This window comes from Tenacibaculum sp. MAR_2009_124 (assembly GCF_900105455.1).
GTDB lineage: Bacteria > Bacteroidota > Bacteroidia > Flavobacteriales > Flavobacteriaceae > Polaribacter.
Genome location: NZ_FNSF01000001.1, coordinates 581,716 through 639,386 on the forward strand (window position 1 = coordinate 581,716; position 57,671 = coordinate 639,386).

The 57,671-nt window shown below is 31.9% G+C and carries 54 protein-coding genes and 1 pseudogene (1 of these 55 running past the window's edge); 25 read left to right on the top strand and 30 right to left on the bottom strand.

Going from position 1 to position 57,671, the window contains the following annotated elements; all coding sequences use genetic code 11:
• The 3 genes in view from BLW23_RS01685 to BLW23_RS01695 are tightly spaced (at most 2 nt apart) and all read right to left on the bottom strand, a layout consistent with a single transcriptional unit that may run on beyond the window.
• A protein-coding gene (locus tag BLW23_RS01685) for a beta-mannosidase (protein ID WP_093667518.1) crosses the window boundary here: on the bottom strand, nt 1-1,049 show its 5' end (the start). The gene continues 1,417 nt to the left of window position 1, outside the view; the window shows 1,049 of its 2,466 coding nt (coding positions 1-1,049); it begins with the start codon at nt 1,047-1,049; its stop codon lies beyond the left edge, outside the window.
• Nucleotides 1,042-1,749: a copper homeostasis protein CutC gene (locus BLW23_RS01690; protein ID WP_093668413.1), complete on the bottom strand. Its 708-nt coding sequence runs from the start codon at nt 1,747-1,749 to the stop codon at nt 1,042-1,044. Before BLW23_RS01690 ends, BLW23_RS01685 begins: the two co-directional genes overlap by 8 nt.
• A gap of 2 nt (nt 1,750-1,751) precedes the next feature.
• Complete coding sequence (locus BLW23_RS01695; protein WP_093667519.1) at nt 1,752-4,016, bottom strand: beta-N-acetylhexosaminidase; 2,265 nt, start codon at nt 4,014-4,016, stop codon at nt 1,752-1,754.
• Nucleotides 4,017-4,101: 85 nt separating this feature from the next.
• On the opposite strand from BLW23_RS01695, the gene BLW23_RS01700 reads away from it, so the two are divergent.
• The 6 genes from BLW23_RS01700 (at nt 4,102) to BLW23_RS01725 (ending at nt 11,733) form a co-directional block, all read left to right on the top strand.
• Nucleotides 4,102-6,981 (top strand): GH92 family glycosyl hydrolase, encoded by a 2,880-nt coding sequence (locus tag BLW23_RS01700; RefSeq protein WP_410529739.1) that lies wholly within the window; start codon nt 4,102-4,104, stop codon nt 6,979-6,981.
• Nucleotides 6,982-7,173: 192 nt separating this feature from the next.
• On the top strand, nt 7,174-8,184 hold the full coding sequence (locus tag BLW23_RS01705) for an isoaspartyl peptidase/L-asparaginase family protein (protein ID WP_093667521.1): 1,011 nt from the start codon (nt 7,174-7,176) through the stop codon (nt 8,182-8,184).
• Between the two features lie 15 nt (nt 8,185-8,199).
• On the top strand, nt 8,200-9,504 hold the full coding sequence (locus tag BLW23_RS01710; protein ID WP_093667522.1) for a sugar MFS transporter: 1,305 nt from the start codon (nt 8,200-8,202) through the stop codon (nt 9,502-9,504).
• A 10-nt stretch (nt 9,505-9,514) separates the two neighbouring features.
• Complete coding sequence (locus BLW23_RS01715; protein WP_093667523.1) at nt 9,515-9,784, top strand: hypothetical protein; 270 nt, start codon at nt 9,515-9,517, stop codon at nt 9,782-9,784.
• A gap of 35 nt (nt 9,785-9,819) precedes the next feature.
• Nucleotides 9,820-11,262, top strand: coding sequence for an RHS repeat domain-containing protein (locus BLW23_RS01720; RefSeq protein WP_093667524.1), 1,443 nt, complete (start codon nt 9,820-9,822; stop codon nt 11,260-11,262).
• A 48-nt stretch (nt 11,263-11,310) separates the two neighbouring features.
• Nucleotides 11,311-11,733, top strand: coding sequence for a hypothetical protein (locus BLW23_RS01725; protein WP_093667525.1), 423 nt, complete (start codon nt 11,311-11,313; stop codon nt 11,731-11,733).
• 122 nt (nt 11,734-11,855) lie between these two features.
• Here the strand turns inward: BLW23_RS01725 and BLW23_RS01730 are convergent, their stop codons facing one another.
• Both BLW23_RS01730 and BLW23_RS01735 read right to left on the bottom strand, forming a co-directional pair.
• Nucleotides 11,856-12,107: an XRE family transcriptional regulator gene (locus BLW23_RS01730; protein ID WP_218134036.1), complete on the bottom strand. Its 252-nt coding sequence runs from the start codon at nt 12,105-12,107 to the stop codon at nt 11,856-11,858.
• 98 nt (nt 12,108-12,205) lie between these two features.
• The gene (locus tag BLW23_RS01735; protein ID WP_093667526.1) at nt 12,206-12,535 is read right to left on the bottom strand and encodes a helix-turn-helix domain-containing protein; all 330 of its coding nucleotides are present in this window, start codon (nt 12,533-12,535) and stop codon (nt 12,206-12,208) included.
• Between the two features lie 262 nt (nt 12,536-12,797).
• On the opposite strand from BLW23_RS01735, the gene BLW23_RS01740 reads away from it, so the two are divergent.
• A complete protein-coding gene (locus tag BLW23_RS01740; protein ID WP_093667527.1) occupies nt 12,798-13,355 on the top strand; it encodes an REP-associated tyrosine transposase in 558 nt (185 codons plus the stop codon).
• Between the two features lie 307 nt (nt 13,356-13,662).
• Nucleotides 13,663-14,670, top strand: a complete 1,008-nt coding sequence (locus BLW23_RS01750) for a hypothetical protein (protein WP_143032081.1) — start codon at nt 13,663-13,665, stop codon at nt 14,668-14,670.
• A gap of 110 nt (nt 14,671-14,780) precedes the next feature.
• Here the strand turns inward: BLW23_RS01750 and BLW23_RS01755 are convergent, their stop codons facing one another.
• The gene (locus BLW23_RS01755) at nt 14,781-15,437 is read right to left on the bottom strand and encodes a hypothetical protein (RefSeq protein WP_093667530.1); all 657 of its coding nucleotides are present in this window, start codon (nt 15,435-15,437) and stop codon (nt 14,781-14,783) included.
• 391 nt (nt 15,438-15,828) lie between these two features.
• Between BLW23_RS01755 and BLW23_RS01760 the strand changes: the two genes are divergently transcribed.
• Both BLW23_RS01760 and BLW23_RS01765 read left to right on the top strand, forming a co-directional pair.
• Nucleotides 15,829-16,641 carry an alpha/beta fold hydrolase gene (locus BLW23_RS01760; protein WP_093667531.1) on the top strand — a complete coding sequence of 271 codons (813 nt, stop codon included), beginning with the start codon at nt 15,829-15,831 and terminating at the stop codon, nt 16,639-16,641.
• A gap of 509 nt (nt 16,642-17,150) precedes the next feature.
• Nucleotides 17,151-18,389, top strand: coding sequence for an amidohydrolase (locus tag BLW23_RS01765; RefSeq protein WP_255362748.1), 1,239 nt, complete (start codon nt 17,151-17,153; stop codon nt 18,387-18,389).
• A gap of 86 nt (nt 18,390-18,475) precedes the next feature.
• Here BLW23_RS01765 and yidC read toward each other — a convergent pair whose 3' ends face one another.
• Both yidC and BLW23_RS01775 read right to left on the bottom strand, forming a co-directional pair.
• The gene (yidC, locus tag BLW23_RS01770; RefSeq protein ID WP_093667533.1) at nt 18,476-20,353 is read right to left on the bottom strand and encodes a membrane protein insertase YidC; all 1,878 of its coding nucleotides are present in this window, start codon (nt 20,351-20,353) and stop codon (nt 18,476-18,478) included.
• Between the two features lie 184 nt (nt 20,354-20,537).
• Nucleotides 20,538-22,151, bottom strand: a complete 1,614-nt coding sequence (locus BLW23_RS01775) for a CTP synthase (RefSeq protein ID WP_093667534.1) — start codon at nt 22,149-22,151, stop codon at nt 20,538-20,540.
• A gap of 213 nt (nt 22,152-22,364) precedes the next feature.
• On the opposite strand from BLW23_RS01775, the gene rpmH reads away from it, so the two are divergent.
• From rpmH to BLW23_RS01790, 3 genes are all read left to right on the top strand, one after another.
• On the top strand, nt 22,365-22,526 hold the full coding sequence (rpmH, locus tag BLW23_RS01780) for a 50S ribosomal protein L34 (RefSeq protein WP_093667535.1): 162 nt from the start codon (nt 22,365-22,367) through the stop codon (nt 22,524-22,526).
• 104 nt (nt 22,527-22,630) lie between these two features.
• Nucleotides 22,631-25,483 (top strand): carbamoyl-phosphate synthase large subunit, encoded by a 2,853-nt coding sequence (gene carB / locus BLW23_RS01785; protein WP_093667536.1) that lies wholly within the window; start codon nt 22,631-22,633, stop codon nt 25,481-25,483.
• Nucleotides 25,484-25,837: 354 nt separating this feature from the next.
• Nucleotides 25,838-26,989 (top strand): hypothetical protein, encoded by a 1,152-nt coding sequence (locus BLW23_RS01790; protein ID WP_093667537.1) that lies wholly within the window; start codon nt 25,838-25,840, stop codon nt 26,987-26,989.
• A gap of 22 nt (nt 26,990-27,011) precedes the next feature.
• On the opposite strand, the gene BLW23_RS01795 is transcribed toward BLW23_RS01790, so the two are convergent.
• The 6 genes from BLW23_RS01795 to BLW23_RS01820 form a co-directional block, all read right to left on the bottom strand.
• The gene (locus BLW23_RS01795) at nt 27,012-28,121 is read right to left on the bottom strand and encodes an exonuclease domain-containing protein (RefSeq protein WP_093667538.1); all 1,110 of its coding nucleotides are present in this window, start codon (nt 28,119-28,121) and stop codon (nt 27,012-27,014) included.
• A 45-nt stretch (nt 28,122-28,166) separates the two neighbouring features.
• Nucleotides 28,167-28,829, bottom strand: a complete 663-nt coding sequence (locus BLW23_RS01800) for a YggS family pyridoxal phosphate-dependent enzyme (protein ID WP_093668415.1) — start codon at nt 28,827-28,829, stop codon at nt 28,167-28,169.
• A 14-nt stretch (nt 28,830-28,843) separates the two neighbouring features.
• Nucleotides 28,844-30,082 carry a DUF1015 domain-containing protein gene (locus BLW23_RS01805; RefSeq protein ID WP_093667539.1) on the bottom strand — a complete coding sequence of 413 codons (1,239 nt, stop codon included), beginning with the start codon at nt 30,080-30,082 and terminating at the stop codon, nt 28,844-28,846.
• Nucleotides 30,083-30,086: 4 nt separating this feature from the next.
• Entirely contained in the window at nt 30,087-31,040 is a 954-nt protein-coding gene (locus BLW23_RS01810) for an NAD(P)-dependent oxidoreductase (protein ID WP_093667540.1), read from the bottom strand.
• A gap of 57 nt (nt 31,041-31,097) precedes the next feature.
• Entirely contained in the window at nt 31,098-32,162 is a 1,065-nt protein-coding gene (gene serC / locus BLW23_RS01815) for a 3-phosphoserine/phosphohydroxythreonine transaminase (RefSeq protein ID WP_093667541.1), read from the bottom strand.
• A 148-nt stretch (nt 32,163-32,310) separates the two neighbouring features.
• Nucleotides 32,311-33,372 carry an acyl-CoA reductase gene (locus BLW23_RS01820; RefSeq protein WP_093667542.1) on the bottom strand — a complete coding sequence of 354 codons (1,062 nt, stop codon included), beginning with the start codon at nt 33,370-33,372 and terminating at the stop codon, nt 32,311-32,313.
• 71 nt (nt 33,373-33,443) lie between these two features.
• On the opposite strand from BLW23_RS01820, the gene BLW23_RS01825 reads away from it, so the two are divergent.
• From BLW23_RS01825 to BLW23_RS01835, 3 genes are all read left to right on the top strand, one after another.
• Entirely contained in the window at nt 33,444-33,794 is a 351-nt protein-coding gene (locus BLW23_RS01825; RefSeq protein ID WP_093667543.1) for a 4Fe-4S dicluster domain-containing protein, read from the top strand.
• Nucleotides 33,795-33,973: 179 nt separating this feature from the next.
• Nucleotides 33,974-34,741 (top strand): DUF6503 family protein, encoded by a 768-nt coding sequence (locus tag BLW23_RS01830; RefSeq protein WP_093667544.1) that lies wholly within the window; start codon nt 33,974-33,976, stop codon nt 34,739-34,741.
• A gap of 128 nt (nt 34,742-34,869) precedes the next feature.
• Nucleotides 34,870-36,540 carry a sodium:solute symporter family protein gene (locus BLW23_RS01835; protein WP_093667545.1) on the top strand — a complete coding sequence of 557 codons (1,671 nt, stop codon included), beginning with the start codon at nt 34,870-34,872 and terminating at the stop codon, nt 36,538-36,540.
• Nucleotides 36,541-36,660: 120 nt separating this feature from the next.
• Here BLW23_RS01835 and BLW23_RS01840 read toward each other — a convergent pair whose 3' ends face one another.
• Nucleotides 36,661-37,800, bottom strand: coding sequence for a hypothetical protein (locus BLW23_RS01840; RefSeq protein ID WP_093667546.1), 1,140 nt, complete (start codon nt 37,798-37,800; stop codon nt 36,661-36,663).
• A gap of 56 nt (nt 37,801-37,856) precedes the next feature.
• On the opposite strand from BLW23_RS01840, the gene BLW23_RS01845 reads away from it, so the two are divergent.
• The gene (locus tag BLW23_RS01845) at nt 37,857-38,312 is read left to right on the top strand and encodes a GNAT family N-acetyltransferase (RefSeq protein WP_093667547.1); all 456 of its coding nucleotides are present in this window, start codon (nt 37,857-37,859) and stop codon (nt 38,310-38,312) included.
• Between the two features lie 102 nt (nt 38,313-38,414).
• On the opposite strand, the gene BLW23_RS01850 is transcribed toward BLW23_RS01845, so the two are convergent.
• Nucleotides 38,415-39,257: a DUF2911 domain-containing protein gene (locus tag BLW23_RS01850; protein ID WP_093668416.1), complete on the bottom strand. Its 843-nt coding sequence runs from the start codon at nt 39,255-39,257 to the stop codon at nt 38,415-38,417.
• A gap of 132 nt (nt 39,258-39,389) precedes the next feature.
• Between BLW23_RS01850 and BLW23_RS01855 the strand changes: the two genes are divergently transcribed.
• Nucleotides 39,390-40,055: an MIP/aquaporin family protein gene (locus BLW23_RS01855; protein WP_093667548.1), complete on the top strand. Its 666-nt coding sequence runs from the start codon at nt 39,390-39,392 to the stop codon at nt 40,053-40,055.
• Between the two features lie 84 nt (nt 40,056-40,139).
• On the opposite strand, the gene gldG is transcribed toward BLW23_RS01855, so the two are convergent.
• From gldG to BLW23_RS01880, 5 genes are read right to left on the bottom strand one after another with little or no spacing between them, the layout of a single operon-like run.
• Nucleotides 40,140-41,783, bottom strand: coding sequence for a gliding motility-associated ABC transporter substrate-binding protein GldG (gene gldG, locus BLW23_RS01860; RefSeq protein ID WP_093667549.1), 1,644 nt, complete (start codon nt 41,781-41,783; stop codon nt 40,140-40,142).
• Nucleotides 41,776-42,495 carry a gliding motility-associated ABC transporter permease subunit GldF gene (gldF, locus tag BLW23_RS01865; RefSeq protein WP_093667550.1) on the bottom strand — a complete coding sequence of 240 codons (720 nt, stop codon included), beginning with the start codon at nt 42,493-42,495 and terminating at the stop codon, nt 41,776-41,778. The genes gldG and gldF overlap by 8 nt, the downstream gene beginning before the upstream one ends.
• A 6-nt stretch (nt 42,496-42,501) precedes the next feature.
• Nucleotides 42,502-43,035 (bottom strand): GNAT family N-acetyltransferase, encoded by a 534-nt coding sequence (locus tag BLW23_RS01870; RefSeq protein ID WP_093667551.1) that lies wholly within the window; start codon nt 43,033-43,035, stop codon nt 42,502-42,504.
• Nucleotides 43,036-43,078: 43 nt separating this feature from the next.
• Entirely contained in the window at nt 43,079-43,375 is a 297-nt protein-coding gene (locus tag BLW23_RS01875) for a putative quinol monooxygenase (RefSeq protein ID WP_093667552.1), read from the bottom strand.
• A 5-nt stretch (nt 43,376-43,380) separates the two neighbouring features.
• On the bottom strand, nt 43,381-44,244 hold the full coding sequence (locus BLW23_RS01880; protein WP_093667553.1) for an SAM hydrolase/SAM-dependent halogenase family protein: 864 nt from the start codon (nt 44,242-44,244) through the stop codon (nt 43,381-43,383).
• Between the two features lie 119 nt (nt 44,245-44,363).
• On the opposite strand from BLW23_RS01880, the gene BLW23_RS01885 reads away from it, so the two are divergent.
• The gene (locus BLW23_RS01885) at nt 44,364-45,317 is read left to right on the top strand and encodes a PhoH family protein (RefSeq protein WP_093667554.1); all 954 of its coding nucleotides are present in this window, start codon (nt 44,364-44,366) and stop codon (nt 45,315-45,317) included.
• A 428-nt stretch (nt 45,318-45,745) separates the two neighbouring features.
• On the opposite strand, the gene BLW23_RS01890 is transcribed toward BLW23_RS01885, so the two are convergent.
• The 8 genes from BLW23_RS01890 to BLW23_RS01925 form a co-directional block, all read right to left on the bottom strand.
• Nucleotides 45,746-46,270: a GNAT family N-acetyltransferase gene (locus BLW23_RS01890; RefSeq protein WP_218134021.1), complete on the bottom strand. Its 525-nt coding sequence runs from the start codon at nt 46,268-46,270 to the stop codon at nt 45,746-45,748.
• 298 nt (nt 46,271-46,568) lie between these two features.
• Nucleotides 46,569-46,826: a hypothetical protein gene (locus BLW23_RS01895; protein WP_093667556.1), complete on the bottom strand. Its 258-nt coding sequence runs from the start codon at nt 46,824-46,826 to the stop codon at nt 46,569-46,571.
• A 245-nt stretch (nt 46,827-47,071) separates the two neighbouring features.
• Nucleotides 47,072-47,773 carry a suppressor of fused domain protein gene (locus BLW23_RS01900; protein ID WP_093667557.1) on the bottom strand — a complete coding sequence of 234 codons (702 nt, stop codon included), beginning with the start codon at nt 47,771-47,773 and terminating at the stop codon, nt 47,072-47,074.
• A gap of 128 nt (nt 47,774-47,901) precedes the next feature.
• Complete coding sequence (locus tag BLW23_RS01905; RefSeq protein ID WP_093667558.1) at nt 47,902-48,447, bottom strand: hypothetical protein; 546 nt, start codon at nt 48,445-48,447, stop codon at nt 47,902-47,904.
• A 74-nt stretch (nt 48,448-48,521) separates the two neighbouring features.
• Nucleotides 48,522-49,190, bottom strand: a complete 669-nt coding sequence (locus tag BLW23_RS01910; protein WP_093667559.1) for an HAD family hydrolase — start codon at nt 49,188-49,190, stop codon at nt 48,522-48,524.
• Between the two features lie 173 nt (nt 49,191-49,363).
• Nucleotides 49,364-50,245 carry a PhzF family phenazine biosynthesis protein gene (locus tag BLW23_RS01915; RefSeq protein ID WP_093667560.1) on the bottom strand — a complete coding sequence of 294 codons (882 nt, stop codon included), beginning with the start codon at nt 50,243-50,245 and terminating at the stop codon, nt 49,364-49,366.
• Between the two features lie 61 nt (nt 50,246-50,306).
• Nucleotides 50,307-50,837: a sigma-70 family RNA polymerase sigma factor gene (locus BLW23_RS01920; protein ID WP_093668417.1), complete on the bottom strand. Its 531-nt coding sequence runs from the start codon at nt 50,835-50,837 to the stop codon at nt 50,307-50,309.
• Nucleotides 50,838-50,950: 113 nt separating this feature from the next.
• Complete coding sequence (locus tag BLW23_RS01925) at nt 50,951-51,610, bottom strand: hypothetical protein (protein WP_093667561.1); 660 nt, start codon at nt 51,608-51,610, stop codon at nt 50,951-50,953.
• A gap of 452 nt (nt 51,611-52,062) precedes the next feature.
• Here BLW23_RS01925 and BLW23_RS23560 point away from each other — a divergent pair, with 452 nt between their 5' ends.
• The 3 genes from BLW23_RS23560 to BLW23_RS01935 are packed head-to-tail and all read left to right on the top strand — an operon-like array spanning nt 52,063 to nt 53,815.
• On the top strand, nt 52,063-52,317 hold the full coding sequence (locus tag BLW23_RS23560; protein WP_255362708.1) for a tyrosine-type recombinase/integrase: 255 nt from the start codon (nt 52,063-52,065) through the stop codon (nt 52,315-52,317).
• Between the two features lie 11 nt (nt 52,318-52,328).
• Nucleotides 52,329-52,667, top strand: a complete 339-nt coding sequence (locus BLW23_RS23565) for a tyrosine-type recombinase/integrase (protein ID WP_255362749.1) — start codon at nt 52,329-52,331, stop codon at nt 52,665-52,667.
• Entirely contained in the window at nt 52,667-53,815 is a 1,149-nt protein-coding gene (locus BLW23_RS01935) for an IS91 family transposase (RefSeq protein ID WP_093667562.1), read from the top strand. Before BLW23_RS23565 ends, BLW23_RS01935 begins: the two co-directional genes overlap by 1 nt.
• 270 nt (nt 53,816-54,085) lie before the next feature.
• Here BLW23_RS01935 and BLW23_RS01940 read toward each other — a convergent pair whose 3' ends face one another.
• Nucleotides 54,086-55,411: a tetratricopeptide repeat protein gene (locus BLW23_RS01940; protein WP_093667563.1), complete on the bottom strand. Its 1,326-nt coding sequence runs from the start codon at nt 55,409-55,411 to the stop codon at nt 54,086-54,088.
• A gap of 441 nt (nt 55,412-55,852) precedes the next feature.
• Between BLW23_RS01940 and BLW23_RS23570 the strand changes: the two genes are divergently transcribed.
• The 3 genes and pseudogenes from BLW23_RS23570 (at nt 55,853) to BLW23_RS01950 (ending at nt 57,606) form a co-directional block, all read left to right on the top strand.
• Nucleotides 55,853-56,107: a tyrosine-type recombinase/integrase gene (locus BLW23_RS23570; RefSeq protein ID WP_255362708.1), complete on the top strand. Its 255-nt coding sequence runs from the start codon at nt 55,853-55,855 to the stop codon at nt 56,105-56,107.
• Between the two features lie 11 nt (nt 56,108-56,118).
• A complete protein-coding gene (locus BLW23_RS23575; RefSeq protein ID WP_255362749.1) occupies nt 56,119-56,457 on the top strand; it encodes a tyrosine-type recombinase/integrase in 339 nt (112 codons plus the stop codon).
• Nucleotides 56,457-57,606, top strand: a pseudogene (locus BLW23_RS01950) (IS91 family transposase). Before BLW23_RS23575 ends, BLW23_RS01950 begins: the two are co-directional and overlap by 1 nt.
• Nucleotides 57,607-57,671: the final 65 nt, after the last annotated feature.

A 57,671-nucleotide genomic window follows, 5' to 3' on the forward strand; every position in this document is an offset into this window, starting at 1 on the left:
TTTACTTCATTTTGAAAGCTATTTTGAGGAATGTAATTTGCACCTTTTGCGTAGATAGGTTTGCCATTAAGTTCAAAGTAAAAAGAAGCTCCAATAGAGTCTTTCTCGGTGATTAATTTTAAATTTCTAATACCTTTTTTCACGCTTTTTTTATCATGAAGAATGCCATTTGAGTTCAAGGTAAATTCAAAATTATATAAAAAGGGAGTCCCTAGATTGTGTGTCCACCAAAGTTTCGGGTTCGCAATGGTAATAGGGATTTTATACTCATGTTTGCCTTTTTTTACTTCAATAGGGTGACTCTCAGTCTTATCGCTAAAAGAGCAGAAGATATTTGCATTAGTTTCAATATTACTTGCTATAGTAGCTATGGCTGTTAATTTAGCCTTATTTTTATCTATTGAATGTTGTTGGATATAAACATCTTCAAAAATAAGTTCATCCCAAGCTTTTAAAGTAATATCTTTCCAAATTCCGCAAGTATTTAATTTTGGACCCCAATCCCAACCATATTGAAATTGAGCCTTTCTGGTAAAAATTCTATTTCCTTCTGGCAATGAATAGTCGATAGCTTTTTTTAGTTGATTTTCATGTTTTTCAGGAGATTCAAAAACAATTTTTAAGCGGTTAGTAGTTTTTATATTTTTCTTTACAGAGAATGAATAGCTTCGAAAAGCATTGTTGGTAGAACCTAGTAGTTGATCGTTTAAGTATATAGAAGCATAGGTGTCAAGCCCAGCGAAGTTTAGAGTAATGTTTTGTTTACTTAGGAGGTTTTTCTTAAGTTTAAATGAAGTTTCGTATTCCCAATCTTTTGAAGATACCCACTGAACTTTGTTTTCATTAGAGAGTATGAATGGATCTGGAATAATATTGTTGTTTTTTAAATCTGAAAAAACATTGCCAGGAATTGTGGCTTTTTGTGAAGCTAGGGTATCGACTCCTTTAAATAACCAATTTTTGTTAAGGTTAATAGTACTAGGAAGATTTGATTTTTGTTGACAACTTAAAGCTATAAAAATTAGAGAAAGTAAAATAAGATTACGCATTGTTAAGTTGTTTTAAAAGTGATTTTATGGTATCATAATCCGAAACTGTTTGTGGAGTCGTTTCAAATTCAGTAAAGAAAGGTTTCTGCTCTATAACTTTGGAAGCTGAGGTGTGTATTTCAGTAAAACCATGTTTTTTTAAAAGCGAGATGTTTGAGGGATTGATCCCACTACCGGGCATTATGGTTATTTGGTTTTTTCCAAGTTCTTTCATTTTTATTAATTGCTTTATTCCTTGAACAACGGTAGGTTTTAATCCAGAACTCAAAATACGTTTAACGCCAATGTCTTTTAATTTAATCAGCGAATCTTCAGGATTTTTTACGCAGTCAAAGGCTCTGTGAAACGTAAAATCGAGAGGTCTTGCTAATTCTAACAGAACTTTAGTTCTTTCGATATCAATAGTTCCATTTTCAGATAAAATTCCAGTAACTACGCCAGCGCATCCAGCTTTTTTGCAGAATTCAACATCCTTTTTAATGATTTCGAATTCTTCATTAGTATATATGAAATTCCCACTACGAGGTCTAATTAAAACAAAAACAGGTATTGAAATGTTTTCAATAACCTGTTTTATAAGTCCATATGAAGGAGTAATGCCACCAAGGCTTAACTCACTGCATAATTCTATTCTATTTGCACCTGCGTTTTGAGCATTTATAGCTGATTGATACGAATTGGTGCAAATTTCTAAAAGCATATTTAATTGATAATAATTTCGTCTAAAAATAACCAAGATAAATTTCCTGCACCACGTTTTCCTTCTTTAATAATTCCATAGTTAGGAATAGTAATGGTTACAAGCGCTGCTTTTCTATTTTCAAAAGACGTTTTAAAGTTAACGACCCAATCCTTTGAGCGTGGAACTTCAATTTTTTCAGGTTTTGAGTTGTCAAACGATATCCAAATTTCTTTTGGAGCATAAATCCATTGATATTGACCGTTATGAAAGCGCGCACTAAGAGAGTTTATATCGATAACTTCTTTTAAATCATAGGTTAATTTAAGTGTGTCTTCTCTAAAACCTAACCATTCTTGATCTCGATGACGTTTATTGCTTCCAAGTATACCATTATTTAAGGTAATTTTGCCTCCAGCATTAAATTTTTCATGAGGAAGAGCACTGATGCTTAATTTTTTTCCAATGGCTTTATGTTTAAAAATTTGTTGATCAAGTATATTACTAACTCTACCTTCACTATCAAAACTAGCAGCCTTTAATTGGGTATCTTTTTCAATAACTATTGGTTTTTTGTAAAGAGTTGATGAAATGGTTGGATCGGTTCCGTCGGTTGTATAACGAATTGATTTTCCCTCAGTATCACTTTGTAGTGTATAAGTAGTTTGACCATTTTGAGTATAAATTTGTCCGTTTAATTCAAACAAATGATTCGCATAGTTAACATTTAAATGATCTAAACGTTTCATGAAATGCAATAACCTTTTCTTAAAATCATCGAAATTCTTATTTTCAGAAGGAGACCAAACTACTTCGCTTAGCGCCATCATTCTTGGGTAAACCATGTATTCAACTTTATCAGTTGTTGGTATGTACTCCGTCCAAACATTTCCTTGTGCTCCAAGTACGTACTTTGCTTCTTCTTTAGTTAACTCTTCTGGAATGGGGTTAAAGCTATATACCTTTTCAAGAGGAAGAAAGCCTCCAATTGCTAAAGGTTCATTTTTGTTTTTAGATTGATAATGATCAAAATAACAATGAGTACCAGGAGTTAAAATAACATCATGGTGCTCTTTTGCTGCTTCAATAGCTCCTTTGATTCCTCTCCAAGACATTACTGTAGCATTAGGAGCTAAACCACCTTCTAAGATTTCATCCCATCCTATAATTTGTCTCCCCTTAGAATTGATGTATTTTTCCATTCGTTGGATGAAATAACTTTGCAATTCGTGTTCATCTTTTAGTCCGTTTTTCTTAATAAAGTCTTGACAGAATTTAGACTCTTTCCATTGTTTTTTAGGAGCTTCGTCACCACCTATATGAATGTATTTTGATGGGAAAAGTGCAATAACTTCATCAATAACATCTTCTAAAAACTTAAAAGTTTCTTCTTTCGGAGAGTAAATATCTTCAAATACGCCCCATTTTTGAACTACTTCTACCTTATTACCGGTACATCCAAATTCTGGATAAGCCGCTAAAACAGCTTGAGAATGACCTGGCATTTCTATTTCAGGTATAATAGTAACTTGTCTTTCTGTAGCATAGGCAACAATTTCCTTAACTTCTTCTTGAGTATAGTAACCACCATAACGTTTATTATCAAATCGTTGAGGTTTATCGCTATAATGACCGATTAAAGTCCCATCTCGAAAAGCAGAAATCTCTTGTAATTTTGGGTACTTCTTTATTTCAATACGCCATCCTTGATCTTCCGTTAAATGCCAATGAAAAGTATTTATTTTAAGAAGAGCAATCATATCTATGTACTCTTTAATAAAATCAGTAGGGAAAAAATGTCTACCAACATCTAAATGCATTCCACGATATTTAAACTGTGGCGCATCTTTAATTTCTATACATTGTACTGAAACTTGTGAAGCTTCAGTTTCTAATGGCATTAATTGAATGAGTGATTGGACTGCATAAAAAGCTCCTCTAGGAGATTTTGCTTCAATGATAATCATTGTTTGAGTTACCTCTAAAGTATAGCCTTCTTCGTTTTCAATTTGATCATTATAATTGAATACAATTTTTTTATCATTGGTGTTATCTGATAAGGAAATATTAAAGTTTTTTGATAGATATTTCTTTAGATAATTACCAACATTCGTAAAACGATCATCAATTTTTATGGAGACTTCGTTGTTAAGAGAAAACAAACCATTTTTCATAGTTTGTGATGCAGGTGCAGGGATAATTGAGGGGTAAATTGGTTTTGGGATATTTTCATGACAGTTCACGAATAATAACATAAAAACCAAACCCAAGTAGTAAGTAGTTTTCATTTTCTATTATATTTGGTACTAAATATAACAATCTATTAATATGAAATTCAAGTTTTTTTGCCTTTTAGCTGTAATAATTCTACTAATGAATTGTAACAGTCCTAGTTCGACAATTTCAGAAGCTAAAAAAGATAAGAATTTAGTTTCATACGTGAATCCATTTATAGGAACAGGAGGCCATGGTCATACCTATCCAGGAGCAACAATGCCATTTGGTATGATGCAATTATCACCAGATACAAGATTAGATGGATGGGATGGTTGTTCTGGTTATCACTATTCCGATTCAGAAATTTATGGTTTTTCTCATACTCATTTAAGCGGAACTGGAGTTTCTGATTATGGTGATATTTTATTAATGCCTACTGATAAAGTTGTGTTTAATAATGGTGCAGACGGGAAGGAAGGTTACAAGTCTAAATTTTCTCATGAAAAAGAAACTGCTGAACCAGGGTTTTATAAAGTGCATTTAGAGGAAACCAACATAGAGGTTGAGCTAACTGTATCCGAACGAAGCGGAATTCATAAATATCAGTTTCCTAAAAAGGAAGACCAGATTGTTATACTAGATTTGGAACATCGTGATGAGGTTTTGGATTTCAATTTTGAGCAACATAACAAGTATACCGTGAGCGGTTATCGACATTCAAAAGCTTGGGCTACCAATCAAAAATTATTTTACTATATACAATTCTCTCATAAAATAAGTAAGCCATTTTACAATAACGAAAAGAAAGCGTCAAAGGTTGCTTTTGAGTTTATAAACCCTAATAATGAACCTGTTTTTGTTAAAGTTGGTATTTCAGCTGTTGATGTTGAAGGAGCCAAGAAGAATATGGAAACAGAGGTTGGTAATAAAACATTTGAAGAGGTTAAAAAAATAGCACAAGAAACTTGGGAGAAGCAACTAGAAAAAATAATTGTAGAAGATACTAATAAAGATTATAAAGTAAATTTTTATACGTCGATGTATCACACTATGATTGCTCCTAATTTGTATCAAGATGTTGATGGAAGATACCGAGGAATGGATTTGGAAATTCATAAAACAAAAGAATTTGACTATTACACAGTATTTTCGTTATGGGATACCTATAGAGCTGCACATCCATTGTATACAATTATAGAACAGGAACGAACGAATGATTTTATCAATACGTTTATAGCAAAATATGAAGAAGGAGGCATTATGCCAATTTGGGATTTATCTGGATGTTATACAGGGTGTATGATTGGGTATCATGGAGTACCAGTAATTGCAGATGCGTATTTAAAAGGAATTAGAGGATACAATGTTGACAAAGCTTATGAAGCAATGAAGCATTCGGCAATTCAAGATAAATTAGGTTTAGAAGCTTATAAAAAGTATGGTTTTATTCCTGTGGAAAAAGAATCGGAATCTGTTTCGAAAACGTTGGAGTACGCTTATGATGATTGGACAATTGCCGAAATGGCGAAAGCTTTAGGAAAACAAGAAGATGTTAAAAAATTTACGGAAAGAGCACAGTATTATAAGAATGTTTTTGATCCAAAGAGTCAATTTATGCGTGGACGATTTAGAAATACATGGTTCAAACCTTTTGATCCATATGAGGTTAATTTTAACTATACAGAAGCTAATTCTTGGCAATATAGTTTTTATGTACCACAAGATATTTCAGGGTTTATAAAAATATTAGGAGGAAAGCAACAATTAGAAACTAATTTAGATAAGTTGTTTAGTGCAGATGACAATACTTCTGGTCGTCATCAGGTTGATATTACTGGGTTAATAGGTCAATATGCACATGGAAATGAACCAAGTCATCATATGGCTTATTTGTATAATTTTGTGAATAAACCTTCAAAAACGCAAGAAAGAATCCGTCAAATTTTAACGGAACAATATACCAATACACCTGACGGTATTTCTGGAAATGAGGATTGTGGACAAATGAGTGCTTGGTATATATTCAGTAGCTTAGGTTTTTACCCCGTTACACCAGCATCAAACCAATACATTATAGGAAATCCATTGTTCGCTAAAGCAACGATCAATTTAGAAAGTGGGAATAAATTTACAATGGTTGCCCATGACTTATCAGAAGAAAATAAATATATAACAAAGGTTGTATTGAATGGTAAAGTTTTGGATAGAACGTTTATCACTCATAACGAAGTTGTAAATGGAGGAACTTTAGAATTCCACATGGCAAATACACCTTCGGAATGGGGTACAAAAGAAGGGCAAGAGCCTATTACCGAAATAAAAGAGCATACCATTGTTGCCGCTCCGTTTATTGCAGAAGGAGATATTGCCTTTAAAGGAAAAACGAGGTTGAGTTTAGCGAGTGTAGACAAAGATGCGAAGCTATTTTATTCATTAAATGAAAACGAGTTTGCTGAATATGTGGAGCCAATTGAAGTCACAGAAAAAGGAATTTTAAAGGTTTATGCCGAAAAGAATGGAGACAAAAGCGCGGTGATATCTACCGAACTGTATAAGATTGACCCGAACTTAAAAATCGATTTACATACCAAATATGCCAATCAGTACAATGCAGGAGGAGATAATGCTTTAATCGATGGAGTTTTAGGTGCTAATGATTTTAGGACAGGTACTTGGCAAGGATACTTTGATTCTGACTTGATAGCTGTAGTCGATTTAGGAGAAAAGAAATGGATAGAATATGTTCAAGTAAATTTCTTAGAAGATCAACGTTCTTGGATATTTCTACCAACGGAAGTTGAATATTTAATTTCTTCTGATGGTAAAAGTTATACTTCATTGACAAAAGCACGTTTGGAAGCTACTGATGAGAATGAAAGCACTGACATTGAAGAATTAGGATATGCTTTTAAAGGTAAAGAAGCGAGATATGTAAAGGTAATAGCTAAAAAATTAGGTACGTTACCAGAATGGCATTTAGGATACGAACATGATGGGAAATCATGGTTGTTTGTCGATGAAATACAAATCAAGTAGCTAAGGGGATTCATCCCCTTGAAAAGCTAGAAGAAGTTATCTTCAATCGAAATGATAAATAATTTTGTAAGAAGTAGTTCTTTTAGAATGGAGTCCTGTTCTCGATACATTTTTTATTTCGTTATCACTCCATAAAAAACACTCGAACTGACATTAAAAATTACTCTAACTTATAAAGAAACAAACAAATAAATGAAGAGAAGGAAATTTTTACAAAAAGCATCAGCTTCTGGATTAGGAGTGATAGCGGCTTCATCGATATTAGCCTGCAAAACAGAACAAGAATCGAATAAAGCACAAAACGAACAGAAAGGAGTTTCAAGTGTAATCAAACCTTTAGTGATTGCTACTTGGAACACGCCATTGGCAGTTGAAACAGCCGCTAAAATTTTAGAAAGAGGCGGTTCTGCTTTGGAAGCAGTAGAAGAAGGTTGTCGAATAGAGGAAGCTAATGAAAAGGGACAGTCTGTTGGAAAAGGCGGACTGCCTGATAGAGATGGAAATGTAACTCTGGATGCCTGTATTATGGATGAGAAAGGGAATTATGGTGCTGTGTTGTGTGTAAAAAATATTAAACATGTAATTTCTGTTGCTAGAAAAGTTATGGAAGAAACTCTTCATGTAATGCTTGTTGGAGAAGGAGCGGAGCAGTTTGCAGTTTCAAAAGGTTTTGAAAGAGAAGATTTGCTCACCGAAGCTTCAAGAAAAGCATGGGAAAAGTGGAAAGAAACATCAGAATATAAACCAATTATCAATATTGAAAACCATGATACAATTGGGATGTTAGCTATTGATAATAATGGCGATATTTCAGGGGCTTGCACTACCAGCGGACTTGCTTATAAAATGGCTGGAAGAGTTGGTGATTCTCCGATTATTGGAGGAGGTCTTTTTGTCGATAATGAAGTAGGAGGAGCAAGTGCAACGGGGTTAGGAGAGGAAGTTTTAAAAACTGTGGGTAGTTTTTTGATTGTAGAATTAATGCGTCAAGGGAAATCGCCTCAAGAAGCTTGTGAAGAAGCGATTGCTAGAATTGTAAATAAGCCAAATAGTGATTATAAAAACTTTCAAGTTGGTTATATTGCGGTAAATAAAAAAGGGGAAACTGGCGCGTATTCAATACATGAATGGTTCAGCTATAATCTTTACAAAAACGAAGAAAATAATAATATCAAATCCGATTTTATTCTTAATAGAAAATAATAATGCTAATTAACTATGACTACACCAACTAACAAATCTTACACTAAGGCATTTATCTTTTTAACCTCTTTATTTTTCTTATGGGGTTTTATTACTGTTTTAGTAGATTCCTTAATACCAAGAATACGAGAACTGTTTACACTTTCATATTTCCAAGCAGGTTTGGTTCAGTTTGCCTTCTTTGGAGCGTATTTTTTATTGTCAATTCCTGCAGGTTATATACTAGCAAGAATTGGATATAAAAAGGGAATCATTTTAGGACTATCAACTATGGCGGTTGGGTGTTTGCTGTTTTACCCTGCCGCATCTTATCGTGTTTTCGGAGTTTTCATGTTGGCCTATTTTGTGTTGGCGGGAGGAATAACCATTCTTCAAGTAGCAGCCAATCCTTATGTAGCTGTTTTAGGTTCGGAAGAAGGAGCGAGTAGTCGTTTAAATCTATCACAAGCTTTTAACTCATTGGGAACAGCCATTGCACCCGCCATTGGAGCAATGTTGATATTAAGTGATAAAGTAAAGTCTAACGATGAAATTGCAGCATTATCAGAAACGGTAAAAGAACAATATTTACTAGCAGAAGCGGAAGCTGTGCAAACTCCGTTTATAGGTATTGCTGGTTTTATAGTTGTTTTAGCGTTGGTATTTGTTTTTGTAAAGCTTCCGAAGTTGTTAGAAAAAGTTCCTAATGGCGGATATGCAGAACTATTGCAAAACAAATCTTTGATGATGGGAGCTGTGGGGATATTTGTATATGTAGGAGCTGAGGTTGCTATCGGAAGTTATTTAGTGAACTATTTTATGGATATGAATTTGTTCGAAGCCATAAAAAATAACTCTTTCATGAGAGGGATTTCAGAAACCTTATTAAATGCTGATCTCGCTACGGTAGATAATAAAGCCATAGTTGGAGCCTTTGTAACGTTTTATTGGTCAGGAGCTATGATCGGTAGATTTATTGGAGCTTATTTAACGAAAATTATTGCTCCTGCTAAAGTATTAATGAGTTTTGCTATTGGAGCCCTTGTTTTAATTGTCATATCAATGAACACCTCAGGTTTTGTTGCCATGTGGACGATTTTAGCGGTTGGGTTATTTAACTCAATTATGTTTCCAACGATTTTTACTTTGGCTATTGATGGTTTGGACGATTTAAAACCTCAAGCTTCAGGTATTTTGTGCACTATGATTGTAGGTGGTGCTATCATTCCTCCATTATACGGACTATTAACCGATAATATTGGCTTCAAATTAGCCTTTGTCTTAGTAATCCTTTGCTATGGATATATTTGGTTTTATGGGAAGAGCAAGGTGAAGAAATAGTCTATAATTTATGTTTAAGTTTTTAGAAAGAAAGAAGGAGATTGGTCTAATGAATAGAGTTAAGTTTATATCTGATAATGTAAAAGTTAATTTCCAACTAGATATGTTAAGAGATAATCGAGTGGATTTTCAAATGACCCGTCAGAAATCTCTTGGCAAGTTAGGTTTTTATGATTATAAGAACACAGATAATATAGTGTTCATGTTAAGGTTTAATAATAAAGAAAATGAAACTGGGGTGTATGAAGGTACGATGCTAACGGGAATATTGAGTCTTTAAAGAGAAATAAAAATACCGAACAGGGTTCCAATTTAATGGATGACTTAAGTTATCATTACAAGGCAGACAAACCTAACCAATTGCAAAGAGTTGAAGATCGTGTAGTAATAGATACGCATGCAAATGATATTAAAAATCAAACCACAACAGATAATTACAAATACAACAGTATTGGTCAGTTAACTGAAAATGTAGATGAGAATGTAAAGTATGAGTATAATGCCAGCGGTTTGGTAACCAAAGTACGTTATAATAATAAAATTCGAGTGGAGTTTTTCTATAACGACAAAGGTTTTAGAACAAAGAAGCTGAGTTATAAGAATGATGGTTCTTTGGACAAAACAACAGATTATGTTTTAGATGCCTCAGGTTCAGTAATGGCCATTTATGAAAACCAACAATTAAAAGAATTACCAATTTATGGAGCAAGTAGATTAGGTGTTTACAATAAAAACGATGGAAGTGCTGTTTATCAAATTACCGATCATCTAGGAAATGTACGAGCAACGGTTGGAAAAACTTCAGGTGGACAAGTGTTAACAGGAAGTAGTAGCTCAACTGATTACTATCCATTTGGGATGCCAATTCCTAACCGTCAAATCATAAATGGAGAGCCATATCGTTATGCCTATCAAGGACAAGAAAAAGACTCTGAAACTGGGAAGGAAGCATTTCAATTACGTTTATGGGATGCTAGAATTGGAAGGTGGTTGAATCCTGATCCAATGAGGCAATTTAGTTCTCCTTATCTTGGAATGGGGAATAATCCAATTACAGGGATTGATCCTAATGGAGGAAAAGTAATTTTTCCTACTAAAGCGCAAGCTGAAAGAGCAGTAAAAAATATAAATAATTTACTTAAAGCAGAATTAGGATTAACTATTGATGCTGTTACTATTAAAGAGTATCAATACACCCAACATAAACAGAAAGGCCAAAATGGATACGTTCTTGTATTTAATAAAACAAAAGAGTTTAAAAAAATGCTTTCAGATTTAAATATGCCTTGGGAAGATCAACTAGTTCTGGCTTCTTTTATGGATATATTAAACTCGGAATATGAGGTAACAGGTGAATTAGCTCCTTCGACTGATAAAGCAGCAAAAGTTCCTGGTTTTATGGAGAAACCAAATGAACAAGGATTATATGAAGATCGTAGGAAAACATTAGCAGAAACCAATGGAGGAACATATAATTATCATTATTTTAAAGTGAATAGGAATTTACCTGATTATACAGATAGACCTACAGAATTTAATATAGGCTCAACCATTTTTCATGAAATTCTGTGGCACTTAAGTCCAATGGGACCATTATGGTTAAAAAAAGGGATAAAAGTTAATCAGGTTTTTGGGGCTAAAGGTTTATTTAAAGTGTTTGGAGTTCCTGATGCACCAGGTATTAATTTATTACATGTTAATGGCCCTTTCATTCATGATAAATTAAAGCCAAGAAAACCACATGTGAAACATTTTTAATAAAAATATGTTTTTAAAGTTATATTGAATTTAATAATTTTTTTAGTAATGAAAAAATATTTTATAGTATTAGTAATTGTATCATATTTAATAACTTATTTTTATTTAGCAGAACGTAATTTAATAATAAACTTAATAAAAAATCATGAGATTGAGTTAGAAAATAAATCAATAGATGTCATATTATATGATTTTAAGCTAGATGAAAAAGAACATAAATCAATAATTGATATCTTTAAAAGTAAAGGTTATAATAATGTTTCTTTATTTTGTGGAGATAAAATTTATGATCTTGAGAAATCAAATTATTCAATAGAGATTATAGCATCAAAAACGGTTATTAATTCTTCACTAATAGGTATGTATGAGAAACCTAAAATAGATAAACTTTATAATGTTGTGAGTATATGGTTTTTTTTTAAATGGATTACAGTTTATAAAAAAAATATATCTTGGAATGGTTCCCCCTGATGGCGCTAGTATGTCAAAGTGATGGCTACCGCTAGTTTGCAACTAGTGGCAAGTAAGAGTAAGCCAAATAGTAAAAAATATAAAAAGCTACTTTACATTAAATTGTGAGGTAGTTTTTTGGTTTAAAGTGATGCTAAATTTTTATCGAAGAAATCTTTAAATTTTTTATTGATAAGCATTTTATCAATGATTTTTAGAACAGTGCTTTTATCTTCTTCATCTAACTGGTTAATGAGTTTAAAACGTTCATCTTCGGACTTATTCTCTAATACAATAGCTTTAGGCATATCATCTTCAAGGTTAATAATTTGGTCAACAGTTAAATTAAAGAGTTGTGCTATTTTATAAATTTCAATAACAGTTACTTCACGCAAACCCGATCGCGCGGACTTGTAGTCCGTGCCTACTACGAGTAAGCAAATAATACATATAAAAGCTACTTTACATTAAATTGTAAGGTAGTTTTTTGTTTTTAGATAGTTTTAAGTTTAGCAGCTTTTACAAGGTTATCAATAAGGTAAAAAATATGTTTTTTATCTTCATTAGGTAAAGCTTCAATGTCATTAATACGTTTTAAGACATCTTTATCATAAGATGAAAGAGAACCTTCTCCAATTAAGTAATCTACCGAGACATTAAATATTTTAGCTATTTTAAGAAGTATTTCAATGGATGGTGTATTCTCATTACGTTCATAATTACCAATAATAGTGCGAGACACTTCTACTTTTTTAGCAAGTTCACTTTGCGAAAGATTCAACTTCTTTCTTAGTGTCGTTATTCTACTTCCGATGTCCAACATAGTTAACTAAAATCCCCCTGATGGCGCTAGTATGTCAAAGTAATGGCTACCGCTAGTTTGCAACTAGTGGCGAGTAAGAGTGAGCCAAACAGCAATAAATATAAAAACTACTTTACACCGCCCCTGATGGCGCTAGTATGTCAAAGTAATGGCTACCGCTAGTTTGCAACTAGTGGCGAGTAGGAGTAAGCCAAACAGCAATAAATACAAAAGCTATTTTACAACCTAATGTAAGGTAGTTTTTTTGTATTTTAGTGGAGCTATGAGTAGAAACTACAAATTCCATAATAAAACAGGTCTTTATTTTGTGTCATTTGCTACGGTAAATTGGATAGATGTATTTACCAGACAAGTTTACTTTGATATTTTGGTTGAAAGCATAAGTTATTGTAGAGAAAATAAAGGAATGGAGCTATATTGTTATTGTTTTATGTCAAATCATGTCCATTTTATTTTCCGATCAGCAGATGATCAGCCATCGGAATTGTTGAGAGATTTTAAAAAGTATACATCCAGAAAACTAATACAAGTTATAGAGAATAATCCACAAGAAAGTAGAAAAGAATGGTTACTTAGGATGTTCAAACGAGCAGGTAAAAAGAATGCTACTACAACACATTATCAATTTTGGCAACAACATAATAAACCTATTGAGCTATGGAGTGAAAAAGTGATTAAACAAAAAGTAGATTATATACATAATAATCCTGTGAGGAGTGGTTTTGTGATAAATCCGGAAGATTGGAAGTATTCAAGTGCAAGGAATTATCAAGATGATTTTACCGTTTTAGAAATTGATGAGCCAGGTTTTATACAATAATATGTTAATTTTGATTATGTATATTGGCCACTAGTCTTGGAGACTAGCGTGAGCGGGGGAGATATAATTGATATTGTTAATGATTGGCAGTTGAGAGTAGATATACCTATGTTGATGCTTTACCCGCATACACATAAGCCTATATCAATTTCAGGAGATAAGTATATTAATCGTAATACGGGAACATTAAATAAAAGATATATAAATTACATGCTTAATTTTTATGTTAGATAAAAGACTCTATAAATTTAACCCAATACTTCTATTTATTTTTCTAATTTCTTGTAGTTCGGAAAAAAGTTTAGATTTGAACAAAGATATTTTTGATTTGAAGTCAAATATTTCAAATATAATTGATTTTGAAAACAATACTATTGTTTATCAAGATTTTAAAGGTAAAGTGTATAAAGAAGATTTAATTAATGACACTGTTTTATGGTCTTATAAAGGAGAAGAGCTAAACATGCCAAGTTTAGCGCATTTAAAAATAGAAAAAGAAATATTCCTTACAAGTCCTAAGGCAGTTTTGAAGTTGAACAATAATGATGGTCGACTTGTTAGTAGTTTATCTGATTTGATTGTTGGGAGAACAACTAATTTGGCACATCAAGATGATTTAATAATAGCTAGTTCGTTAAAGGGAATATACAGTTTTAAAATAAATGGTAATAAGCTTCAATATCAACTAGATTCATTTAAGAATAGTGGAACGACCAATAACTCTTCATTTGTTACAGATGACGAATTTTTATATGTATTAGGATTAGGTGATAGCCTGAGCTATAGTCATAATAATCTTCTGAAATTGAAAAAAGATTCAGGTCAATTAATTATATCGAAAAGAATAAATTGTGATTATTTTTTAGGGTTAACATCTAGTAATACGAATATTTATTGCGCCTTAAAAAAGAATAATGATTACATTGTTAATTCTTATAATAAAGAAAATTTGGAATTAAGCTGGTCAAATAAATATGAGAATAAATTAATCAACGATATACTTTTTTTTAATGATTACGTCTATGTTTTATCTAACGATGAAATTTTTTGCTTATCAGGGAAAACGGGAATATTAAAATACGAAAATAAAATACCTCCATTTTCTAGGGTCATAAAAATTAATAAGGAAACGATTTACTTAGGAAATTATAAAGGTATTATTAGATATAAATTGTCAAAAACAGGATTATTTGAGGCTAAAATTATACATGGAGAAAATAATGGTTTTTGGGAAATTAATAATTTTATTTTTGTTTCCGAAGAAAATAAACTTTACAAATATTCTTCTTCTAATGGCGCTAGTATGTCAAAGTAATGGCTACCGCCAGTTTGTAAATAGTGGCGAGTAAGAGTAAGCCAAATAATAATAAAAAAGAAGCTATCTTAATGGTAAAGTTAAGGTAGTTTTTTTAAGTTATAATTGCATCAATTCATTTTGGTAATACCAATATTTATCAATCTACCATTAAGTGTTCCACCGGCATTTAAAACATATCGCAATGAAATTTGATCGTTAGCATTGAGGTTGTACATCACAACTCCTGTACTTCCCCACCAATCTTGATTGGTTAATGAAACCGAACCGCGGTTTAAATACGCTATTAAATTATTGTTTCTAAAAGCAGCAATAATATATTTTGTATTTCCCACGGGCATGTTTGATGTCGATAATTCTGCCGAGATCATATAAATTCCAGTTTTTAAAACACGAATGGTTCCATTGGATACCACTTGAAAAACATCGTTATCGATATATTGAACATGACTATTATTAATAGGGAAGTTGTAATAGGTATTTGTTGCATTTGGTAAGCTATAGCCACCATCTCGGTTTAAAATTATAGACTTTAGTTTCGCCGTGTCGTCTATGGCAGACCAATTGGTACCGTTAAATTTATAAATACTATTATCATCAGTATTGTATAACAAACTACCAGTATTCGGGGCGGTTATTCCCAACATTTCTGTGTTAGTAGCTCTGGGGAGCGCAAAAAGTGAGTTAGCATCTATTTGAGCGCTTATATATTGAAAAGAGAATAACACTAGAAATAGTGCGATTAGAGGTTCGGTTGAAAATTTCATTTTCAGTCAATTAGTAGTTAAAGTTTTTATAAGTACCTTCAAGAATAAATTTGGTCAAATACTTGAAGGTGGGTTGGTTTTCGCGCCCGAAAATAGTGCTTTTTTATAGGTGTTTTAATTTTTTAACGTAATTATAAGACTCTATAAAAAGTGAAGATAATAAGGCTTTGATATTAAGTTTTTTAGAGGTTGTTAAAATAGATTGTTTTGAACTGTTTTTTATTAATATATCCAATTACGAAATATAAAGAAGGGGATTGTCAACCTGATTTTGTTCCAAGTTCTTATCTTAGTATTTGTTTTAGAGTATGGAGAGATTCTTACATAAAATCGAATGCCATGAATATTATTAGTATGACTTATAACTAACATTGAAAAAGGTAAACAAACGATGAAATTAAAATTGAACTTTAAACATGGCGATATAGAAGGAATTATCAAAGTAAGCCATGTAAATGATACAATAGTTATCATAACGAATGGTCATAATGGTTTTTATAATTATGGAATGTTTCCTTTTATTCAAGAAGAATTACTAAAGAATAACATTTCGTCATTTAGCTATAACTTTAGTCATGGTGGAGTGATTGGTGACGCAGACCGATTTGATGATTTGGAGAAGTATGAAAAGAACTGTATGCGTCTTGAAAAGTTAGATTTTATAGAAGTTCATAAAGCTATTTCATCAAAATATCCAAAAGCGAAAATAGTTCATTTAGCTCATAGCTTAGGAGGAATACCTACTACGTTTGGTGTTTTAGAACTAGAAAAGCAAAATATACCGGTGGCGGGAGCTATTTTATTAGCAACAGTTAAAAAGCTTGATATTTGGACAAAAGAAGTCATAGAGCAATGGAAAACGAACAAAGTTCTCTTCAAGAAAAACAATAGAACAAAACAAGAATTACCACAAGGCAGCGAGTTTCTAATTGAAGTTTTAAACGCTCGTATCAATTGGAATGTAGAAACCGCTTTAGGTGATATAAAAACACCTTTTTATTACATCCATGGAAAAGAAGATGAAGCAATACCTTATGAACATGGAGTAAATCAGTTTTTATGGAAGACATCTAATTCAGAATTAAGCTTGATAGAAAAAGGAACTCACACGTTAAATACGAAACATCCTTTCCAAGGACCTTCTCCTCAATTATCAGAATTTTTGGATTTAGCAATCAATTGGATTAAAGAGAAATCTAAATAGTCTAGGATAAACCATAGAAGTATAATTTGTATCCTATTTTAAGAAGGTGAGTTTGTTTCTTTTTCATCAATGGAAAAAGAAAAATAACTTAGAAGAAAAGGGAATACATATTCTTAAAATTTCTTCTAAAGTTGAAATGACATTAATAGCAAAGAGGTCGAGAAGTAATTTCAGATTAAAAAGTATGAGATCTCGACTTCGCTCAATCTAAATAGATCATGTTTTTTGAGTGTTTTTATTAGTGAAAAATATTCTACCATTAATAATTAAAAAAAAATGTTAAATTTACTAGCTTTCAATTGATTAGCAATGATTGAATTAATTGTCTGCATTTTGAGTGAGAGACCTTTCGTCTTTCAGGGGGAAATTAACATATTTTAAATATACTAATCGTAAGTTTTATAAATCATTGTTTTATAAGTCTTTCGAATCTTTCTCCTTAAAAAAATGAAAACATTAAATTGAATTAATATATGAAACTTTTTTTATTGGCTGTTTTGGGTTTTGGAATGAACTTTTTAGGCTTCACCCAAGAATTGTCTTCTTTAGAATTAAATGATATAGAAACAAAAGTTATTAAATGGCGAAGACATTTTCATGAAAATCCTGAATTATCCAATAGGGAATTTAATACGGCAAAAATCATTGCGAAGCACTTAAAATCATTAGGAATAGATACCCAAGAAAATGTAGCTAAAACAGGAGTAGTAGGGGTGTTAAAAGGTCCGAGTGGAGATAAAGTGGTGGCTTTACGAGCAGATATAGATGCCTTACCAGTTAAAGAACGAAATGATTTGACATTTAAATCGACAGTAGTTTCAGAATACTTGGGAAAAGAAGTTGGTGTAATGCATGCTTGTGGGCATGATACACACATTGCCATTTTAATGGGAGTGGCGGAATTACTTTCGAAGCATAAAGATAAAATAAATGGTACCGTAAAATTCATCTTTCAACCAGCGGAAGAAGGAGCACCTGAAGGAGAAGAAGGAGGAGCAGAGCTAATGGTAAAAGAAGGAGTTTTGAAGAACCCAGATGTTGATGCTATTTTTGGTTTACACATCTCTTCTGGACTCGATGTAGGTACAATTCGATACAAACCAAGAGGAATTATGGCGGCCTCTCAGAGTTATAAAATTAATGTAAAAGGAAAACAATCACATGGTTCTCGCCCATGGACAGGAATCGACCCTATTGTTGCTTCGGCAAAAATCATTGATGGATTGCAAACTATTATTAGTCGTGAAGTAGATTTGACCAATGAAGGAGCAGTAATCACTGTAGGTAAAATAGATTCTGGAGTACGTTCGAATATTATTCCTGAATCGGCAACCATGATTGGTACCATACGAACATTAGATTATAAAATGCAAAAGAAAATTAATAAACGTATGTATGAAATGGTTCCAGCCATTGCAAAAGCCTATAGAGCAGAAGCCACAATTTCCATAGAAAAAGGGTATCCAATAACATATAATGATGTAGAACTTACGAAAAAGGCATTACCAACTTTACAAAAGATAGCTGGAAAAGAAAATGTAGTTTTAACGAAAGCAATAACAGGTGCTGAAGATTTTTCTTTTTTTCAAAAAGAAGTGCCTGGGTTTTATTTTTTCCTAGGAGGAAAAGCTAAGGAAGACAAGAATCCTTACCCGCATCATACTCCCGATTTCTTAATCGACGAAAGTGGATTGATTTTAGGAGTTAAAACGATGTATCAATTATCACTCGATTATTTAAATCAATAGATTTTTTTAATATTAGCCAGAATGAAAAAAACCATCTAAGTTTACTTAGATGGTTTTTGAATTTATAAAAGAAAAGATCTTAAATCTTATTTTTTCTTTTTCTGAGCTGCTTGTTGTTCTTGAGCTTGTTTCATAGCAGTATCTAAACGCTCACGAAACTTACTCTTTTTAACAGGCTTCTTTTTGTTTTCTTCAATTTGTGCATGAATCTTAGCTTCATCAATTACAAAATTCTTAATAATGAACATGATTGCAATCGTAAGTAAGTTTGAAATAAAGTAGTATAAACTTAATCCACTCGCGTAATTATTAAAGAAAAACAGCATCATGATAGGAGAGAAGTAAATCATCCACTTCATCATTTTACTCATGTCAGGCATTCCTTCTTGCGCAGGAGCTTGCATGTTTGCTTGTTGACTTTGATTCATTTTCATGTAAAAGAAAATAGCAATAGAAGCCAAAATTGGAAATAAACTCACGTGATCTCCATAAAAAGGAATTTCAAATGGTAGTTTGAAAATTATATCATAAGAAGATAAATCATTTGCCCATAAGAAGTTCTTTTGTCTGAAATCAATATTTGTTGGAAAGAATTTAAACAAAGCAAAGAAAACAGGCATTTGTAATAATGCGGGAATACAACCTGACATCATACTAACTCCAGCTTTTCGCTGAACCGCCATAATCTCTTGCTGACGCTTCATGGCATTTTCATTTCCCGGGTACTTTTTGTTAATTTCCTCCATCTCTGGACGAATAACTTTCATTTTAGCACTTGATAAATACGATTTGTATAAAACAGGAGATAATAATATTCTAACAACAATAGTCATTAAAATAATAATAAGTCCATAGTTACCAACAAAACCTTTTAATACATTAAATACTGGATAGAATACATAACGGTTTAACGTACCAAAAATACCCCAGCCTAAGTCGGCCGTTTGATCTAAGTCAGTTCCTTTAAATGTTTTTAATAAATTATAATCTGTAGGCCCATAAAACCATTCCATATTATAATTGAATTCCCCATTTGTTAGTGCTAAAGGAGTTTTTAATTCGTAAGCTTTGGTGAACACTCCATTTTTATCTCCATCCTTAACTAAGTCAGTTGAAGTTACAGTGGCATTGTTAAACGCTGTTTCACTTGTTAAAATAGAAGAGAAAAAGTGTTGTTTAAATGAAACCCAGTTTAGATCATTTAAAACTTCTGAATTACCAGGACGCAAATAATCAACATCTCCATCGGCTTTATAATAATACCAAGAATACATGGTATTTTCTGTTTTTAAACTTTTCTCTTGGCGATAAGCATTTAGTTTCCAATCAAGGTTCACTTGTTGTGATCCATTAATAACATTACCTAACCCTTGCGACCTAACAGCAAATCCTACTCGGTAATCTTTAGGTTTTATTTCATAACGATATTCTAAATATTTATCCTCAGCTACCTTCAGCTTCATAGAAAGTACTTCTGTATCTCCATTTTTCGTTAAAGTTGGAGTAAACAATAAATCGTTCGTATTTAAAGTACGATTATCGGTTGTACCAAAATTAATATTGAAAGAAGCGTTTTTATCTTTAATTAAGTAAAGAGGTAGAGAATCGTGAGTTTTGTATTTTTTTAATAAAGCTTCAGTAATTTGTCCCCCTTTGTTGTTTACAGTAAGTTTTAATAAATCATTTTCAATTACTGTAGTACCTTCTTTTCCCGTTAAACCACTATAAGCAAAAGCACCTAATTTATTTTGAAAAGCAACTTGCTTTAAAGAGTCGTTTTCAAAAGCAGCACTAGCTTCATTTGAAGTAGTAGAGGCAGTAGGAGTCGTTACTTGTTCTGTTTGCGTTTCAGTAGAAGATTCAGGAGTTTCTTCTGGTTTTTGAGTATTCATCCACCATAAAAGGATTCCTCCCAATAAAAGCATTCCAATAAAGGAATTTAAATCAAATTTTTTTTGTTCCATTGATATGTTTTATAAATGTCAACCTGTCAGTTTATGTTTTTCTTCTTAATCGAAAAACCCGACAAATGTAGTAAAACTGTCAACAATTTAGCCAGTTTTGTTATGATTAATTTACATTTCTATAATAGCGCAAAGGCCATTCCAAAAATGAAAAATCCTGCAATTTCAATTGCAGGATTTTAATTTATTTTTTTGATTGTTTTAAAGAAGCTTTAATGAAATTCACAAATAACGGATGTGGATTTAATACTGTGCTTTTATATTCAGGATGATATTGTACCCCTACAAACCAAGGGTGAGTTGGGATTTCAACAATCTCAACAAGACCTGTTTTAGGGTTGGTACCAGTAGCTTTCATACCTCCAGCTTCTATTTTTTCTTTATAAGAGTTATTAAACTCATAGCGATGTCTATGACGTTCACTAATTAATTCATCTTTGTAAATTTCAAAAGCTTTTGAATCTTGAGTTAATTGACAACCCCAAGCTCCCAAACGCATTGTACCACCTTTTTCAGTAACGTTTTTTTGTTCTTCCATTAAATTGATCACTGGGTTTGAAGTACTACTGTTCATTTCGATAGAATTGGCATCACTTAGACCTAAAACATTACGAGCAAATTCAATAACAGCCATTTGCATTCCTAAACAAATTCCTAAGAAAGGAATGTTATTTTCACGAACGTATTGTACTGCAGCAATTTTACCCTCAATACCTCGATCACCAAAACCAGGAGCAACTAAAACACCGTCTAAACCTTCAAGTTTACCTGCCGCATTATCAGGAGTTAGTTCTTCAGAATGTATCCAACGAACGTTTACTTTTGTTTTGTTTGCAGCTCCAGCATGAATAAATGCCTCTGTAATAGATTTATAAGAGTCATGTAGTTCGACATACTTACCTACTAAACCAATTTCAATTTCTGAAGTTGGGTTTTTATGTTTTTCAACGAATTTATTCCAAGCCTTTAATTTCGGTTGTTTTCTGGTAGATAAACGCAACTTTTCTAAAACTACATAATCTAAGCCCTCTTGAAACATTAAATTTGGAACATCGTATATAGTTTCTGCATCCAATGATTGAATAACATCTTGCTTTTTAACATTACAAAATAAAGCTAATTTACGTTTGATAGTATCGTTTATTTCATATTCAGAACGACACACTAAAATATCAGGACTTACACCACTTTGCATTAACATTTTTACAGAGTGCTGTGTAGGTTTAGTTTTTAATTCACCAGCCGCCGCTAAATAAGGAACGAGTGTTAAGTGAATTACAATAACATTTTCCTCTCCAAGTTCCCATTGTAATTGTCTTACCGCTTCAACATAAGGTAAAGACTCAATATCACCTATTGTTCCACCTATTTCAGTTATAACAATGTCATAATCTCCAGTATTTCCTAAAATCTGAATACGATTTTTAATTTCGTCGGTAATGTGAGGAATTACTTGAACAGTTTTTCCTAAAAACTCTCCCTTACGCTCTTTATTAATAACTGATTGATAGATTCTACCAGTAGTTACGTTATTTGCTTGAGAAGTAGGAATATTTAAAAAACGTTCATAATGACCTAAGTCTAAATCTGTTTCAGCACCATCGTCAGTCACATAACATTCCCCATGTTCATATGGATTCAAAGTTCCAGGGTCTATATTAATATATGGATCTAATTTTTGAATAGTTACTGAATATCCTCTTTCTTGTACTAATTTAGCTAACGAAGCAGCTATAATTCCTTTTCCAAGGGATGAAGTTACGCCTCCAGTTACAAAAACGTATTTTGTGTTATTCATGGTATTGTTAGGTTTGCGCAAAAGTAAGAACTCTACCAAACACGGCAAAAAAAATGTTCAAAAAGATGAAATTTTTTGAAGGAGGAAAAATTTCAAAAAAAAAGGAATATGGATTTGCTAGACTAAAAAACTGTTGTATATTTGCCCACGCTTTTAGCAGACGGAATTTAACAAAAGCAAATTAATTAAAGAAGACATTTAAGATATATTGTAATGAGTAAAAGAACGTACCAACCATCAAAACGTAAGAGAAGAAACAAACACGGTTTCAGAGAGAGAATGGCTTCTGCTAATGGGCGCAAAGTATTAGCAAGAAGAAGAGCAAAAGGAAGAAAGAGATTGACTGTTTCATCACAAGCAAGACCTAAAAAATAATGATATTTATATCATTAATATAGAGGTGTTACTTTTTATTAGTAACACCTTTTTTTATACCCAAGAAAAATTTATTTTACGTACAATAACACAATCAATAAGTAATGCCTAAAAGACAAGACCTTAAATCTATTTTAATTATTGGATCAGGACCTATAGTAATTGGTCAAGCATGTGAATTTGACTATTCAGGATCACAAGCGCTGAGATCATTACGTGAAGATGGAATTGAGACTATCTTAATCAATTCCAATCCAGCGACCATTATGACAGACCCGTCAATGGCCGACCATGTATATCTTTTGCCATTAACAACAAAATCAATCGTTCAAATTTTAAAAGAACACCCACAAATTGATGCTGTTTTACCAACAATGGGAGGACAAACTGCATTAAACCTTTGTATCGAAGCAGATGAAAAAGGTATATGGAAAGATTTTGGAGTTGAAATTATTGGAGTTGATATTGATGCTATCAATATTACAGAAGATCGTGACAAGTTCCGATTATTAATGGAGAAAATAGGAGTGCCAATGGCTCCTCAAGCAACAGCTACTTCATTTTTAAAAGGAAAGGAAATTGCTCAAGAATTTGGTTTTCCTTTATGTATTAGAGCATCTTTTACTTTAGGAGGAGCAGGGGCTTCAATTGTTTATGATGAAAATGAGTTTGAAGAAGCTTTATCTAGAGGTTTAGAGATATCTCCTATACATGAGGTGATGATCGATAAGGCCATGATGGGATGGAAAGAATTTGAACTTGAATTATTACGTGATGATAATGACAACGTAGTTATTATTTGTTCTATTGAAAATATGGATCCAATGGGAATCCATACTGGAGATTCTATAACCGTAGCGCCAGCGATGACACTTTCTGATAAAACGTATCAGAAAATGCGTGACATGGCAATTAAAATGATGCGTTCAATTGGTGAATTCGCAGGAGGATGTAATGTTCAGTTTGCAGTATCACCGGACGAAAATGAAGATATTATTGCTATTGAGATTAACCCAAGGGTTTCTCGTTCTTCAGCATTAGCATCAAAAGCTACTGGGTATCCAATTGCAAAAATTGCTGCGAAGCTAGCAACAGGATATACATTAGATGAATTAGATAATCAAATTACAAAATCTACTTCAGCTTTATTCGAGCCAACATTGGATTATGTGATCGTAAAAATACCACGTTGGAATTTTGATAAATTTGAAGGTTCTGATCGAACTTTAGGTTTACAAATGAAGGCTGTAGGTGAGGTAATGGGAATTGGACGTTCTTTCCAAGAAGCATTGCACAAAGCAACTCAGTCTTTAGAGATTAAGCGCAATGGTATTGGAGCTGATGGAAAAGGGTATAAAGACTACAGTCAAATTAAAGAAAAACTGAAGTTTGCTTCTTGGGATAGAGTATTTGCTATTTACGATGCAATTCAAATTGGAATGCCTCTTAGTAAAATACATGAAATAACAAGAATTGATATGTGGTTCTTAAAGCAATATGAAGAGCTTTTTGAATTAGAAAAAGAGATTTCAACATTCAAGATTGAAACTTTACAGAGAGATCTATTATTAGAAGCTAAGCAGAAAGGATACGGGGATCGTCAGATAGCTCATATGCTTGGTTGTTTGGAGAGTGAAGTTTATAAAAAACGTGAAGAGCTTAATGTAAATCGTGTGTACAAGTTAGTAGATACTTGTGCAGCTGAGTTTACAGCAAAAACTCCATATTATTATTCAACTTTCGAAAACGAAATTGAAACGGCAGATGGAGCGAAAATGCATGCAAATGAAAGCGTTGTTTCTGACAAAAAGAAGATTATCGTATTAGGTTCGGGACCAAACAGAATTGGTCAAGGAATCGAGTTTGATTATTGTTGTGTTCATGGTGTTTTGGCAGCTGCAGAATGTGGTTACGAAACTATTATGATTAACTGTAATCCTGAAACGGTTTCAACAGACTTTGATACGGCAGATAAATTATATTTTGAACCTGTTTTTTGGGAACATATTTATGATATAATAAAGCATGAAAAACCTGAAGGTGTAATCGTTCAACTAGGAGGGCAAACGGCTCTTAAATTGGCTGAAAAATTAGATCGCTACGGAATTCCTATAATTGGAACAAGTTATAAGGCGTTAGATTTAGCAGAAGACAGAGGTAGTTTCTCAACGTTGTTAAAGAATAACAATATTCCTTATCCAAGATTTGGTGTTGCTGAAACGGCTGATGAAGCTTTAGCGCTTGCTGATAAATTAGATTTCCCAATTTTAGTTCGTCCTTCTTACGTGTTAGGAGGTCAGGGAATGAAAATTGTAATCAATAAAGATGAATTATTAGAGCATGTTGTAGATTTATTGAGAAAGATACCTAATAACAAATTATTATTAGATCATTATTTAGAAGGTGCAATTGAAGCCGAAGCAGATGCTATTTGTGATGGTGAAAACGTATACATCATTGGAATTATGGAGCATATTGAGCCATGTGGTATCCACTCTGGAGATTCGAACGCAACCTTACCAGCATTTAATTTAGGTGAGTTAGTATTAGAGCAAATTAGAGAGTATACAAAAACAATAGCACTTGCATTAGACACTGTAGGTTTGATTAATATTCAGTTTGCAATTAAAGATGATAAAGTATTCATTATCGAAGCGAATCCAAGAGCATCGAGAACGGTACCGTTTATTGCAAAGGCTTATAAAGAGCCGTATGTAAATTATGCTACGAAAGTAATGTTGGGAGAAAAGAAAGTTACAGATTTCGATTTCAATCCTCAATTAGAAGGTTTTGCTATCAAACAACCTGTGTTTTCGTTCAATAAGTTCCCTAACGTAAACAAGAAGCTAGGACCAGAAATGAAGAGTACTGGTGAAAGTATTTTGTTTATAGATAGTTTAAGAGATGATCAATTTTATGATTTATACTCACGTCGTAAAATGTATTTGAGTAAATAAAGATGTTTTTTAAAAACTGAAGAGCTTCTCATATTTATGAGAAGCTTTTTTTATGCCTAAATTAAAAGTATTCATAATTGTTCTAAATTTAACATTTAGAAAGTTGATTATTAATTAATTCCTAGGAATTCACTTTTTTTTTGTAAATTTCCAATTATTAACCATTTTATCCCCTTAATATGATGTTATATAACTTCTTACCCCTTAAAAACAGATTTATATTTTATATTCAGAAAGCATTTTTAAAACCTGAATATATCGTGATATATAAATAATACACTATACTACTTTTACCATTTACCAAACTTTACTTTCTACTTCTTTATCCAAATAATTATATAATATATGGTTTAAATGAGATATAAGATATTAATAGTGTTCTTGTTCGCTTTTTCATATAATGGAGTAGCTCAAATGGATGCAAATTCATTAATGGGTTTACCGAGAGGAACTACAGCCGAAATAAATGCGATTACCTCTCCAAATGAGGGGTCAATTGTTTATAATTCCGAAGATAAAAGGATTTATAAATTTAATGGTACAATATGGGTGCCTTTAAATATTGGAAATGAGACTAAATTGGTTGCCGATTCAAATATATCTATCACTGGAGAAGGTACGGATGACGACCCTTATGTAATTCGTGCAATACCAGCTACGTTAACAGAGAATCCTGATGGTTCTTATACGTTTTCCAATGGAGTAGATGCAGATGTTACTATTACGCCTGGTGTTGCGGGGAATACTCCAATAGTTTCAGGATCTAACTCCAATGGAGGTTGTGCTAATCAGTTCGAAACAAATCAAACAAAGGATGTTGTCATTACGGGAGATTATTTTGATGGTAGTGCTACAGTGTTCATTGCAGGTCAAACTGTAAATTCTGTTACTGTTAATAGTGTGAATCAATTAACGGCCAATGTTACAGCAGGCTCTACTACAGGGAATTTTGATATTTCTGTAACTACCAATGCTGGAACTGGAACTTTGCCCAGTGGTTTTAGTATCAAGGTAGCACTAGTAACCTATAATTATGGAGCAAGTGATATAACGCTATCCAATCAAATGTCTTATACAGGAGGTAATCTTATAAGGACAGCGGGGACAGGATGGAATCAACAAGGATATTCTTTGGTTCATAATATACCTAATGACTCAGAAGGTCATTTAAATTTTACTGCAGGAGCTAACAATCGTTATCGAATGGTTGGATTAAACAGTGATCCTGCAGCAAATGCTTCATACTCTTCTATAGATTATGCAATATATTTGGTAGTAAACGGTAGGATATACATATATGAAAATGGTGGTTATAAAGGTAATTTTACAAATTATGTACAAGGAGATCAGTTCAAAATTAATGTCGCATGCGATGGAACTGTTACTTACTTAAAAAATGGAACGGTCTTCTATACGTCAACAATAACAAGATCTCAACCACTATACCTTGATTCGTCTTTTTATAACTCCAATGGAGGTGCAAACAATATTTCAATTACGTATTAAATAGGAAAAAGTAAATAATATATTAACTGGTAGGGCTGTCAGATGTTTCATCCGATAGTCTTACTAGTTTTTGAACTTTATTTCTAAGTAAATAATTCTTAACAATAATTTTAGCAAGTTGCTTATTTTCAATTTCTGTTAGGATCGACTTTAAAATATGAGGTTGGTTTTCTTGAAAAGCCAAATTTGTAAATGCGTGACCAATAACTTCGTTGTTTTCAATTAGTATAACTGAATTCTCCTCAGGCTTTCGACCTTTATCTATTATTAAAAAATTTGGATTATTGAATGTTTTGGTAATATTTTTTCGTTTTCTTATAATATTGTATTTAGGTCGTATTTTATCTAAATCTAAATGATATTTTAATCGTGTAAGAAGTTGATTACCAGTTTCTTCATAGCTAACTTCATAAGCTCTTTTTAGTACTTTTTCGGCTTTTGTAGTTTTCTTTACAAACTGTTTGCTTACTTCTGATTTTATATTTTTACCTCTTCCGATAAATATAATATTACCTTCTTGATTGTGTACATAAAAAACCCCTTGAGTTTCCGGAAGACTTTCTAAAATTTTGACAATCCTTAATTTTTCATGCCTATTATCAAAGTACTTAATAGATTGAGTTGTTATTTCCTTTTCATTATCCTTATCTAAAAGTAGCTTGAAAAGTTTCACTGTGGCGTAAGCATCACCATTTGCTCTGTGTCTATCCGTAACAGGAATTCCAAGATGTCTACATAATTTACCTAAACTATAAGAAGGGGCATCTTGAATTAGATTTTTACTTAAAGCGACCGTACAAATAGTGTTTTTTTGATAATCGTATCCTAAGCGATTAAACTCAGTTTTTAATATACGATAATCGAAACTTGCATTATGAGCAATTAAAATACAGTCTTTTGTAATTTCAATAATTCGCTTGGCGATTTCATAAAATTTGGGAGCATTTTTTAGCATTGAATCGTTAATTCCTGTGAGCTTGGCTACAAACTCTTGAATCTCTCTTTCAGGATTAACTAGGCTAATAAATTGATCTATAACTTCATGTCCGTCGTATTTGTAAATTGCGATTTCAGTAATACCTTCCTCGTTAAATTTACCTCCGGTCGTTTCAATATCTAAAACTGCGTACAATTCTCTCTCTTTTTTTAGTTCTTTCTAGGCTCACTTAGGGTAAATCTAAGCATTATAATTTCTAACTCCAAATATTGAACTACCTATTCTAACCATGGTACTTCCTTTTGTTATGGCCAATTCATAATCTCCACTCATTCCCATTGAAAGGATAGTTAAGTGTGTATGCGATTCCTTTATTTTTTTGTGAAATTCATACAGAGATTCGAATTCTTGGGTTACCTGTTCTTCATTATTTGTGAAAGTAGACATTCCCATAAGTCCAACAATTTTGATGTTCTCTAGGGTTTTTATTTCGGGTGAGTTTAAAATAGATTCAATTTCCGTAAAAGATAATCCAAATTTACTTTCTTCCTTGGCTATTTTGGCTTGCAATAAGCAATTAATAACTCTTGAATGTTTTTGAGCCTGTTTATTTATTTCAATCAGTGTTTTTAAACTATCTACTCCATGAATTAAATCCACAAAATGGGCCATATATTTAACCTTATTACGTTGAAGGTGCCCAATCATATGCCATTCAATATCTTTAGGCAACTCCTCATATTTCCCAACCATTTCCTGAATTTTATTCTCACCAAAAACTCGTTGCCCAGCGTCATAAGCTTCTTGAATATCTGAAGCTGGTTTTGTTTTTGAAACAGCTACTAACGTAACGTGTTCAGGAATTGTTTTTTGAATTGTATGTAAATTATCTTTAATCATAATTAAGGGTAATGGCATTATATTTCGTAAATAGTAAGTGCACTGCGTAGTTTAGGTTCTATATAGGTTGTTTTTGGAGGCATAATTAAATTAGAATCTACGATGTTTTTAATTTCTTCAATGGTCGTATGGCGCATTCCAAATGACACTTTGAAAAGACCTTCATCTACTTTGGTTTTTAGTTCTAATCCTCCAGATTTATTCTGTGAATAAATAATTTTTGAGCTATTTCTAATATTTTCAATACCTAAAATAGGTTTTAAAACAGTTTTAAACAATATATGAGCATCTAAATCACTTAAAGCATTATCATATTCATACGCAGATTTTCTTAATGCCAATGAATAAAAATTTCCATCTAGATACATATTAAAATGATGCTTTTCTTTCGGAAGATAAAGTTCTTGCCCTTTGTTTTCTATTTTGAAAATAGTGTCTAATTCAATCAGGAATTCTTCTGAAGTTAATCCGTTTAAATCTTTAATGAATCTGTTAAATTCATAAATGCATAACTGACTTTCAGGCAATAAATAACTCATAAAGAAATTATAAGGTTCATCTCCAGTATGCTCTGAGTTTTGTTTTGCTATATTTTGGGCTAACATACATGAAGAAGTAGACCTATGATGACCATCCGCAATGTATAAAGTATTGACTGTTTCAAATGCTTGAATAATAGTCTTTATATCCTCCTCTTTATTAATGACCCATAATTTATGAAGGTCTTTGTCCGTAGAAGTGAATTCATATTCAGGTCTGTTTATCTTATACTTTTCAATAATAGCCTCAATACTATTGTTATCAGGGTAAGTCAATAAAACAGGTTCGGCGTTAAATCCTGTATTTTTTAAATAATCTTCAAATAATAACTCTCTTTTGTGTAAAGTACTTTCATGCTTTTTGATTACGTTGTTATGGTAATCGTTAACAGAAGTTGCCGCGATAATCCCGCAGTAGGAGTTTGATGATGATGTTTTTTCGTAAATATAAAACCCTGGCGTTTCATCTTCCTTTAAATAACCATCTTCTTTAAACTCTAAATATCTATTATGCACAAGTTTAAAGCGTTGTTCTCCGGTAATCTCTTTTTTATGATATTTATAACCAGGGTTAATTACATGTAAAAAGGTATAAGGATTAAACGCAAGCTTCGCAGTTAATTGATCTATAGTATAGGCTTCATACGATTTGGAAGATACCAGTGCAACTTTATCGCGTGTTGCTCTGACCGCCTTGAAAGGTTTTACAATCGCCATATAATTACTCTGATAATAATTCTGTTATTTGCTTCGCAAGTTCTTCATCAACTCGTTGTTTTGATTCAACAGTTGAAGAAGCAATATTGGGAGTAAATGAAATTTCAGGGTTCATTAAAAGTTGGATTTCGGGAGTTGGTTGATTCTCAAAGACATCTAAAGCTGCGTACTTTACCGTACCATCTTTAATAGCATTAACCAAAGCAACTTCATCAACAAGGCCTCCATTTGAAACATTTATAATTCCAATACCTTGCTTCATATGTTCGAATTCTTTAGTTCCTATAAGGTAACCATCTTGTAGTGGAGTGTGTATAGATATAAAATCTGATTTTTTTAATACTTCTTTAAAAGGTTCTGTATCTAAAGTAAAATCGATAGTTTGCCCGTTATAAAACGTTAAAGCAATTGTTTTTTCCTCAGAATAATTACCTGCGAAAAGAACCTTCATACCGACACCTAAAGCAATTTTAGCAACTTCATCAGCAGTTTCATTGTTACCAATTATACCAATCGTTTTTCCTTTTAATTCAACTCCATTAGCAAATTGTTTGCGCAACGCGTTAAACCTTGTTTCTCCTTCTAAAGGCATTTCACGATTCGACTGATGTAAAAAACGTGCCATTCCGAAAATATGGGCAAAAATTAACTCAGCAACAGCTCCTGATATTGCTTCTGGCGTATTAATTACATGAAGACCATTTTCTCTTGCAAAATCGACATCAATATTATCGAAATTTACACCAGCTTTACCAATTAATTTTAAACTAGGACAGTCTTCAATAAGTTCTTGTCTTACTTGTGTGTTATTCGCTACTAAAAGAGCATCAATACCATTTTCATTAATAAAACTATCCAATTGGTTTTGTGCAACTTTTGTTGTAATCACCTCAAAACCTCCATTCTCTAAAGCAGCAATTCCGCTTTGAGAAATTCCATCATTCGCTAATATTTTCATTTTATTTAGTTCTTGTTCTTTATTGAACCCAAATGGTTCGTAATAAAATATTGATTTTTAAGCTTGTCTTTCTAATTCTTGCATCACATCCACTAATGTTTGAACACTATATAAAGGAAGTGCATTGTACATACTTGCTCTATAACCGCCTACACTTCTGTGTCCGTGCAATCCGTTAATATTGGTTTCCTGCCATAAGGCGTCAAACTTTTTAGCAAGTATATCATTTTCAATAGTAAATGTGGCGTTCATATGACTCCTATCTTCTTTATGAACTACTCCTTTGAAAAAAGGATTTCGATCTATTTCGTTATAAAGAAGAGCAGATTTCTTATTATTTACTTTTTCGATAAAAGGAATGCCTCCCAAATCTTTCAACCATTCTAAAGTTAACATAGAAACATATACAGCAAAGACAGAAGGTGTATTAAACATGCTATCTTTATCAATATGAATTTGGTAGTTTAACATTGAAGGAATATTTCTTTCAACTTTACCTAAAATATCTTTTTTTATAACTACTAGTGTTGCTCCAGCAGGCCCCATGTTTTTTTGAGCCCCAGCATAAATTAAGTCGAACTTAGAAAAATCCAATTGTCTGGAAAAAATATCCGAACTCATATCACAAATCAAAGGGACTGAAGTTTCTGGAAAGTTCTTCATTTGAGTCCCATAAATAGTATTATTGCTCGTACAATGGAAGTAATCTACGTCATTAGGAATGTCAAAGTCCTTTGGAATATAGTTGAAGTTTTTGTCCTCTGAAGAAGCTACCTCAATAAGTTCTCCAAAAAGACGAGCTTCTTTTATAGCTTTTCCACTCCATGTTCCTGTATTTAAATAAGCGGCTTTTTTGTTTAATAAGTTATAGGCAGTCATTAAAAACTGAGTACTAGCACCACCGTGTAAGAATAGAGCTTCGTATCCTTTATTTTCAAGACCTAGCAACTCCAAAGCTAAACTTCTAGCTTTTTCTATAACATCAACAAATGGTTTACTTCTATGTGAAATTTCAATAAGGGATAGGTTATCATTATTAAAATTAATTACTGCTTCAGAAGCTTTTTGTAATACCTCCTCTGGTAAGATACATGGACCAGCACTAAAGTTGTGTTTTTTCATCTGTTTAAACTTATAGATATTGTATTATTCTTTCTCAAGAATACATATTGATTTTCAACGCTATTTTAGAACTTCGACACTCAGGTCAAAATCAAAATAAATTTTAATTAATTAGTTAACAAATATCTGAATAATTACAAAGATAACCTTAAAGCTTAGCTAAAAATTCTAGGGTATTCACTCCATCAGCATAATCCCACAGATTAGGATGTTGGGTTTCACCAAAAGCCACTTCATTTTCAATAAAATTGTTAGCTACAACGCATTGAATTTGGTTCTTGTCTTCGTGTAATTTAATTTTTAAGTTATCCTCATTGTCGTAATATTCATAGAATACAGAAGCAATAGGTGAGGTATAGCTTTCATCTTCTTTAACCATTAAAAAACCATTTTCTAAAATGTCAAATTCACTCATTAAATACACAGTCTTATTATAGTCATAGTTATTAGCGTATTTGGCATTATTAATGATTTCATGTTGATTGTACATTCCTTTGAAGAAATGATCGAAGTTATACCCTTTTGGAACAAAAATTTTTGAAACTGAACGGCAACCTAAACCAAAATATCTGAAAACATCTTCACTTAAATTATCCAAATCTTTTTCGGATTCCCGACCTGTTATAACTGCGACAGAGTTTCTGTTTTTTCGAATGATATTTGGTTTTCCTTTAAAATAGTGCTCAAAATATCGAGCCGTATTATTGCTTCCTGTAGCAATTACTGCTTCAAAACCAGAAAGTTTTTCTTCTGTAAAAACTATTTTACCTTTTAATTCTGGAAGTATATATTCAAGATATTTGGCTAAAAAAGGGAGTAGGTGTTTATCGTTTGAAGATTGTTTCACTAAAACAGAGTGTCCAGAGATAAGTACTGATAAAAAATCATGAAATCCAACTAAAGGAATGTTTCCAGCCATTATGATTGCAACATTCTTTTCGTTATTTAAACCGAGGTTTTCATTTTGGATCCATTTTTCTAAGTTTTCTGTGCTTAGGTTTTTTGCCCAACCTTCAATTGTGAAAAGTAAGTTGTCTTTTGTGAACCAAGAATTAGCTTCTTGTGCAAGTTTTAATTGATGCTTGAAACCATCAAAAAACAAATCATTATGAGGAATATTTTCGTGTTGTTTTATTTCTTTTAGAGAGAATTGATTTAAAAAATTACCCAGTTTATTAAAAGCGTCTAACCTACTTTTTATCTTATCCATTTATATTGGTTCTAAATTAAATTGGAACTATTTTTGTCAGGCAAAGTTACAAAAACTGAGAGAGATATATTATGGCAATAATAATAACAGATGAATGTATTAATTGTGGTGCTTGCGAACCGGAGTGCCCCAATACAGCGATATATGAAGGTGCAGATGATTGGCGTTATGCAGATGGAACAGATTTAGAAGGAGATATAGTATTACCCAACGGAAATAAAGCAAATGCGGAAGAAGAGCAGGAGCCAGTTTCTGATGAAATTTACTATATTGTAGCAGATAAATGTACAGAATGTAAAGGTTTTCATGAAGAACCACAATGTGCAGCCGTTTGTCCTGTAGATTGTTGTGTTCCAGATGAAGACAATGTAGAAACTGAAGAAGAGTTGTTGGCGAAACAAAAATTTATGCACAACGATTAACTTCAACTTCAAATATCCAATGAGAACAAAAAAACCTGAATTTAATAATTCAGGTTTTTTCTTTTTCTTATAGTGTAATTTCTCATCGCAATTCCGACCTATAATTAATGTCTTAATCAATCATTTCAATTAACGTTAGTTATTGAATGATTAACTAATTAAACTAAATTAATAAACAAATGAAAAAATTAGCACTATTATTGTTATTGGTACCTGTATTTATTGGGTGTAATTCTAATGCAAAATCTAATGCAAAAAAAGAAAAAGAGGTAGTTACAACGGCAAAAAAATATCCCGAAGCGATTGTGAATGTTTTTAAAAAACATGGAGGAATAGAGAAGTGGAATACAATGAAAACCTTAACCTTTTCATTGAAAGGAGAAAAACATATTACAGATTTGCCTTCAAGAAAGGCGTTAGTTAAGTCAGAAAAATACGCTTTAGGATTTAATGGAAAAGATGTTTGGTTGCAAAGACAGGATACAACTGCATTTAAAGGAAATCCTGAATTTTACTATAATTTGTACTTTTATTTTTATGCGATGCCTTTTGTGTTGGCGGATGATGGTATTGTATATTCAGAAACAGCTCCCTTAGTATTTGAAGGAGTGTCGTATCCTGGAATTAAAATATCATATGGAGCTGATGTTGGTATTTCTCCTGATGATAATTATTTTATATATTACAATCCAGACACGTACCAAATGGAGTGGTTAGGATATACGGTTACCTACTTTTCTAAAAAGGCAACAAATAAAACCAATATCATAAAATACGATGATTGGGAAAATGTTAACGGTTTGTTATTGCCTAAATCTTTAATTTGGTACACGAAAGATGAAGATGGAAAACCATTAAAACCAAGAGGGGAAGCTACTGTGTTCTCATCGGTTGAAATTAATGAAACATCTTTGCCTGACAATATTTTTGAAAAATCGAACTATTAATACTAAAATCAACCCAAATGAATCCCCAAAAATATACTTGGAAACGTGAGTATACCTTTGTAATACTTGCCAATGTCTTATACATTATTTTGTTCTATTTAATTACTAATCTTTACAATTAACAGAGTATGCAAAGTATTGATTGGATTGTATTGTCGTTAACATTATTATTTATTGTTGTTTACGGCGCTTGGAAAACAAAAGGAAAGCAAAGTGTTCAAGAGTATATAAAAGGAGGAAATGATACAAAGTGGTGGACTATTGGCTTATCGGTAATGGCAACCCAAGCTAGCGCGATAACGTTTTTATCTACCCCTGGGCAGGCCTTTCATAGCGGAATGGGGTTTGTGCAGTTTTACTTTGGATTACCCATTGCTATGGTGGTTATTTGTTTGGTGTTTATTCCAATTTATCATAAGCTTAATGTTTATACCGCTTATGAATATTTAGAAAGTCGTTTCGACAAAAAGACAAGGGTTTTAACGGCAATATTGTTTTTGATTCAACGTGGTTTAGCAGCAGGGATAACTATTTTTGCTCCAGCCATAATCTTATCAGCTGTTTTGGGCTGGGATTTAATTACTTTAAATGTTATAATTGGAGTTTTAGTAATTATTTACACTGTTTCAGGAGGTACAAAAGCGGTAAGTGTAACGCAAAAGCAACAGATGGCTGTCATTTTTGCGGGAATGTTTATTACTTTCTATATCATTTTACAATATTTACCTGATGGAATTACATTTTCCAAAGCTTTAGATATTGCTGGAGCAAGCGGTAAAATGAAAGTTCTTGATTTTTCATGGGATCTGAACAACCGTTATACCGTTTGGACAGGAGTTTTAGGTGGAACTTTTTTAATGTTGTCTTATTTCGGAACCGATCAAAGTCAGGTGCAACGTTATTTATCAGGAAAATCTCTTAGAGAAAGTCAATTAGGGTTGATTTTTAATGGATTGTTAAAAGTTCCTATGCAGTTTTTTATACTCTTAGTGGGGGTTATGGTATTTGTTTTTTATCAGTTTAATACGTCACCTTTAAACTTTAATCCTAAAGCAGAAGAAGCCGTAATTAATTCGGAATACGCTGCTGAATACAAAGCACTAGAACTTAATCATAAAAGTATTGAAGCGCAAAAGAGAGTGCTTATTACTGATGGATTAACGGATGAGTCTAAGAAGCAATTGGCCGTTTTAAATGAAAAAGATGTAGAACTAAAGGAGCAGGCTAAAACGATCATAAAAAGGGCGAATAGTGAAGTGGAAACCAATGATAAAGATTATGTATTTATCGGTTTCATATTAAAATACCTTCCTGCAGGTTTAGTGGGATTATTGTTAGCAGTAATATTATCTGCTGCGATGTCTTCAACTGCATCAGAGTTAAATGCACTGGCATCTACAACAACAATAGATTTGTACAAGAGAAATACGTCAAAAGAATACTCAGATGAGCATTATGTGAAAGTATCTAAATGGTTTACATTGGGTTGGGGTGTTTTGGCTATTTTGGTAGCCTGCGTTGCCAATTTATTTGATAACTTGATTCAATTGGTAAATATTATAGGATCTATTTTTTATGGAAACGTATTGGGAATATTCTTATTAGCATTTTTTGTGAAGTTTGTAAAAGGGCGTTCAGTTTTTATTGCAGCATTAATAACTCAGATGATTATTATAGTAGTTTGGTATTTAGACATATTTCCATATTTGTGGTTAAATGCGCTTGGATGCGGTATTGTAATGATTATGGCTGTTTTAATAGAAAGTATTACGAACAATCCTACGCCTGAAGAATTATAAAGGATATTGAAATAATATTTTATAAATATTTAAAAAAGCGGAAAAATCATGATTTTCCGCTTTTTTGTTTTTAGAATATATAAGGATATTTTTCCCTATTCAAGGAATTAGAATACTTCATTAATTCTTTTGTTCAAGAGATTTTAATCTATTCTGTATATCAAGTAATTGCTCATTTATTGTTTTCAATTGAGTATTCTCTTTTTCTAGATTTTCAATTTTCTTCTCTTGTTGAATAGTGTATAGGGTAAGCTCTTCAATTTTTTGTAATAATTTAGAATCCATTTCACCTAAATAAAATCCGTTTTTACGAACCTCTTCAGTATTTGGAATATCTTTCAAATGCCCTTTTTTGTTGATATGATTTTCAACTTCTTTTAAAGTAGGTAATTGATAAGTGTTTTCGAAAACAAAGTCAGGCCAATCATTTTTTAATTGAACCTTAACCTCTTCTGTTATCATTTTACCAACAACGGCAAATTTGAAATCTGTAGGAACATCTGAAGTTCCAATCCCTACTTTACCTCCAAGTGGGTTTAGAGCAAGGGTATAGGCGTGATTTGGATAAGTGGTACTTGAGTGCCTAGTTTGAATCCAACTACCTCCATTTAATTCTGAGCTCGCGCCTATTGCGAGTTCTGTATTATAACCCACCACTGCTATTGCACCTGTTTTATTTCCAGAAAGACTCGGTAAAGTGCTGCTTTTAATAACTAGCTTAGCCTCAGTTGGATTATGAGTTCCAATTCCAACACGCCCAGTATCATGAAAATTAATATTATCGGTCCAACTTCCCGATAAATCATTTTGAATGACTAACGAGTTTCCATATCGAGCAATACGGTTATTGGCTTTAGACAAAGGATTGGTATCATATATTCCTAAAGATGCCCCTGATTTTGATATTGTTAGACTTTCATTTGGACTGCTTATACCAATACCAATGTTTCCAGGTAAATATAAGTTACCTGTTTCTCCATGAAGTATCATAGAATAGAAATTAGGTTTAGATGCAGATCTTCCAGTTCCCCAATAGAACCTCTTGTTTGAGTGAAAACCAAACATTAATTCATTGGTTTTACCTGGGTTAAAAACTATTGAACCATGTGATGCCCCAGTGAATTGAATTTTGTTTACAAAACCATTTACAGAAGGTGATGGATTTGCCCCATTTAATTCAATACCAGTATAAGTTTTTTCTTGTGCAGATATTGCCATAGACACTCCCATCATAGCAATTGTTAAGATTTTACTTTTCATAATTATTTTCTCTAATTTTGAGCAAAATTAGTGAGAAAAAATAATCCGACAAACAAATGATATCAATACGTACCGCAATAGTAGAAGATTTACCAACGCTCTTAGATTTTGAACAAGCATTGATTAAAGCAGAAAGACCTTTTGAACCAACTTTTAAAGAAGGTGAAATTCATTATTACGACATTAAAAAAATGATTGAAGTGGATGATGTTGAAGTGCTAGTAGCAGAAGAAAATGAAGAATTGATAGCCTCTGGCTATGCGCGAATTATGGTTTCTCAACCTTATTTTAAGTTTGATAAGCTTGCTTATTTAGGGTTTATGTATACAAGGCCTACTCATCGAGGAAAAGGAGTGAATAAACAAATCATAGAGTCTCTTTTTCAATGGATAAAAGAAAAAGGAATAGAAGAAGTTCGATTGGATGTTTTCGATGATAATATCGGTGCAATAAAAGCTTACGAAAAGGTTGGATTTAAAGGGCATCTTTTAAAGATGAGGATGTCATTATAATACCATTATAGTTTCAATTTGTAAATGATATAACAGGGTAAACAAAAGTAAAAAGCTCATAGATTATCTATGAGCTTTTTATAAAATCAATTTCCTGAGTAATTATTTTGTTTTAGCTAAGAACTCTTTGTTCATCTTAACATAATCGGCATTTCCAGCTTTTTCAGCTCCTGCTAAAGACGCGTTGGCAGCTTGAATAGCTCCTTTTTTGTCACCAGCTTTAGCTAAGATTAATGATTGCTGACGTAAATACCAAAAACGTGGTTTATCCTTGGTAATTTCAACAGCTTTGTTAATCCATCCTTTTGCTTTTTGAATATCTTTACCTGATTGTAAATAATAAACAGCTGAAGAATAGTAGTCATTAGCTGAAGGTCCATTCATTACTTTGTTAATACTTGCTTCAACACCTTTGTCTGTAGGAGTCGTGAATTTAACGCCCACGTAAGCATTCTCCCATAAAATACCTAAGACAGCAGAATTATTGGTAATATCATCGAAAGAAATGGTAAATGTTTCAATTTTCATAGGCATAGCTTGAACTTTAACTGTTGTTGTTAAAGCAACTTTGCTAGCATTCCATTCTCTTGGTGTTCCCCAGTTATTAGTATCTGAGTAAAAAATCACCTCCCAAGAACTTTGACTTGGTTTTGTGAAAATAGCATACGTTCCTTTTTTTAATTCTTTTCCATCAATGGTAACATCATCACTAAATGTAACTTTAGTATTTGCATTGGCACCTGTTCTCCATAATTTTCCATAAGGAACAAGGTCACCAAAAATAGTTCTACCTTTTACCCCTGGTCGAGAGTATTCCACGGTAACGTCAGTTAATCCTACGGCTTGTTCTACTTTAGAAGATGGGCTAGAAGCAGGAGTTTTAACTTGTGCATTTGAACTTGTTGCTATTACAGCAACAAACATGGTTAAAAGAAGTTTTTTCATCATTAGACGGCTTTGTTTTTAATTAGTTTGATAAAATTACGATGAAAAAAGGCTATTAATGTTAACAAAAACTTAAAATAAGGAAGGTTATCTTTACCAATTCAAAAATTAACAATACTTAAATTTAAACGAGTGAAAAAATACATTTCTGAAGTAATAGGAACATTTTCTTTAATATTTTGTGGAACAGGAGCAATGACTGTTAATGAAGTTACCAGTGGAGCGGATTTAACTCATATTGGTGTTGCCATAACTTGGGGATTGATCGTAATGGCAATGATTTATGCATTTGGTGAAATTTCTGGTGCTCATTTCAATCCAGCTGTAACCGTAGCTTTTGCATTTGCAAAGAAGTTTGAGTGGAAGGAAGTTCCCAAATACATTATAGCACAATTAATAGGAGCTATTTTGGCAAGTGTTATGTTATGGATATTATTTCCCGAAAGTGAGTATTATGGAGCCACTATTCCGATATTGGAACCATGGCGCGCTTTTATTTTAGAATTGTTACTTACTTTTTTTTTAATGCTAACAATTATCAATGTATCTACGGGAAGCAAAGAAATAGGAGTTATGGCAGGAATCGCTATTGGAGGTGTTGTTTTATTAGAAGCGATGTTTGCAGGACCTATGACTAAGGCATCAATGAATCCTGCAAGATCAATTGCACCAGCATTGGTTTCTGGTCATTTTGAACATTTATGGTTGTATATAACTGCACCTATTTTAGGAGCGTTGTTAGCCGTTTTATCTTGTAAATGGGTAAAAGATGATCAGTGTTGTGATTCTGGATGTTAGCTATAAGATGAATTCAATATAAAACAAAAGCCTTATGATTTTTTTCAAGAGGCTTTTGTTTTTTTGTTATGACATCAAAAGGTATTAATTTGAATATTTCTTTTTTCTTAAATGATTAAAACCGAAGCCAAATACACCTAATAAAATTAAAGGTAGAGCTATATTTAGTATCTGCCAATACCTTTTTTCAGCATAGGCCTTTTGTTTATCTAATAAGTTTATCTGAAGTGTTTTGTTTCTAAGTGAAATTAATCCAGTATCATCAAGTAAATAATCCACAGCGTTTAGTAGAAATTCTTTGTTACCATAAGAGTCCCCCGTCCATTTGTCTCTTGCTAAGTCGTAAGGCTTTCCTTTTAAAATCTGATTTTTAGCAACGTCACCATCTGACATTATAATCATTTTATTACTTAAACTCTGTTCTGAAAAATGGCCAACATTAAATGGTTTTGTTCTGTTTTTATAGGCAGAAGGAAATGTACCTTCAAGCAGCACAGCAAAAAGTTGAGCACCCGAAGTATATTCTTCTTGTTTAGGTTCTTTGGCAATACTACTCAATTCAACAATGGCAGGTGTTCCTGTTTTTTTTGTAAGTTCAGATGAAACAAGTAATGGTGTTTTTTTGATAGCTCCTTTTAAAATATCAATTTGTGTTGTAAACTCAAATCGGACAGGAGGTATGTTTTTGGTTATAGGATGATTCGGGTTTCCTTTCACCAATGGGTTATAAAACCAATTTAAATGTTGAAATTGAGCTTGGTTTCCTATATTACCAGTAGCCAGAGGAATTTTGGCACTGTATAAATCCTGTACTAATTTATTATTGATTCTAACTTGATAGCTAAATAATAAATCGGTTAAATTTAAATCTCTTGGAAAAGCCATCATTTTACCTTCGTTATAAAGGCTATCGGTGTCAGAAAAATTGGTGTCGACCATCCAAATGGTTTTTCCTCCATTTGTGATATACTGATCTAGAACAAGTTTTTCTTCTTCAGAAAAACGTTCTGTAGGTTTCGCTATAAAAGTAAGGTCATACTTTTTTAGGTTTTCTAAAGTTTTTTGAGGATTCTTTTGAACACTATCCAAAGTAAACTTAGCTAAACGATACTTATTTTTAATCGCTGTTAAAAAGCTATATAAATGAATATCCTCTAACTCTCCATTTCCAGAAAGAACTGCAATTGAAGGCTTTTTAGATTTTAAGATAGACGAAATACCATTGGCAAAAGAAAATTCCAATTTTTCAATGGCATTTTGAAGCTGGTCTTCTTGAGTTTTAAATGCGGTATCAGGCAGAAGAGATACCAATTCATTTTTATCTTGATATAAAATTTCGGCCCATGGGAAAATTATAGCCTCGGAAAGCTTGCCATCTTCTTCCACAGTTAACTGACTTGGAAGCATTCCTTTTTTTATTAATTTTTCTCTTTTATCATCTGGATTGATAAAACGAATATAAATATTGCTATTAATGGCTTTTAGTTCATTTAAAAACTGACGTGTTTCAGATTGTAAACGCTTAAATTCCGAAGGGAATTCACCTTCTAAATATACATTTATAACCAAGGACTCATCCATGTTTTTGAGTAACTTAGAGGTAATTTTAGATAGGGTATAACGTTTATCGGCGGTAACATCAAACCGTTTGTATATTCTATTACTTACTAAGTTTAAAATAAGTAATCCAGCAAGTACTAAAACACTATTTTTAACTTTTTTACTCATTTTTTAATTGTTGTTTAGTAATAAATAAAAAGAAGAAAGTAATACTCACAAAATAGATAATGTCTCGTGTATCTATAACGCCCCTGCTTATACTTTTATAATGTTCGATAATTCCAAATTGTTGAATCAAAAAACCATTGTCTCCAGTAGTATCGCCAATAACATCAAGTCCAACAAACATGAGAAAAGAAATAAATACTGCAAGAATAAAAGCAACAATTTGGTTATTTGAGAGTGTTGAGGTATACAAGCCAATAGAGGTATAGGTTGCTGCTAAAAAAATGAGCCCTAAATAAGAACCTAGTATGCTTCCTGTATCCAAGTTTCCTAAAGGATCGCCCAAATTATATACACTATAAACGTAGGTTAATGTAGGTAAAATTGCTAAAAGAACTAATAGGAGGGCGGAAATAAACTTACCCAGTACTATTTGCCAATCAGTTAAAGGTTTTGTTTTTAAAATTTCAATGGTACCAGTGGTATATTCATCAGCAAAACTTTTCATTGTAATTGCTGGAATGAGAAACAAAAATAACCAAGGTGCTAAATAGAAGTAATTATTTAAATCAGCGAAACCTGCATTTAAAATGTTTAAGTCATCTTTTAAAACCCACAAAAATAAACCATTAATGAGTAAAAATACTCCGATGACCAAATAGGCTATCGGTGAAGCAAAAAATGAGTTGAATTCTTTTTTTAAAATTGAAAACATAGATGTTTATTGATATTCATTTTTTATCAGTCCAAAAATAATATTATTCTCAAAGTGAAAATCTATTTTGTCTTTCTTTAACTGAAATTTATGTCTCTTTAATAGTTTTATTGAACTTTCGTTTTCTCCATGGGTATATGCTTCTATTTCCATTAGTTGAAGCTTAGTGAAACCAAACCACAATACCTTTTTAAGAGCTTCACTCATGAATCCTAAGCCATGAAAGTCTGGATGTAACTCATATCCAATTTCAGCGTAGGTATTATTCTTGTTAAAATGACGTAGTCCAATAGAACCAATTACTTTATGTTCATATTCCAAAACCCAATAAATTCCTTTTTTACTATTGACTAGTTCATGAATATCTAAAATAAAACTTTCAACGTCTTGGGTGTTTTTAGGAATATTTCTCGTGGTAAATTTATTCACCAAATCATTTGATCTTAGTTCAAATAATTCAACCTTGTCTTTCAGTAATACTTCTCTTAACAATAATCGAGCAGTTTTTAATTCAGGAAAGGTGGTAAATAGATTGTTCATTGATTAATTAAAAAAGAATAAGTTGTTTTAAAGTAAATACGAATTAGGAGAGCGTTGCTAATTTGTCAAGACTCCAGGCCATTGGTTTATCGTTAAACAATACTTTTGTCTTTTTCCAAATACCTTTAAACAATTCAGAGTTCCTGTATACTTCCAAATCTTTTTCAGAATCCCAGTAGCTATAAGTAAAAAAAACATTTGCATTTGTTTTGTCTCTATATAATTCTAATAAACGGCAACCAGAGAAATTTCGTATACGTTCCTTGTTTTTTTCAAAGTTACCTAAAAACTCTTCAATTTTTTCAGGATGAAAACTCAATTTTACAATTCTAACAAACATACTTATTAATTTACAGGAATAAACTCAGGTTTAACAATATCTTCAAATTCAATAATAATGGTGTCTCTATATTTTAAACCTAGTAGGGTAGAAGCTCCACCCACGGTTTCCAAGTTACTTTTATAAATCGCAATTTCTAAGAAACCGGCTGAGTTAAAAATGGCTAATTTTTCGCCGTCATATTGTCGCTTTTCTTCGGGTATATTATAATCTACAATACCATTGTAACTTTTAAAAACCTCGGTAAATTTGTAACGACCAGCCGTTATGGTAAAACTTCTGCCTTTTCCAATTGATGTAAAAAGCTTCTGGTTAATATTCGTAATAATATTACCGTAGTTGTCAATATAAATAACTCCTCCTTTTATAATGGTTTTCGCTTGATTTGTTTTCGGTTGAATTTCAACAAGTGTTTTCAATTCCTGAATTTCCTTTCCGATTACATTTAAACTACCACCACGAGCAATATGTGAGGCCGCTTTTACAAAAACATCCAATACGGGGAAACTCGAATTTATGTGATTATGAATATTAATTTCAACAATTTTTGTTGGATTTACTTCTGAAGCAATCATAGAAATTAATCCATTATCTGGACAAATAAAATATTGATTATCTAACTCAATGGCTAAATGTTTATTTTCCTTACTTAATTCCGAATCCACACCCACAATATGAATGGTGCCTTCGGGAAAACTTTTATAAGCATTTCGTAAAATATATGCCGTTTCAGTTATGTTAAACGGAGATATTTGATGTGTAATATCAATGACGTTTGCATCAGGTAATTCCGAAAAAATAGCTCCCTTTACTGCACCTACGAAGTGATCTTTAATTCCAAAATCAGTGGTTAAAGTTATGATGGGCATTTAATTAGGTGCTTGTTAATTATTTTGTGAAAAATTATGTTGAAATTTAGAACAAAACTACGCAATTCATTAAAAATAATCGTTACATTTAGGAAGAATAATATTAAAACTTATCACATTTGAACGAACGCATTATTGAATTAACGGAAATCAATCCAAATGATTTTTTTGGTGCTCAAAACAGTACTATTGCTCAATTAAAAACGTACTTTCCAAAAATAAAAATTGTTGCCAGAGGAAATAAACTTAGAATTTACGGAGAAGCTGAAATACTAGATGAATTTGAAAAGCGGTTAAACATGCTTATTAAGTATTTTAATCGTTATAATCGATTGGATGAGAATAGTATTGATAGAATTTTAACTTCTACAGGAAAGGAAGAAGAAATAAGAAAGTCGGGGAATAATAATGATGTTCTTGTTCATGGTGTAAGTGGAAAATTGATAAAACCAGAAACAGAAAACCAGCGAAAAATGGTTTCGTTGATGGGGCAAAATGATATGTTGTTTGCAGTTGGACCAGCGGGTACAGGAAAAACCTATACTGCTGTTGCCTTGGCGGTAAAGGCACTGAAGGAAAAAGAGGTGCGAAGAATTATTTTAACAAGACCTGCTGTTGAATCTGGTGAAAATTTAGGTTTTTTACCAGGAGACTTAAAGGAAAAGCTTGATCCGTATATGCAGCCTTTGTACGATGCCTTAAGAGATATGATTGCTCATGAAAAGTTACAGGCATATATTGAAAATGGAACTATCCAAATAGCCCCATTGGCTTTTATGAGAGGACGTACTTTGGATAATGCTTTTGTAATTTTAGATGAGGCTCAAAATACTACTCATGCGCAAATGAAAATGTTTTTAACGCGTATGGGAAGGCACGCAAAGTTTATTATTACAGGAGATCCAGGTCAGATAGATTTACCTAGAAAACAAGTTTCAGGACTAAAGGAATCGTTACTTGCTTTAAAAGATATTGAAGGAATTGGTCAGGTGTATTTAGATGATAAAGATGTAATTCGTCATCGATTAGTTAGAAGAATAATTTCGGCTTATAAAAGTATAGAAACAGAATAAAATCAACATTTATAATAATGATAGCCTATTTATTTAAATGAATGGGCTTTTGTTTTTTATGAGTCTAATATTAGTTATGTTTTGAAATTATTCTAAAAGTAAAATGATAATTTTTTATAACGAAGCAAAGCAGTAAAAGAGCTTGTTTTATTGGGTAATTTTGAAAGGTAAATTTCATAAAATCTAGGCTTTCCTATTTAAATCTATTGATTTTAGTTTTTTATGGTAGGTGTCAATCCTTGAATGAGCAGTTCCATCTATCAGTAAAATAATAGCTTTCAAGGCAATTGTTGTGATGCTAATTGCTCGCCAAGTGGGCGTGCTGACAAATATGATTAATAGAGCGGTAAAAATAGTATTAATGATAATAGGAATTGCTTTAAAAACAATGAAGGACTTATACCTTTTTTTTGAACGCGTTTAGCAAATTATCTGAAGGTTCTTTCTAGTTTTAATTTCATCATAATATCAGTCTGTTCATCATTTCCTAGTGTGAAAATGTGTTTATCGAAGGTTACAAACCCATTTTTTTCATAAAATCTGATAGCCCTTGGGTTCTTCTCCCAAACACCTAACCAAATATACTCTACTCTTTTTTCCTCAGCCAATTCAAACGCTTTTTCATACAATAATTGACCAACCTGTTTCCCATGAAACTCTTGCAGCACATAAATTCGTTCAATTTCAAGAGCATTTTTGTCTTTTATTTCCGTTTGTGATTGTTGGAAATTAATTTTTAAATACCCAATAATATTTCCATTAAGTTGTGCAAAGTAAAACTGAGTATTAGGGGTAGAAACTTCTTCTTTTAGTTTTTCCGTTGAAAATGCATTTTTCAAGTACTCTTTCATATTCTCTTCGCTATTGTCTGAAGCAAAAGTCTCGAAAAAAGTACGTTTTCCAATTTCCTTTAGTTTTTCAATATCCCGAATATTTACTTTTTTGATTTTCAATGAGATAAGCTAAGTTCTTTACGTTCTAGTTAAATTTTGTACTACGATTAGCTGTAAAATTAGAAAATAAAAAATTAATGATAAGTTTTTGCTTAGCATCACCGTTTAATATAAGAATAGTTAGGGATTAAAATACACTTGTTTTTCTTTTTAATACTTAGCTAAGTTTACAATTTTTCAGTTGGCTTTCCTTTCATTTATTGGTCAAATTGAAATTTGTTGGATTTAGTAAAATAGACTGAGTCTTGGGTTAAATATCTTAATATGTGTTGATTATGTGTGGTGGTGTGCCATTTCTTTATGCTAATCCTACAATAATTAAAAAAATCAATAGTATCGTTGAGATTGCACTTCCAATAATATTAAAAATGGATATTTGCGACGTAATTTCTTTTTTCTTAATACAAATGTAAAACCCTATTATTGTAAATATTATAGCTATTATAACTCCTCCCCATTCAAAGAAAAATGGTAATGAATAGGAAGTAGCTAGCAAAAGAATTGTTCCTGACCAAACTCCACCTTGAATAGTCTTTTCATATTTGTCAAAATTCAATAGAGAAAAGGTCGAAACAATAGCAAATGGTAAAAAAAGAAGCCCCGTAAATAGAATAGCATCATTCCGCCTTCATTAAAAGCCCAAGTCGAAATTATGGTCATTGTAACAATGATCAAGATTATTTGGTAATAGCTTAAATATTTGTTTGTCATTTTTTAAGATGTTGCAACCTTTGATAAATCCGAATTAGGCTAGTAGTGGCATTGAATTATACAATGAGCAAGGTACTGGTTTTTATATTCTTAATTTCCGAAGATTTTGTTCCAAAATGATTTTTTCGGAATTAGATTTTTTCTGTTTAACTCCAACATTTCTTTACCGTTGGCTTCTATTAATAAATCTAAAAATTTATTATATCCATTCTCTATTTTGAACTCCAATTCTTCTTTATATAAAGGAAAAACATTGTAAATATTTATTCTTCTACCATCTTTATTTATTTGCGTAAATTTTTCATCGAAAGTTACAGAGGGAAGTATTAGAGCTCCAACAAATTCGGTATCGTCTCCATAAGTTGATAAATTTTCTTCCGCTTGAATTGAATGTCCAATTTCTAGCCAAGTATTATAATAATGCGGAAATCTGGCTGTTCTTTTTAGGATAGTTATAATCCAATCATTTTTGTTTTCACCAGAGTAAACATCTTCAAAATTAATACTTTTTGGGATTAACATCATTAGTTCGGCAAATTCTAATTTAGAAGAATTTTCAGCATGTTCAGAGACTTTCATTTTTAAAGTACTCATTCCAGAAGTCAGTAGAATATTGAACGATGCATTTTCTGGTTTTATGAAATAAACATCTAGGTGTATATCCAATATTCCAATTTCGTGAAATACACTTACCAAACTTTCATCAAAAAAATCATCTAAATGTTCAGCAATCCATTCCGTGTGTTCATGGTAATGCTCTTGATTTGAGAACGGGTTTTCGTATTGCGCCATTTGTTGTTTTTAGATTGTACCTATTTTTTCGTGTGTAATTAGTTACGACTTTTTAACCAAATGTAACCAAAAATTATTGGTTGTTTTTTTGTAAACAATTTCAAAAATAGAATGGAATAAACAATCAATTATTTTTCTTCAACTTTATGTCCTAGTTCAATAAAAAGTTCACGCATTAGATTATATGCTTCGGTATCTGCATTTATGTAATGGAACATTTTTGTTTCCATATACTCACAGCTTAAACATATGTTCAAAGTTGATACTATTTTGTCGTCGGAATTATAGAATACGATTGCGTCGCGATAAACTGGAGCACACATCCAATTTGGAACTTCTTTAATCGGAGTATTCAATATTGATTTCAGCTTTTCAGTTATGATAGTATAGATTTTATAGGTCCCTGTTTTTTCGGCTGAAGGATGAAACATTCCTTCTGAATTAACCACGTACTGAGTAACTCCATAGAGTTTGTTTAATTTTTCAAGTCTCAGTATATCTAATTCAGATAATTTTTTTTTCTTTTTTAATAATTGAAATTCTTTATACTCAGGGTCGTGTACAATTCTCCCATCATATTTGCCCCCTCTCAATAAAGAATAAGTCTCGAAGTAATCGAATTCAAGATTATTTATATACTCTATTGAAGATGTATAAGTAGTTTTGACTTTCATAATGCTTGTTTATAACGTTTGTTAGCCAAGCTACGTTTTAATGGCATATATGGTGTATGCTGTTTTGGTGAGTCTTAAATAAATTCTTTTAACTCGTTGAATTCACTAATAACTTTATTAGCGTTTTCTAAAGTTTGATCACTTGACATTGGATTTAAATAACCAAAAACGAAAATTCCAGCTCTGTTCGCTGCTTTTATTCCATTGTCTGAATCTTCAATTATTATACATTGTTCTTTAGCTGAATTCGCCATGATTGAAGCTTTTTCAAATATTTCAGGATGTGGTTTTGATTCTTTCAAATCGGCGCCACTAATTTTTCCAGCGAAATATTGGTTTAATTCAAATCGATCAAAAACACGATTAATATTTGGCATGGATGCTGAAGAGGCTAGGATAAGAGTTAGCCCTTTGTCAAAAAAGTATTTGATTATTTCATTAACTCCATCTACAAGTTTTAAAGATGGATCGTTATGGAAGTAGTCGATATAATATTTTCGCTTTTTTAAAACCAATTCATTTGGGTCGAGGTTTAAGTTAAAATGAGTAACTAATTTTTGAAAAACATTTAGAGTTGACGACCCAGTAATAGTTTTGTACAATTCTTCAGATACTTCTAAACCTAATGAGGTGAATGTTTCGTAATAGGCTTTTTTGTGAATGTATTCAGAATCTATAATGACTCCATCCATGTCAAATATTACACATTTTATGTTCTTTAATGCCTCGGTTTTTAATTGCATAAGTGTATTTAATTAGTGTTTTGATCTTGATTGTACACAACGTTTATATATATGAAAAGTGGTAGTTTCATATACAATAAATATCAGTTTAAAAACAAAGATAGTAGAAAAGAACAGACTATGAGTTTGCGGTTTTACTGTTATTTTTTAGATACTGTGTTATGTGCAGACTTTTAGGCGTTTATTTGAATATTTAATTGTTTACTTCGTATACCTTTTCCACCAGCCATTAAATGTTTTATTTCTCCTTTATCGATTAATAAGTTCACGATAATCAAGCTAGGTGAAGGTTCTGCCATATATTTACCTTGTTGAATTTTAAACCTTTTTTTCTTGATTTTTAAAATGTCAAATAAATAACAGGCTAGAGGTCCAGCGGCCATTCCCGTTCCTGATTCCTCTAATATTCCATAACGAGGGCCAAACATTCTGGTAGTAGCATCATATTCTGTATTTGTAGAAAACACATAGTAGCCAATTAAATCGAACTCATTACTAAGGTCACTTATTAAATCAAAATTTGGAATTATATTCTCTAAAATTTCATTGCTTTTAACAGGAACGAGTATAAATGAATTTCCTGTATTTACTAATTTAATTGGTGCATTTGGAATCAAGTCGGTTTTCTTTAATCCTAATGATTTTAGAATCACACTTTCTTTACGACTTATATCAGTATATTTTGGGGCCAATTGCTCCATAAAAGCTACATCTCCGATTATTTCTATTTTTCGAGTCCCATCTATAGTTTCTTTTGATGAACTATCTTTTTTTAGTGCGCCTATTTGTTTTAAATAAGAAAATGTAGCTACCGTTGCATGTCCACAATGTGCTATTTGCTTATTTGGAGTGAAGAAATCTAATTTAAAATCTGCTGTTTTAGATTTTGAAACAAAAGCAGTTTCTGATAAACCTACTTTTTTAGAAATATCAAGTTTATTTTTATCAGATAATCCATCTGCATTTAAAACTACACCTGCCGGATTACCACCTTTACCGTTTTCTGCAAAAGCGTTAAGAATTTGTACGTTAATTGTTTTTTTTGAACTGTCCATTTTTATTTTTTATATGTTATATAAGATGGACGCTATTAGTTAGAAAAAGACGTAGTAAATTTTAATTATTTTCAAAATCTATTAATTTACCCGTGCTATCAGATTCTACATTTGGACAATTTAAAATGTTTGATTTTAAAATTTCTTTGGCTTTTTGAACTCTTGATTTCGTCCCCGAATATGAGATTTTTAAATGCTCTGCTAATTCTTTTTGCGAATAATTTTTAAAGGAAGTTAAAATAATTGCTTCTTTATGTTGAGAAGAAAGATTTTCTATTTTTTGATTGATACAGTTAGTTAAGTTTGAATAATCAAAATTATTAAAGTCGGTTTCTGGAATATCTAATTCATTTATTGATATATCGTTGTTTTTTACGTTTCTAAAATAATCAACAATACTATTCCTTGTAATTTGATAAACCCAAGAAGTAAGTTTAGATGTATGTTTTAATTGATGATTTTTAGTTTTAATTTTCAAAAATACCTCTTGATGAATATCTTTTGACGCTTGTTCATCTTTTACTTTTCCCAAAATGAACTTATAAAGTTCTTCATTTAGGTCAATCCAAATAGTATTAATTTCAGTTTTCACAATTTCGGTTTTTTTAACCTGCATACAACGTTTAATGTAAAATGCGGTTCAGGTTTTGTGTGTTCTATACAACAATCAGTACAAGAGTGCTTTGGTAAATAATTAAGAGAGGTTTAATTGGTTTTTACCTCAGTTCTTTGTTGTGGTGTCGTTTTTTTATTCAGTTTTTGTTTCTTATACCAACTTCTTGAGCTACTTTTAAAAAGTAATAGAACTGCATATCCTTGTAAAACGGCTTGTAGTAGTGATAAAATTCCGATTATTGGATTTAGTCGAAATGTATCGGTAATAACAAAAGGAAATGCTAAAAGTCCTAATCCGAATAATATAGTAAAAACATCACGAGACCATTTTTTTCCTAGATTTATTTGAAAACCAAAAAAGGCTAAAGTTCCACTACTTGTTAAAATTATTAACAAGTTTATTGGGTTTGAAAAATTGTTAATGTGCGTAAGTAAATTAACAAGTATTGGATTTATTATTCCAAGTGCAGCAGACAAGTAAATTATCTTGGATGAGTTTGAAATTGTGCTTGGCAAATCTAATAGACTTTCATTTCTTATTGTAGATTTAATATTTTGATTTCCTAGCTCAATTTGAGATTGAATTTTGCTCTTCGAATTGGTGTTTACATCGTTTGATATTTCTCTCGATTCTAGTTCATAAATAGCGGTCAATACAGCTTCTTTTTGATAAGAACCTGGGGTTTCGACGATTTCTAGCAATTCAGAATCAGTTTTGGTTTTAAATTTATTAGAAAATTTTGTAGTCATTGTTCATTGGTCAGTTTATGTTGTATACATCGTTTTGGCTAAGCTACGTTTTAATGCAGTTTAGGTTTTGTTGAACTAATCCTCGTTACCTCGGAAGCTTTTTTTGAAATGTTTTAAAAATAGTTAAATTTATGATTCAAAATTAAATAAGATGTATAAAAAAAAGTAAAACAATTTTAGAAACCTCTTTAGAGCAGGTTCCTGATTTTTCTATTGTCGTTAAAAAATTAACCAAAAGCTTTTCAATTAACGGTAAATCATCAAGTACATTAAATAATTATCTACGCTGTTTAGCCCACATAACCTTACATTTTAAGGTTAGCCCAGAAACTTTAGATAATGAACAAATCAATGATTATCTTTTTCATTGTCAAAATCTTCACAAAACCCCCTCTGAAAGTTTTTTTAAGCATACCGTTTTTGGACTCCGTGCTATTTATAAGGTACTGGGAATGGAGCAAAAGCGCATAGCGCTTCCTCAAATAAAAAAGCAAAAAGATTTACCTATTGTACTTAACAAACAAGAAGTTCGAGAATTATTAAAAGCACCTAAGTATCTTAAACATCGCCTTATTTTAGGTATGTTGTACGGTTGTGGTTTACGGAGTTATGAGCTATGTGGGTTGCTTCAATCTGATGTTGATTTTAATCGAAAAACTGTATTTATTAGAAAAAAAAAGGTAAGACAGATCGTTATGTTCCTTTAAGTACTCTTTTAATAAGAGGTTTAAGATGTTATTTGAAAACAGAAAACCCTGTAAAATATCTATTTAACAGTCAGGTTACTAAAGACGGAGCTGCTCAGCCAATAACAGTCAGAGCGATTCAATGGATACTCAAAGAGAATCGGGCTAAAGTGAATACAAAAAAGAAATTTACAGCGCATACACTACGTCATTCTTATGCAACACACTTACTAGAAGATGGTGTTAATATTATTAGCTTAAAAGAACTTCTAGGGCATGCTCATATAGAAACCACCATGATCTATTTACATGTCGCCAACTCAGGGAGTTCAAAAAAGTACAGTCCACTAGATACCTTATACACAGAGTAATGCTAGCAAAACATACGTTAGCAGGAGTGTTGAATTTAGAAGAAAATCATTTAAAAGAACTATCTAGAAGTAGTTGGCATGAAAGAACGCTGCATGCGATAAGAAAATGCCGTACCAAAGCGCTAGGAGGACATTTAGATTGGTGTAAATCATGTGATAAACTGCATCTACAATTCAATTCTTGTCGCAATAGACATTGCCCTACTTGTCAAGGTCATAAACAACAGCAATGGATTGAAGGTAGATCTAGAGAGTTATTGCCAGTTCCTTATTTTCATGTCGTTTTTACCTTGCCCGATAATTTAAACTCAGTGGCACTTCAATATCCGAAAGAGCTATATAAAATACTGTTTGATAGTGCTTGGAAAACCTTGGTTGCTTTTGGAAATAATCCCAAGGATCTAGGCGCTAAAATTGGAATGATTGCTGTGTTACATACTTGGGGACAAAATTTAAGCTTACATCCTCATTTACACTGTATTGTTCCTAAAGGAGGAATAACAAAGGCAGGGTATTGGAAAGAAGGGAAAAACAAGGATGATTTCTTATTCAGTATAAAGGCCTTAAGTGTAAAGTTTAGAGGTGTTTTTGTTGCTGAATTAAGAAAAACAATTCCAAACTTACCACAATCACTCTATGACAAATTATTTAAACACAAATGGGTTATCTATGCAAAACCTCCTTTTGGTAACCCAAAAAACGTACTAGAATATCTAGGAAGATACACACATAAGATAGCTATTAGTAATCATCGAATACAGGCTATTGATAAACAAAAAGGCACCGTTACTTTTCGTGTTAAGAACTACAAGAAAGGTGGTCAAGTAAGTAATTTAACTTTAAAAACCAAAGAGTTTATACGTCGTTTTCAACAACATATTTTACCTAAAGGATTTACTAGAATTAGGCATTATGGTATTTTAAGTAGCAGTTGGAAAAAAGAAAAATTACCTCGTTTACAAATGCTATTAGCAGATAAAGAGAAAGACTGTATTGATGTTATTATTACGAAAGAGAAAAGTGTACATCGCTGTTGCCCGATTTGTAAAAAGCCAGGTCTAGTCACATTAATAATTTTTGATAGTAGAGGCCCTCCTAAAAACTATAAAGAACTGGTTATTAGTAAAGTTAAAAAACACATATTATAAAATTATCTTCAAAAAAGAGGACTGGACCACTAATGCTTAGATCTGAGATTTTTACCTAAAAAAGCGATTACAAAAAGAATAATAAGTGCTGAAAATAAAAATCAAGGCTATGAAATCCGAAAACCAAGAGAATAATCGCTGAAAAACCACTAAACAAATTACTAAAATTAAACTGAATTGATCGTTTTCCCCCTTATGGAATACGGATCAGTCAACAGGGCATATAGCGTTAGCCTATCGGCACGCCATATGCTTAGTTATTACCACCAGTTATATTTCGTTTTCTAGCAGATAAAAATAGTTTTTGAGTCCGTAAGAATATTTGCTTTGGTCAGAGCCTAAAGTTTTAAATTCTTTTTTTAATACTTCTATCAAATCAGTTTTTATTTCTTTTCCTTCAATTTTTGCACAGTTGAGTTTCACCCAATGAATTTTTGATGAATTAGGGAAGTCATTTAAAGCCTTTGTTAAATCAGGATTGTCATGTTTGTTTTTGTCAGCTAATCCAATAAAATAACTTATTGCAAATTTCTCACTCAGATATTCATTCCAGCCTTTTTTGTCTGTTTTCTCAGAAACGTGTCCAGTTGAAACAGCTTCTAAATATGCATAAATATTTAGAAGTTCTTCGTCTTTATGTTTATCAGCTAATTCAATCATTTCTTGACCTCTATTTTCGAAGAATTGTTTTTCATCTAATAATTTATTTATAAATGAAATTCTTAGTAAATCTGAAGTCACTTTTCCATTAATTGGCATTTTATTATTTTCTAGAATCAGTTTTGAATCTGATAAAACAATTTTAATAGAATCTTTAGTATTTGGTTTTTTCGATAAATGTTTAATTTTATTGTAGGCTGATAACTGTACATACTCTTTACTGTCTTTACCGAAAGTGTTTTTGACTGTATTTATGTCTTTTTCTAAAAAATATTCTTGAATGTTGTTGTTCCACCAATCCAGTTCCCAGTTCATATCTAGAAATATCAATTCATATGCACTTTTAGAATCTTTAGATTGAGTTTTTAAAATCAAGTCTGAACGCTTTTTAATTTGGTCAGTTTGTCCGTGAATTATATAAATAGCTTTATCAATTCCTATGTGGTTTTTTGAATGATTCGCTTTCTTCCAATGTTCTATTGCTTTTTTGTAATTGCCTAAATTTAAATAACATTCGCTTAACCAAACATCGACTCTGAAATCGTTTTCTCTTACTTTTTTATATTTTTTGTAATGTTTAATTGCAGTTTTATATTTTTCAATTCTATGGTTTTCAATTGCATATTTTAAAATAAAGCTCAGTTCATTTGGATGTTTTTTAATAGCTGATTTATGTAATTCAAATGATTTCTTATAATCTATATTGTAGAGTGCATCTCCTATTAAATATGAATGATATTCATCCTTTGCTTTAGAAATTAGGTTAGTTATGCATTCATTACAGTCTTTATTAATTAAACAATCTGAAAAGAAATATTCAAAATCTTGTTTTAATTCAGCTTGAGATTGCTCGATTAATTCTTTATTATGTTTTACTTGAGCATTACAATTCAAGAAAATTAAACTCAGTATTATTAGGTAGGTAATTCTGTTCATTTTTTGCAATTGGTGGTAACGTTTTGGCTAAGCTGCGTTTTAATGCAGTTTGGGTGGTGTTGAACTAATCCTCGTTACCTCGGAAGCTTTTTTTGAAATGTTTTAAAAATAGTTAAATTTATGATTCAAAATTAAATAAGATGTATAAAAAAAAGTAAAACAATTTTAGAAACCTCTTTAGAGCAGGTTCCTGATTTTTCTATTGTCGTTAAAAAATTAACCAAAAGCTTTTCAATTAACGGTAAATCATCAAGTACATTAAATAATTATCTACGCTGTTTAGCCCACATAACCTTACATTTTAAGGTTAGCCCAGAAACTTTAGATAATGAACAAATCAATGATTATCTTTTTCATTGTCAAAATCTTCACAAAACCCCCTCTGAAAGTTTTTTTAAGCATACCGTTTTTGGACTCCGTGCTATTTATAAGGTACTGGGAATGGAGCAAAAGCGCATAGCGCTTCCTCAAATAAAAAAGCAAAAAGATTTACCTATTGTACTTAACAAACAAGAAGTTCGAGAATTATTAAAAGCACCTAAGTATCTTAAACATCGCCTTATTTTAGGTATGTTGTACGGTTGTGGTTTACGGAGTTATGAGCTATGTGGGTTGCTTCAATCTGATGTTGATTTTAATCGAAAAACTGTATTTATTAGAAAAAAAAAGGTAAGACAGATCGTTATGTTCCTTTAAGTACTCTTTTAATAAGAGGTTTAAGATGTTATTTGAAAACAGAAAACCCTGTAAAATATCTATTTAACAGTCAGGTTACTAAAGACGGAGCTGCTCAGCCAATAACAGTCAGAGCGATTCAATGGATACTCAAAGAGAATCGGGCTAAAGTGAATACAAAAAAGAAATTTACAGCGCATACACTACGTCATTCTTATGCAACACACTTACTAGAAGATGGTGTTAATATTATTAGCTTAAAAGAACTTCTAGGGCATGCTCATATAGAAACCACCATGATCTATTTACATGTCGCCAACTCAGGGAGTTCAAAAAAGTACAGTCCACTAGATACCTTATACACAGAGTAATGCTAGCAAAACATACGTTAGCAGGAGTGTTGAATTTAGAAGAAAATCATTTAAAAGAACTATCTAGAAGTAGTTGGCATGAAAGAACGCTGCATGCGATAAGAAAATGCCGTACCAAAGCGCTAGGAGGACATTTAGATTGGTGTAAATCATGTGATAAACTGCATCTACAATTCAATTCTTGTCGCAATAGACATTGCCCTACTTGTCAAGGTCATAAACAACAGCAATGGATTGAAGGTAGATCTAGAGAGTTATTGCCAGTTCCTTATTTTCATGTCGTTTTTACCTTGCCCGATAATTTAAACTCAGTGGCACTTCAATATCCGAAAGAGCTATATAAAATACTGTTTGATAGTGCTTGGAAAACCTTGGTTGCTTTTGGAAATAATCCCAAGGATCTAGGCGCTAAAATTGGAATGATTGCTGTGTTACATACTTGGGGACAAAATTTAAGCTTACATCCTCATTTACACTGTATTGTTCCTAAAGGAGGAATAACAAAGGCAGGGTATTGGAAAGAAGGGAAAAACAAGGATGATTTCTTATTCAGTATAAAGGCCTTAAGTGTAAAGTTTAGAGGTGTTTTTGTTGCTGAATTAAGAAAAACAATTCCAAACTTACCACAATCACTCTATGACAAATTATTTAAACACAAATGGGTTATCTATGCAAAACCTCCTTTTGGTAACCCAAAAAACGTACTAGAATATCTAGGAAGATACACACATAAGATAGCTATTAGTAATCATCGAATACAGGCTATTGATAAACAAAAAGGCACCGTTACTTTTCGTGTTAAGAACTACAAGAAAGGTGGTCAAGTAAGTAATTTAACTTTAAAAACCAAAGAGTTTATACGTCGTTTTCAACAACATATTTTACCTAAAGGATTTACTAGAATTAGGCATTATGGTATTTTAAGTAGCAGTTGGAAAAAAGAAAAATTACCTCGTTTACAAAATGCTATTAGCAGATAAAGAGAAAGACTGTATTGATGTTATTATTACGAAAGAGAAAAGTGTACATCGCTGTTGCCCGATTTGTAAAAAGCCAGGTCTAGTCACATTAATAATTTTTGATAGTAGAGGCCCTCCTAAAAACTATAAAGAACTGGTTATTAGTAAAGTTAAAAAACACATATTATAAAATTATCTTCAAAAAAGAGGACTGGACCACTAATGCTTAGATCTGAGATTTTTACCTAAAAAAGC

What these genes read in the sequence shown, in the direction of transcription:
- BLW23_RS01905 (WP_093667558.1), bottom strand. Translation starts at nt 48,447, where the DNA reads ATGAAAGTCAAAACTACTTATACATCTTCAATAGAGTATATAAATAAT.
- BLW23_RS01850 (WP_093668416.1), bottom strand. Translation starts at nt 39,257, where the DNA reads ATGAAAAAACTTCTTTTAACCATGTTTGTTGCTGTAATAGCAACAAGT.
- BLW23_RS01925 (WP_093667561.1), bottom strand. Translation starts at nt 51,610, where the DNA reads ATGACTACAAAATTTTCTAATAAATTTAAAACCAAAACTGATTCTGAA.
- BLW23_RS01775 (WP_093667534.1), bottom strand. Translation starts at nt 22,151, where the DNA reads ATGAATAACACAAAATACGTTTTTGTAACTGGAGGCGTAACTTCATCC.
- BLW23_RS01740 (WP_093667527.1), top strand. Translation starts at nt 12,798, where the DNA reads ATGAGTAGAAACTACAAATTCCATAATAAAACAGGTCTTTATTTTGTG.
- BLW23_RS01760 (WP_093667531.1), top strand. Translation starts at nt 15,829, where the DNA reads ATGAAATTAAAATTGAACTTTAAACATGGCGATATAGAAGGAATTATC.
- BLW23_RS01940 (WP_093667563.1), bottom strand. Translation starts at nt 55,411, where the DNA reads ATGAACAGAATTACCTACCTAATAATACTGAGTTTAATTTTCTTGAAT.
- BLW23_RS01805 (WP_093667539.1), bottom strand. Translation starts at nt 30,082, where the DNA reads ATGGCGATTGTAAAACCTTTCAAGGCGGTCAGAGCAACACGCGATAAA.
- BLW23_RS01910 (WP_093667559.1), bottom strand. Translation starts at nt 49,190, where the DNA reads ATGCAATTAAAAACCGAGGCATTAAAGAACATAAAATGTGTAATATTT.
- rpmH (WP_093667535.1), top strand. Translation starts at nt 22,365, where the DNA reads ATGAGTAAAAGAACGTACCAACCATCAAAACGTAAGAGAAGAAACAAA.
- BLW23_RS23570 (WP_255362708.1), top strand. Translation starts at nt 55,853, where the DNA reads ATGGAGCAAAAGCGCATAGCGCTTCCTCAAATAAAAAAGCAAAAAGAT.
- BLW23_RS01755 (WP_093667530.1), bottom strand. Translation starts at nt 15,437, where the DNA reads ATGAAATTTTCAACCGAACCTCTAATCGCACTATTTCTAGTGTTATTC.
- BLW23_RS01725 (WP_093667525.1), top strand. Translation starts at nt 11,311, where the DNA reads ATGAAAAAATATTTTATAGTATTAGTAATTGTATCATATTTAATAACT.
- BLW23_RS01915 (WP_093667560.1), bottom strand. Translation starts at nt 50,245, where the DNA reads ATGGACAGTTCAAAAAAAACAATTAACGTACAAATTCTTAACGCTTTT.
- BLW23_RS01705 (WP_093667521.1), top strand. Translation starts at nt 7,174, where the DNA reads ATGAAGAGAAGGAAATTTTTACAAAAAGCATCAGCTTCTGGATTAGGA.
- BLW23_RS01830 (WP_093667544.1), top strand. Translation starts at nt 33,974, where the DNA reads ATGAAAAAATTAGCACTATTATTGTTATTGGTACCTGTATTTATTGGG.
- BLW23_RS01835 (WP_093667545.1), top strand. Translation starts at nt 34,870, where the DNA reads ATGCAAAGTATTGATTGGATTGTATTGTCGTTAACATTATTATTTATT.
- BLW23_RS01875 (WP_093667552.1), bottom strand. Translation starts at nt 43,375, where the DNA reads ATGTTTGTTAGAATTGTAAAATTGAGTTTTCATCCTGAAAAAATTGAA.
- BLW23_RS01845 (WP_093667547.1), top strand. Translation starts at nt 37,857, where the DNA reads ATGATATCAATACGTACCGCAATAGTAGAAGATTTACCAACGCTCTTA.
- BLW23_RS01720 (WP_093667524.1), top strand. Translation starts at nt 9,820, where the DNA reads ATGGATGACTTAAGTTATCATTACAAGGCAGACAAACCTAACCAATTG.
- BLW23_RS01870 (WP_093667551.1), bottom strand. Translation starts at nt 43,035, where the DNA reads ATGAACAATCTATTTACCACCTTTCCTGAATTAAAAACTGCTCGATTA.
- BLW23_RS01710 (WP_093667522.1), top strand. Translation starts at nt 8,200, where the DNA reads ATGACTACACCAACTAACAAATCTTACACTAAGGCATTTATCTTTTTA.
- serC (WP_093667541.1), bottom strand. Translation starts at nt 32,162, where the DNA reads ATGAAAAAACACAACTTTAGTGCTGGTCCATGTATCTTACCAGAGGAG.
- BLW23_RS01690 (WP_093668413.1), bottom strand. Translation starts at nt 1,749, where the DNA reads ATGCTTTTAGAAATTTGCACCAATTCGTATCAATCAGCTATAAATGCT.
- BLW23_RS01715 (WP_093667523.1), top strand. Translation starts at nt 9,515, where the DNA reads ATGTTTAAGTTTTTAGAAAGAAAGAAGGAGATTGGTCTAATGAATAGA.
- gldF (WP_093667550.1), bottom strand. Translation starts at nt 42,495, where the DNA reads ATGTTTTCAATTTTAAAAAAAGAATTCAACTCATTTTTTGCTTCACCG.
- carB (WP_093667536.1), top strand. Translation starts at nt 22,631, where the DNA reads ATGCCTAAAAGACAAGACCTTAAATCTATTTTAATTATTGGATCAGGA.
- BLW23_RS01700 (WP_410529739.1), top strand. Translation starts at nt 4,102, where the DNA reads ATGAATTGTAACAGTCCTAGTTCGACAATTTCAGAAGCTAAAAAAGAT.
- BLW23_RS01820 (WP_093667542.1), bottom strand. Translation starts at nt 33,372, where the DNA reads ATGGATAAGATAAAAAGTAGGTTAGACGCTTTTAATAAACTGGGTAAT.
- yidC (WP_093667533.1), bottom strand. Translation starts at nt 20,353, where the DNA reads ATGGAACAAAAAAAATTTGATTTAAATTCCTTTATTGGAATGCTTTTA.
- BLW23_RS01935 (WP_093667562.1), top strand. Translation starts at nt 52,667, where the DNA reads ATGCTAGCAAAACATACGTTAGCAGGAGTGTTGAATTTAGAAGAAAAT.
- BLW23_RS01840 (WP_093667546.1), bottom strand. Translation starts at nt 37,800, where the DNA reads ATGAAAAGTAAAATCTTAACAATTGCTATGATGGGAGTGTCTATGGCA.
- BLW23_RS01735 (WP_093667526.1), bottom strand. Translation starts at nt 12,535, where the DNA reads ATGTTGGACATCGGAAGTAGAATAACGACACTAAGAAAGAAGTTGAAT.
- BLW23_RS01825 (WP_093667543.1), top strand. Translation starts at nt 33,444, where the DNA reads ATGGCAATAATAATAACAGATGAATGTATTAATTGTGGTGCTTGCGAA.
- BLW23_RS23560 (WP_255362708.1), top strand. Translation starts at nt 52,063, where the DNA reads ATGGAGCAAAAGCGCATAGCGCTTCCTCAAATAAAAAAGCAAAAAGAT.
- BLW23_RS01880 (WP_093667553.1), bottom strand. Translation starts at nt 44,244, where the DNA reads ATGCCCATCATAACTTTAACCACTGATTTTGGAATTAAAGATCACTTC.
- BLW23_RS01790 (WP_093667537.1), top strand. Translation starts at nt 25,838, where the DNA reads ATGAGATATAAGATATTAATAGTGTTCTTGTTCGCTTTTTCATATAAT.
- gldG (WP_093667549.1), bottom strand. Translation starts at nt 41,783, where the DNA reads ATGAGTAAAAAAGTTAAAAATAGTGTTTTAGTACTTGCTGGATTACTT.
- BLW23_RS01810 (WP_093667540.1), bottom strand. Translation starts at nt 31,040, where the DNA reads ATGAAAATATTAGCGAATGATGGAATTTCTCAAAGCGGAATTGCTGCT.
- BLW23_RS01765 (WP_255362748.1), top strand. Translation starts at nt 17,151, where the DNA reads ATGAACTTTTTAGGCTTCACCCAAGAATTGTCTTCTTTAGAATTAAAT.
- BLW23_RS01695 (WP_093667519.1), bottom strand. Translation starts at nt 4,016, where the DNA reads ATGAAAACTACTTACTACTTGGGTTTGGTTTTTATGTTATTATTCGTG.
- BLW23_RS01900 (WP_093667557.1), bottom strand. Translation starts at nt 47,773, where the DNA reads ATGGCGCAATACGAAAACCCGTTCTCAAATCAAGAGCATTACCATGAA.